Source organism: Chromohalobacter sp. 48-RD10, assembly GCF_029889785.1.
GTDB lineage: Bacteria > Pseudomonadota > Gammaproteobacteria > Pseudomonadales > Halomonadaceae > Chromohalobacter.
Genome location: NZ_JARANX010000006.1, coordinates 57,672 through 115,342 on the forward strand (window position 1 = coordinate 57,672; position 57,671 = coordinate 115,342).

The 57,671-nt window shown below is 61.8% G+C and carries 51 protein-coding genes (2 of these 51 cut by a window edge); 13 read left to right on the forward strand and 38 right to left on the reverse strand.

Features of this window, described 5'->3' with window-relative positions; translation table 11 throughout:
- The 8 genes in view from OP496_RS08705 to ftsB are tightly spaced (at most 36 nt apart) and all read right to left on the reverse strand, a layout consistent with a single transcriptional unit that may run on beyond the window.
- Positions 1-494: the beginning of a peptidoglycan DD-metalloendopeptidase family protein gene (locus OP496_RS08705; protein ID WP_280563197.1), read on the reverse strand. The gene continues 613 nt to the left of window position 1, outside the view; only the first 494 of its 1,107 coding nucleotides appear in the window; the start codon lies at positions 492-494; its stop codon lies off the left edge, out of view.
- Positions 487-1,428 (reverse strand): DUF368 domain-containing protein, encoded by a 942-nt coding sequence (locus tag OP496_RS08710; protein ID WP_280563199.1) that lies wholly within the window; start codon positions 1,426-1,428, stop codon positions 487-489. Before OP496_RS08710 ends, OP496_RS08705 begins: the two co-directional genes overlap by 8 nt.
- Positions 1,425-2,117 (reverse strand): protein-L-isoaspartate(D-aspartate) O-methyltransferase, encoded by a 693-nt coding sequence (locus OP496_RS08715; RefSeq protein ID WP_280563200.1) that lies wholly within the window; start codon positions 2,115-2,117, stop codon positions 1,425-1,427. The genes OP496_RS08710 and OP496_RS08715 overlap by 4 nt, the downstream gene beginning before the upstream one ends.
- A complete protein-coding gene (surE, locus tag OP496_RS08720) occupies positions 2,098-2,850 on the reverse strand; it encodes a 5'/3'-nucleotidase SurE (RefSeq protein ID WP_280563201.1) in 753 nt (250 codons plus the stop codon). Before surE ends, OP496_RS08715 begins: the two co-directional genes overlap by 20 nt.
- Before the next feature lie 36 nt (positions 2,851-2,886).
- Positions 2,887-3,948 (reverse strand): tRNA pseudouridine(13) synthase TruD, encoded by a 1,062-nt coding sequence (locus OP496_RS08725; RefSeq protein WP_348522003.1) that lies wholly within the window; start codon positions 3,946-3,948, stop codon positions 2,887-2,889.
- Complete coding sequence (gene ispF / locus OP496_RS08730) at positions 3,930-4,418, reverse strand: 2-C-methyl-D-erythritol 2,4-cyclodiphosphate synthase (protein ID WP_280563203.1); 489 nt, start codon at positions 4,416-4,418, stop codon at positions 3,930-3,932. The genes OP496_RS08725 and ispF overlap by 19 nt, the downstream gene beginning before the upstream one ends.
- On the reverse strand, positions 4,415-5,137 hold the full coding sequence (gene ispD, locus OP496_RS08735) for a 2-C-methyl-D-erythritol 4-phosphate cytidylyltransferase (RefSeq protein ID WP_280563205.1): 723 nt from the start codon (positions 5,135-5,137) through the stop codon (positions 4,415-4,417). Before ispD ends, ispF begins: the two co-directional genes overlap by 4 nt.
- Positions 5,134-5,499 carry a cell division protein FtsB gene (gene ftsB / locus OP496_RS08740; protein WP_280563206.1) on the reverse strand — a complete coding sequence of 122 codons (366 nt, stop codon included), beginning with the start codon at positions 5,497-5,499 and terminating at the stop codon, positions 5,134-5,136. Before ftsB ends, ispD begins: the two co-directional genes overlap by 4 nt.
- 124 nt (positions 5,500-5,623) lie before the next feature.
- Here ftsB and OP496_RS08745 point away from each other — a divergent pair, with 124 nt between their 5' ends.
- Positions 5,624-5,935: an NGG1p interacting factor NIF3 gene (locus OP496_RS08745; protein ID WP_280563207.1), complete on the forward strand. Its 312-nt coding sequence runs from the start codon at positions 5,624-5,626 to the stop codon at positions 5,933-5,935.
- A 5-nt stretch (positions 5,936-5,940) separates the two neighbouring features.
- Here the strand turns inward: OP496_RS08745 and OP496_RS08750 are convergent, their stop codons facing one another.
- Positions 5,941-6,498, reverse strand: coding sequence for an NUDIX hydrolase (locus OP496_RS08750; protein WP_280563208.1), 558 nt, complete (start codon positions 6,496-6,498; stop codon positions 5,941-5,943).
- Between the two features lie 48 nt (positions 6,499-6,546).
- Between OP496_RS08750 and OP496_RS08755 the strand changes: the two genes are divergently transcribed.
- On the forward strand, positions 6,547-7,170 hold the full coding sequence (locus tag OP496_RS08755; RefSeq protein ID WP_280563209.1) for a CoA pyrophosphatase: 624 nt from the start codon (positions 6,547-6,549) through the stop codon (positions 7,168-7,170).
- Between the two features lie 254 nt (positions 7,171-7,424).
- Here OP496_RS08755 and fruA read toward each other — a convergent pair whose 3' ends face one another.
- The 3 genes from fruA to ptsP are packed head-to-tail and all read right to left on the reverse strand — an operon-like array spanning position 7,425 to position 13,047.
- Positions 7,425-9,206 (reverse strand): PTS fructose transporter subunit IIBC, encoded by a 1,782-nt coding sequence (gene fruA, locus OP496_RS08760; protein WP_280563210.1) that lies wholly within the window; start codon positions 9,204-9,206, stop codon positions 7,425-7,427.
- Entirely contained in the window at positions 9,203-10,171 is a 969-nt protein-coding gene (pfkB, locus tag OP496_RS08765) for a 1-phosphofructokinase (RefSeq protein ID WP_280563211.1), read from the reverse strand. The genes fruA and pfkB overlap by 4 nt, the downstream gene beginning before the upstream one ends.
- Complete coding sequence (ptsP, locus tag OP496_RS08770; protein ID WP_280563212.1) at positions 10,171-13,047, reverse strand: phosphoenolpyruvate--protein phosphotransferase; 2,877 nt, start codon at positions 13,045-13,047, stop codon at positions 10,171-10,173. The genes pfkB and ptsP overlap by 1 nt, the downstream gene beginning before the upstream one ends.
- Before the next feature lie 315 nt (positions 13,048-13,362).
- Here ptsP and cra point away from each other — a divergent pair, with 315 nt between their 5' ends.
- A complete protein-coding gene (cra, locus tag OP496_RS08775; protein WP_280563213.1) occupies positions 13,363-14,352 on the forward strand; it encodes a catabolite repressor/activator in 990 nt (329 codons plus the stop codon).
- Between the two features lie 89 nt (positions 14,353-14,441).
- Here cra and rsd read toward each other — a convergent pair whose 3' ends face one another.
- The 9 genes from rsd to yrfG all read right to left on the reverse strand — a co-directional run bounded on the left by rsd (position 14,442) and on the right by yrfG (position 24,361).
- Positions 14,442-14,951 carry a sigma D regulator gene (rsd, locus tag OP496_RS08780; protein WP_280563214.1) on the reverse strand — a complete coding sequence of 170 codons (510 nt, stop codon included), beginning with the start codon at positions 14,949-14,951 and terminating at the stop codon, positions 14,442-14,444.
- A gap of 79 nt (positions 14,952-15,030) precedes the next feature.
- Positions 15,031-15,549, reverse strand: a complete 519-nt coding sequence (locus OP496_RS08785; protein WP_280563215.1) for a disulfide bond formation protein B — start codon at positions 15,547-15,549, stop codon at positions 15,031-15,033.
- Between the two features lie 110 nt (positions 15,550-15,659).
- The gene (gshA, locus tag OP496_RS08790) at positions 15,660-17,222 is read right to left on the reverse strand and encodes a glutamate--cysteine ligase (RefSeq protein WP_280563377.1); all 1,563 of its coding nucleotides are present in this window, start codon (positions 17,220-17,222) and stop codon (positions 15,660-15,662) included.
- Positions 17,223-17,472: 250 nt separating this feature from the next.
- Positions 17,473-19,797, reverse strand: a complete 2,325-nt coding sequence (locus OP496_RS08795; protein ID WP_280563378.1) for a Tex family protein — start codon at positions 19,795-19,797, stop codon at positions 17,473-17,475.
- A gap of 92 nt (positions 19,798-19,889) precedes the next feature.
- A complete protein-coding gene (msrB, locus tag OP496_RS08800; RefSeq protein WP_280563216.1) occupies positions 19,890-20,396 on the reverse strand; it encodes a peptide-methionine (R)-S-oxide reductase MsrB in 507 nt (168 codons plus the stop codon).
- An 87-nt stretch (positions 20,397-20,483) separates the two neighbouring features.
- Positions 20,484-22,067: a phosphoenolpyruvate carboxykinase gene (locus tag OP496_RS08805; RefSeq protein WP_280563217.1), complete on the reverse strand. Its 1,584-nt coding sequence runs from the start codon at positions 22,065-22,067 to the stop codon at positions 20,484-20,486.
- A gap of 198 nt (positions 22,068-22,265) precedes the next feature.
- Entirely contained in the window at positions 22,266-23,141 is an 876-nt protein-coding gene (gene hslO, locus OP496_RS08810) for an Hsp33 family molecular chaperone HslO (RefSeq protein WP_280563218.1), read from the reverse strand.
- A gap of 50 nt (positions 23,142-23,191) precedes the next feature.
- On the reverse strand, positions 23,192-23,584 hold the full coding sequence (locus OP496_RS08815; protein WP_280563219.1) for a S4 domain-containing protein: 393 nt from the start codon (positions 23,582-23,584) through the stop codon (positions 23,192-23,194).
- 102 nt (positions 23,585-23,686) lie between these two features.
- A complete protein-coding gene (gene yrfG, locus OP496_RS08820) occupies positions 23,687-24,361 on the reverse strand; it encodes a GMP/IMP nucleotidase (protein ID WP_280563220.1) in 675 nt (224 codons plus the stop codon).
- Between the two features lie 111 nt (positions 24,362-24,472).
- On the opposite strand from yrfG, the gene nudE reads away from it, so the two are divergent.
- On the forward strand, positions 24,473-25,075 hold the full coding sequence (gene nudE, locus OP496_RS08825) for an ADP compounds hydrolase NudE (protein WP_280563379.1): 603 nt from the start codon (positions 24,473-24,475) through the stop codon (positions 25,073-25,075).
- Positions 25,076-25,171: 96 nt separating this feature from the next.
- Here nudE and OP496_RS08830 read toward each other — a convergent pair whose 3' ends face one another.
- Both OP496_RS08830 and OP496_RS08835 read right to left on the reverse strand, forming a co-directional pair.
- The gene (locus tag OP496_RS08830; RefSeq protein WP_280563221.1) at positions 25,172-25,558 is read right to left on the reverse strand and encodes a hypothetical protein; all 387 of its coding nucleotides are present in this window, start codon (positions 25,556-25,558) and stop codon (positions 25,172-25,174) included.
- Positions 25,559-25,710: 152 nt separating this feature from the next.
- Positions 25,711-26,769, reverse strand: coding sequence for an oxidoreductase (locus tag OP496_RS08835; RefSeq protein WP_280563222.1), 1,059 nt, complete (start codon positions 26,767-26,769; stop codon positions 25,711-25,713).
- Positions 26,770-27,216: 447 nt separating this feature from the next.
- On the opposite strand from OP496_RS08835, the gene OP496_RS08840 reads away from it, so the two are divergent.
- Complete coding sequence (locus OP496_RS08840) at positions 27,217-29,160, forward strand: aconitate hydratase (RefSeq protein WP_280563224.1); 1,944 nt, start codon at positions 27,217-27,219, stop codon at positions 29,158-29,160.
- Positions 29,161-29,223: 63 nt separating this feature from the next.
- Here the strand turns inward: OP496_RS08840 and ilvD are convergent, their stop codons facing one another.
- The 9 genes from ilvD to OP496_RS08885 all read right to left on the reverse strand — a co-directional run bounded on the left by ilvD (position 29,224) and on the right by OP496_RS08885 (position 43,168).
- Entirely contained in the window at positions 29,224-30,936 is a 1,713-nt protein-coding gene (gene ilvD, locus OP496_RS08845) for a dihydroxy-acid dehydratase (RefSeq protein WP_280563226.1), read from the reverse strand.
- A 297-nt stretch (positions 30,937-31,233) separates the two neighbouring features.
- On the reverse strand, positions 31,234-33,690 hold the full coding sequence (gene lon / locus OP496_RS08850; protein WP_280563228.1) for an endopeptidase La: 2,457 nt from the start codon (positions 33,688-33,690) through the stop codon (positions 31,234-31,236).
- A 270-nt stretch (positions 33,691-33,960) separates the two neighbouring features.
- Complete coding sequence (locus OP496_RS08855; RefSeq protein ID WP_280563229.1) at positions 33,961-36,168, reverse strand: ATP-binding protein; 2,208 nt, start codon at positions 36,166-36,168, stop codon at positions 33,961-33,963.
- Positions 36,169-36,170: 2 nt separating this feature from the next.
- Positions 36,171-36,581 (reverse strand): oxidoreductase, encoded by a 411-nt coding sequence (locus OP496_RS08860; RefSeq protein ID WP_280563230.1) that lies wholly within the window; start codon positions 36,579-36,581, stop codon positions 36,171-36,173.
- A 253-nt stretch (positions 36,582-36,834) separates the two neighbouring features.
- Positions 36,835-37,626, reverse strand: a complete 792-nt coding sequence (locus OP496_RS08865) for an MOSC N-terminal beta barrel domain-containing protein (protein ID WP_280563231.1) — start codon at positions 37,624-37,626, stop codon at positions 36,835-36,837.
- A 200-nt stretch (positions 37,627-37,826) separates the two neighbouring features.
- Positions 37,827-40,424, reverse strand: a complete 2,598-nt coding sequence (locus tag OP496_RS08870) for a TRAP transporter permease (RefSeq protein ID WP_280563232.1) — start codon at positions 40,422-40,424, stop codon at positions 37,827-37,829.
- 160 nt (positions 40,425-40,584) lie between these two features.
- Positions 40,585-41,562 carry a TAXI family TRAP transporter solute-binding subunit gene (locus OP496_RS08875; RefSeq protein WP_280563233.1) on the reverse strand — a complete coding sequence of 326 codons (978 nt, stop codon included), beginning with the start codon at positions 41,560-41,562 and terminating at the stop codon, positions 40,585-40,587.
- 250 nt (positions 41,563-41,812) lie between these two features.
- Complete coding sequence (locus OP496_RS08880) at positions 41,813-42,619, reverse strand: sulfite exporter TauE/SafE family protein (protein ID WP_280563234.1); 807 nt, start codon at positions 42,617-42,619, stop codon at positions 41,813-41,815.
- A 63-nt stretch (positions 42,620-42,682) separates the two neighbouring features.
- The gene (locus tag OP496_RS08885; protein ID WP_280563235.1) at positions 42,683-43,168 is read right to left on the reverse strand and encodes a DUF192 domain-containing protein; all 486 of its coding nucleotides are present in this window, start codon (positions 43,166-43,168) and stop codon (positions 42,683-42,685) included.
- A gap of 70 nt (positions 43,169-43,238) precedes the next feature.
- On the opposite strand from OP496_RS08885, the gene OP496_RS08890 reads away from it, so the two are divergent.
- Positions 43,239-44,102 carry an EamA family transporter gene (locus tag OP496_RS08890; RefSeq protein ID WP_280563236.1) on the forward strand — a complete coding sequence of 288 codons (864 nt, stop codon included), beginning with the start codon at positions 43,239-43,241 and terminating at the stop codon, positions 44,100-44,102.
- Positions 44,103-44,108: 6 nt separating this feature from the next.
- On the opposite strand, the gene modC is transcribed toward OP496_RS08890, so the two are convergent.
- From modC to OP496_RS08910, 4 genes are all read right to left on the reverse strand, one after another.
- The gene (modC, locus tag OP496_RS08895; RefSeq protein ID WP_280563237.1) at positions 44,109-45,203 is read right to left on the reverse strand and encodes a molybdenum ABC transporter ATP-binding protein; all 1,095 of its coding nucleotides are present in this window, start codon (positions 45,201-45,203) and stop codon (positions 44,109-44,111) included.
- On the reverse strand, positions 45,196-45,891 hold the full coding sequence (modB, locus tag OP496_RS08900) for a molybdate ABC transporter permease subunit (protein WP_280563238.1): 696 nt from the start codon (positions 45,889-45,891) through the stop codon (positions 45,196-45,198). Before modB ends, modC begins: the two co-directional genes overlap by 8 nt.
- Positions 45,891-46,688 (reverse strand): molybdate ABC transporter substrate-binding protein, encoded by a 798-nt coding sequence (gene modA, locus OP496_RS08905; protein ID WP_280563240.1) that lies wholly within the window; start codon positions 46,686-46,688, stop codon positions 45,891-45,893. The genes modB and modA overlap by 1 nt, the downstream gene beginning before the upstream one ends.
- A 158-nt stretch (positions 46,689-46,846) precedes the next feature.
- Positions 46,847-48,826, reverse strand: a complete 1,980-nt coding sequence (locus OP496_RS08910; RefSeq protein WP_280563241.1) for a ligand-gated channel protein — start codon at positions 48,824-48,826, stop codon at positions 46,847-46,849.
- Between the two features lie 250 nt (positions 48,827-49,076).
- On the opposite strand from OP496_RS08910, the gene OP496_RS08915 reads away from it, so the two are divergent.
- The 5 genes from OP496_RS08915 to OP496_RS08935 all read left to right on the forward strand — a co-directional run bounded on the left by OP496_RS08915 (position 49,077) and on the right by OP496_RS08935 (position 53,785).
- Entirely contained in the window at positions 49,077-50,015 is a 939-nt protein-coding gene (locus OP496_RS08915) for a LysR family transcriptional regulator (RefSeq protein WP_280563243.1), read from the forward strand.
- Positions 50,016-50,191: 176 nt separating this feature from the next.
- Positions 50,192-50,410, forward strand: coding sequence for a DUF1656 domain-containing protein (locus OP496_RS08920; RefSeq protein ID WP_280563244.1), 219 nt, complete (start codon positions 50,192-50,194; stop codon positions 50,408-50,410).
- Positions 50,411-51,280 carry an efflux RND transporter periplasmic adaptor subunit gene (locus OP496_RS08925; RefSeq protein ID WP_280563245.1) on the forward strand — a complete coding sequence of 290 codons (870 nt, stop codon included), beginning with the start codon at positions 50,411-50,413 and terminating at the stop codon, positions 51,278-51,280.
- Positions 51,281-51,287: 7 nt separating this feature from the next.
- Entirely contained in the window at positions 51,288-53,339 is a 2,052-nt protein-coding gene (locus OP496_RS08930; protein WP_280563246.1) for an FUSC family protein, read from the forward strand.
- 26 nt (positions 53,340-53,365) lie between these two features.
- The gene (locus OP496_RS08935) at positions 53,366-53,785 is read left to right on the forward strand and encodes a GNAT family acetyltransferase (protein WP_280563247.1); all 420 of its coding nucleotides are present in this window, start codon (positions 53,366-53,368) and stop codon (positions 53,783-53,785) included.
- A 1-nt stretch (position 53,786) separates the two neighbouring features.
- On the opposite strand, the gene OP496_RS08940 is transcribed toward OP496_RS08935, so the two are convergent.
- Positions 53,787-54,545: an SDR family NAD(P)-dependent oxidoreductase gene (locus tag OP496_RS08940; RefSeq protein ID WP_280563248.1), complete on the reverse strand. Its 759-nt coding sequence runs from the start codon at positions 54,543-54,545 to the stop codon at positions 53,787-53,789.
- Between the two features lie 53 nt (positions 54,546-54,598).
- Positions 54,599-55,309 (reverse strand): glutathione S-transferase N-terminal domain-containing protein, encoded by a 711-nt coding sequence (locus OP496_RS08945; protein WP_280563249.1) that lies wholly within the window; start codon positions 55,307-55,309, stop codon positions 54,599-54,601.
- A gap of 385 nt (positions 55,310-55,694) precedes the next feature.
- Between OP496_RS08945 and OP496_RS08950 the strand changes: the two genes are divergently transcribed.
- Positions 55,695-57,389 (forward strand): L-lactate permease, encoded by a 1,695-nt coding sequence (locus OP496_RS08950; protein ID WP_280563250.1) that lies wholly within the window; start codon positions 55,695-55,697, stop codon positions 57,387-57,389.
- A 223-nt stretch (positions 57,390-57,612) separates the two neighbouring features.
- Positions 57,613-57,671, forward strand: partial view of a glycolate oxidase subunit GlcD gene (gene glcD, locus OP496_RS08955; RefSeq protein ID WP_280563252.1) — the 5' portion only. The gene runs 1,441 nt beyond the window's last position; only the first 59 of its 1,500 coding nucleotides appear in the window; its start codon is at positions 57,613-57,615; its stop codon lies off the right edge, out of view.

The following is a 57,671-nucleotide window of genomic DNA, read 5'->3' on the forward strand; positions in this document are numbered from 1 at the left end:
GGCCCCGGCGCACCGCTTTTGCTGGCCTCGGAGGCGGCCCCTATGGCCTGCGCGTCGATGGAGGCGGCTGCCAGGTCGCGACCTTGCGACGACGTGCTATCCGCCGGCGCCAGCCAGTCATCGTCCTGAGCGCCCCCGGTCGTATCGGCATCACTGCCCAGCGGCGTTGCGGTCGCGCCACTTGTCTCGTCGGACGCTTCACTTGACGCCGCCCGGGCGGCGCCATCGGGGGTCAGGCGTAACGTTTGTCCAGGCTCGAGGCGATAGGGCGGCGTAATATCATTGAGTTGCGCCAAGTTACGGAAATCGAGGTTGTTCTGCCAGGCAATGCCATACAAGGTGTCACCCGACTTGACGGTATAAGAACTCGGCGGGTCGCTATTACGACTGACCGAGAGATCCTGCACTTGGGGCGCGCCGCTGGAGCTTGCGCATCCCGCCAATCCCAACGCCACGAGTCCCAGCGCGGGCAGTAGTCGACGAGCGTCAGACATGGGTTCGGTCCTCTTTAAACGGGGAAGGACTGCGTTCGCCGATGACCATGACCAGCACCAGGCCGGCGATCATCAAAGCGACCGCCGTCAGCAACTGGGCCGGCTCACCGGTGATCACGCTGTAGTCCGAAGGTATGAGATAGCGATATTCGAGCGGCACGATCTTGTCGCCACTTGCCAGGCGATAGCTGACCAATTGGCGCCATGGCCAGAGTTGCGGCAACGAGCCGAGAATGAAGCCGACCAAGGTCAGGAGCGTTCCCAGTCGGTAGTGATGAAAAAGCCACGACAGGACCCGCGAGAACACCATCAAGCCGATGACACAGCCCGCGCCGAAGGTCGCGATCAAGGCCAGGTCGGCACTCTTGACGCCCTCCATGACTGTCCCATAAAGCCCCATCACCAATAGCAGGAAGCTCCCCGAGACGCCCGGCAGGAGCATCGCACTGATGGCGATGGCGCCACCCACCAACAATACCCACTGACTGGCCTCGGTGGGCGCCGGCAACAGGCTGGGCAGCCACAAGGCCACACAGACGCCCAGAATCAACGGAAAGATGTGCTGCCACTGCCAGTGACCGACCTGTCGGCCTACGACAATGGCCGAGGCCAGTACCAGGCCGAAGAAAAATGCATTGAGCAGTAGCTGATGATGATCGAGCAGCCAGGTCACGAGATGCGCGACACTCACCAGGCTCGCCACGATCCCCAGCATCAGAGGCAGCAGAAACGCCAGATTGAGATGCCCAGCGAGCCCCGCCAGACCACCGCGACGCCACGCCCCAAAGGCACGTGGGCCGAATTGCTTGATCGAGTGGATCAACTCCTCGTAGATGCCCGTGATGAAGGCAATGGTGCCGCCGGACACTCCGGGTACCGCGTCCGCGGCGCCCATCCCGGCGCCCTTGCAGAAAAGCGTCAGGTAACGCTTCATTTTATGACCCCTTCCAGTAGCGGTACGAATCTGACCTGCTCGAGCCGCGTACGTTCGAAGGTGGCGCCGCGACGCCGCACGCGTGTCAGCCATTGGCGGCCCGCCTCATCTTCCAGCGGTGCGATCAATTCCCCCCCATCATCCAACTGAGACAATAGCTCCGGAGGTAGCTCGCTGGCGCAGGCAGTAAGCAGAATGACATCGAAAGGGGCCGCCTGAGGCCATCCATGTCCGCCGTCTTCATGTCGCAGGCCCACGTTATCAACGCCCAGCATGGACAGGCGTGAAGTCGCACTGCGATGCAGCGCACCGATGCGCTCGATGCTCCATACCGACTCCACCAGACGCGCCAGAATCAACGTCTGGTAGCCCGAGCCGGTCCCGACTTCCAACACGCGTCGCGGCTGCGCGGCCAGCACCAACTCGGTCATGCGCGCCACGATCCATGGTTGCGAGAGCGTCTGCCCCTGCCCCAGCGGCAAGGCGGTATCTTCATAGGCGCGGTGCGCCAGCGCCTCGTCGAGGAAGACGTGACGCGGCTCACGAGCCATGGTATCGAGCACTCGTGCGTCACGGATGCCGTTTGCTTGCAGCCGCCGTATCAAGCGATTGCGAGTACGCTGTGAGGTCATACCGATGCCACCGAGTCGGTGTGTTGTATCGTGTGAGTCAGGAATTCGACAATGCATCCAGCCAGTTCCGTACGTCGTCCAACGCTGTGTGGCGTGTGAGATCGGTCTGAAGGGGCGTGATCGACACGTATCCCGCTTCGATGGCCGCGAAATCGGTGTCCGCTCCATCATCGGCGTTATCGCCGACGGCGGCAATCCAATAACGCTCGCGGCCACGCGGATCTTTCACCTTCATCGGCTGGGCCGCAGGGCCACGATATCCCATCCGCGTCACGCGTACTCCCTGAATATCTTCCCAAGGCACGTCCGGCACATTGACGTTGAGCAGACTCCGCGGGGGCAACGACAGTGACTCCGCCGCCCCCATCAAGGTCGACGCGACGCGGCCGGCCGTCTCGAAATAGCGCTCGCCGCAAAGCGATACGGCAATCGCCGCCATGCCTAAATTGCGTCCTTCCATGGCGGCGGCCACGGTGCCCGAATACAGCACGTCATCGCCCAGATTGCCGCCATGATTGATACCCGAGATCACCAGGTCAGGTTTCTCGTCCCAGACCCCGTTGACGCCCAGATACACGCAATCGGCCGGCGTGCCGTCGACTGAATAGAAGCCGTTATCGAGGGCCGTCAACGCCAGGGGGCGCGTCAGCGTCAGCGAATTGCTGGCGCCGCTCTTGTCACGGTCCGGAGCCACCACACGCAGGCGCCCATGTGCCGAGAGCGCATCATGAAGCGCCCGCAGCCCCGGCGCATGGACGCCATCATCGTTGGATAACAGTAACTTGCGCATATCTATCCTCTTGCTTGTCTGATAGCCGATATCCCTTCACAGCAACGGGTGATGCAGCAATTCTCGCAATACAGAGGTCGCGAAGGCCCCACGCGGCAAGCCAAAGCCAAGCGTCACCCGGTTGGGGGCTTCATGTGCCAGCGATGGTGCGTCAAGCGGCACGCATAGCGGACGCCGATCCATGCGTACGCCGGCGGCTTCCAGTCCCTGCATGAGTGCTTCATGCCGCGCCACGAGGCGCGTTTCTTCTTCAGCCACCTCTGCGCCACTCTCCAGACGCCCGCGCCCCCACATCGGGCCGGTGGGCGTGACATCGCCGCGCGCCGCGCGTTCGTGCAAGGCGACGTCAATCTCGTCGGCCGCAAAACGGCTGGCCGTTCCCGCCAGCGCCAGCACATCCCCCGGACGTGGCGTCCGCCAGGTCTGCGCGCGCAGGCGCGTAGCCAGCACCTCATTGAACAGGAAGCTACGCGCCGCCGAAAGCTGCATCCCATGCGGGTCGTCACGCTTGCGCCAACCGCGTACAAAGGCCTTCTGAGCAAGTATCAAATTGCGCCCTTCGCGACCGAAGCGTTGCGGACCGAAGTAATTGGGCACGCCATCCGCGCAAAGGGTTCGCCAACGACGCGCCAAGTCGGGATGTGCGGCAATCTCGCCGCTCAGACGAAGCGTAAAATGGTTGGCACGATGCACGCCGCGCTTGAGCTTGCGTGGATGACGTCGCGCATCGTGCACCACCATGCCCATGTCACTGAGCTGGGTAGCGAATGCGTCAGGGGCATCACGCCCGGGGAGATGCACTGAGAGCCATTGCCGGGTAACCGCGACGCGGTCCTTGAGGCCGCTATAGCCCACGTCACGCGGACGCACGCCACACACTCGCGCCACATGCTTGGCGGCTTCCGGCGTCGTCAGACCGCGCTTCTCGATCCACAGCCAGAGGTGTTCACCCTGCCCTTCGGGCACGAAGTCGAACACTTCTTCGACGATGAAATCATCAGGTGTCATGCGAAAATCGCCCGGGGCCAGCGGTCCACCGTGAGCATACGGCCATTCAGGTGGCCAAAGCGACATATCGCTCATGTTGCGTCCGCGCATATCAGCAGCACCACCGCCTCGGCGGCGATACCTTCCTTGCGCCCGGTAAAACCGAGCCGCTCGCTGGTGGTCGCCTTGACGTTGACGGCGTCTTCCGCCGCACCGAGCGTCTCGGCAATACGCGTGCGCATCAGCGCGATATGATCGCCCAGACGCGGCGCCTGGGCGATCACAGTCGTATCCAGGTTGACGATCCGATAGCCCGCGGCAGCGACTTGGTCATATACCCGACGCAGCAATTCGCGACTGTCGGCACCTTCCCAGGTCGCGTCGGTATCGGGAAAATGATGGCCGATATCGCCCAAGCCGCAGGCCCCGAGCAGCGCATCGCACAGCGCGTGCAACAGGACGTCGCCGTCCGAATGGGCGATGAAACCGTGCGTATGCGCGATGCGCACGCCGCCGATCATCAGGTGATCGCCATCGCCGAAGCGGTGCACATCAAAACCGTGACCAATACGTAGCGTCATGAACATGTCTCGTCGGAAAGCGGGGCATCGCACGCGATTTCGCTGAGAAGCCGCGTGGCGAGGGAAAGATCCTCGGGATGTGTAATCTTGAGATTATCCCGACGGCCGGGCACCAAGCGCGGCGCCAGACCCAGCGCCTCGAGTGCCGAAGCCTCGTCGGTGAGCGCCACGCGCGTGTCGCGAGCATGCGCGAATGCCCGGCACAGTACGCGATAGGAAGCGCCTTGCGGGGTCATGGCATGCCATAATCCCTCGCGCGACACGGTATGCACGACATGGCCGTCGGCATCGGCGCGCTTCATGGTGTCCGCCACAGGCGCCGCCAGCAGCCCGCCATCGGGTGAGGTTTCAAGCTCCGAGAGCAGGCGACGCAAGTCATAGAGCGCGACGCAAGGACGCGCGACGTCGTGGACCAACACCAGGTCGTCATCCGCCGCGATACCCTCGAGCGAGGCCAGCGCGTTCGCCACCGAATCAGCACGTTCATGGCCACCGGAAACGCGCTGCCAGTCGGCAAAGGGAACCCACGCAGGCGAGAAGCGCGCGTCGTCGGCATCGAGGCACAGGCGCAGCGCCGCGTCCGGAAAGGCGGCGTGCAAACGCGCCAAGGTATGCGCCAGTACCGGCCGGCCTGCGATGTCGAGATACTGCTTGGGCAAGGCGACGCCCATGCGGCGGCCTTGCCCTGCCGCCGGCACGATCAACCACAATCGACTCACGGCGCAGCCTCCTCGGGCATCGCCGCCGCCTTTTCGGGGTCACCGCGTACCGTCGTGGCACTTTGTTCGACGATGGAGCGCTCGGCGGTTACGCCGGGCACCCAGAAAAACTGCTCGTCACGGCGTACCATGCCCAAATCGCTACGTGCCCGTTCCTCGATGGCATCGAGCCCTTTCTTGAGATCGATCACCTCCGCCGCCAGGCGATCGTTGCGCGCCTGCAGCCGGTCGTTTTTTTCTTCGAGCACATCGGCACGGTGACGAATATGGTTGAGTTCACGCACTCCCCCTTCACCGAACCACAGGTGATACTGCAGTAGACCGATCAGTACCACCAGCGCTATGCATATCCACTTCAACATCGTTGGTTCCGTTTTGGACCGACAGCTGCCCAGCATTATGCCATCATCAAGGCACCTGCGCAGTCCACGCGGCGAGCCGTCGCCGTACGATCGCCCCGCTGAGCGCGACGTCAAGGAGCCCCATATGTACAAACTCGCGTTTTTCGTTCCCATGGACGACGCCGAAAGCGTCAAGGAAGCGGTTTTCGCTACCGGCGCCGGGCGCATCGGCGGCTACGAAGCCTGCTGCTTCCAGACGCCAGGACAGGGCCAGTTTCGCCCCCTCGACGGCGCCGACCCACATATCGGCCAGGTCGGTACGCTCAGCCATGTCGAGGAATTGAAGGTCGAGCTGGTGTGCGAGGACGATCACCTGGAAGCCGCCGTGGCGGCGCTCAAGCTGGCTCATCCGTACGAGGAGCCGGCATATGAGGCGTGGCATCTTGCAAACGTTTAGGCGCGTTACGCGCTGCCCAGATAACGTTCGCGGTCTTCGGCGGTGATGTCGCTCACGTGAAGCGAGTAGTCACCGCCCCGGCGATCGTCGAAATAGTGGCGCAAGGTGCGTTCGATGGTCGGGAAGGCCAACTCGTGCCAGGGAATCTCGGCTTCCTCGAACAGCGCCACCTCGAGACTCTCCGGGCCGGACGCATAGTCGCCGCGCAGTGCGCCACGGAAGATCATGTAGACCTGGTTGATGTGTGGCAGATTGATGAGCGTATAAAGGCCTTCGAGGTCGACATCGGCGCAGGCTTCCTCGCGTGTCTCGCGCGTGGCGGCTTCGGACGTGGTTTCGCCGTTTTCCATGAAGCCGGCAGGCAGCGTCCAGTAGCCCATGCGAGGCGCGATCGCACGCCGGCACAGCAAGACGCGCTCGCCCGCTACCGGTAAGGTACCGGCCACGATGCGCGGATTCTGATAATGGATGGTGCCGCAGGCATCGCAGAGAAAACGCCCGCGATCGTCGCCCTCGGGAATCGCGAAACGCACGGTTTGGCCACAATGGCTACAGAAATTCATGGTCGTCCTCGGGCGAGCGATATGGCGCCCAATTAGGTGAAAAGCAACATGTTAGAGACACTGCGCGAACGCCTGCAAGCGCATCAGCCGCGCCAGTTGAACGCCGACATGCCCAGAGCCGCAGTGCTGCTTGCGATCATCGAGCGCCGCGAGCCCACGCTCGTGCTGACACGCCGTGCCGGCCATCTCGCGCAGCATGGCGGACAAGTTGCGTTTCCCGGTGGCAAGGTCGAACCCGAGGATGCCGACTTGTGGGCCACGGCCTTGCGCGAGGCGCATGAGGAGATCGCCCTGCCGCCCGCGCAAGTCGCACGCCTCGGCCGGCTAAGCGATATCACCTCACGTCACGGCATCTGCGTGACGCCGTTCGTCGGCTTGATTCCGCCCGGCCTTCCACTGGTACCGGACCATAATGAGCTGGATACCATTTTCGAAGTGCCATTGGCGTGGTTCCTCGAGGATCGCCGTAGCCACACGGATGTCATCCGTCACGGCGAGCACACTTATTATGTGCCCAGCTATGCTTACGCCAATCATGTCATATGGGGCCTGTCGGCGATGATGCTGGTCGAACTGCTGGCGGTGGGATTCGAGCGCCCCATCAGCCTCGACCGTGCGCCCCTCGGTAGTCCGTTGCGGCATCTGCCCGCACCACCCCCGCCACGGCCTTGATACCGGCTGGTTCCACCGCACACTTCGCTGAGCAGCACCATCGACCCGGCCCGTTAAAGGCGCCGCCTCACCACGCGTCGTCAAACACGCCAGGCTCGGCCTCGATCGCAGCCAATTGTGCCCTCCCTATGGGCAGCCACTGGCGCACGACGAAGTCCGCGCTGGCCAACTTGGCGCGATAGAAGGAGCGCCCTAAGAGGCGCTCCTTGCATTGGCGACGCCCTCGTTGGCGGGCGCATCGCGCAAGCGGCGTATCAAGACGCCACTTTCTCCTCGACCGGCATGGCAGAGACGCCCGGCTTGATGACGGCATACGCCACCCCGGCGATCACCGCACCCACCGCAATGGACATGAGATACAACAGCGCCAGATTGACCGCATGGGGAATCAGCAGCACGAAGAGTCCACCGTGCGGCGCCATCAACTGAATGCCGAAATACATCGACAAGGCCCCGGTCACGGCCCCGCCGACGATGCATACCGGCAACACACGCAAAGGGTCCTTGGCGGCGAAGGGAATCGCGCCTTCGGTAATGAAGCAAAGCCCCAACACGAAAGCCGCCTTGCCCCCCTCGCGCTCGGTTTCATCGAACTTGCGCTTGGCCAGCATGCTGGCGATCCCAATCGCCAGCGGCGGTACCATCCCCGCTGCCATGATGGCCGCCATCGGCGCATAGGTCTCGCTCGACAACAGACCCACACCGAAGGTATACGCCGCCTTGTTGACCGGTCCGCCCATGTCGACGCACATCATCCCGCCGAGCAGCAGACCCAGCAGCACGGCATTGGTCGAGCCCATGCTGTCGAGGAACGAAGTCAAGGCGTTGAGCAAGCCCGCCACCGGCGTGCCGATGATGTAGATCATCACCAGCCCGGTGAACAGACTCGCCAGCAAGGGAATGATCAGGATCGGCTTGAGCGATTCCACACTCGCCGGCAGCTTGAGATACCGGGTGATCGCATGGGCGGCATAACCGGCCAGGAAGCCGGCAAGAATACCGCCGATGAAACCCGCGCCGATATTGCTGGCCAGCATGCCACCGATCATGCCGGGCGCGATCCCTGGCCGGTCGGCGATGGAGTAGGCGATATAACCCGCGAGGACCGGTACCATCAAGGCAAAGGCGGTATCGCCACCGATCTGCATCAGGGCTGCCGCAAGGGTGCCCTCTTCCTTGAAGGCCTCGATACCGAACACGAACGAGAGGGCGATGCACAAGCCACCGGCGACCACCATCGGCAGCATGAACGAAACCCCGGTGAGCAGGTGCTTGTAGACCCCTTTGTCCTTGACGCTCTTGCCTTTGCCAGCGGCTTTGTCGCCGGACGCAGCAACGCTGCCCTGGCTCTCCACGTCGGCTTCGGCAAGGGCTTCTTGCACGGTCTGTCGAGCCTTCTTGAGCGCATTGCCAGTCGACGTTCGGTAGATGCGTTTGCCTGCAAAGCGCTCGTCGTTGACTTCGATATCGCAGGCCAGCAGCACCACATCGGCCGCCGCGATGTCCGCCTCGCTAAGCTCATTCTGCGCCCCGACCGAGCCTTGGGTTTCGACGCGGATATGATGACCCAGGCCGCGTCCAGCCTCTTCCAGCGCCTCGGCGGCCATGAAGGTATGCGCCACCCCCGTCGGACACGCCGTCACCGCGACAATACGCTGGCCTTGACCATCGCCGCCCTCGGCGGCGTTCGTGGACGCTGCCTGTGGCGCTGCTGTGTCATCGCCAGCGAAGCGTTCGGCCTCGCGCTCGGCACGTGACAGGAATGCCTCCGGATCGGGCAGCGCCTCGGCGATGGGCGCCTGGAATAGGCGCTTGTCCGTGAAGCGAGAGGCTTCCGGCACGTGGTCGGCGGCTACGATAATTAGTTCGGCATCACGCAGCTCCGCCTCGGAAACCGGCTGTGGCGGCTCGAGTTCGCCGTGCATTTCCACCGTGACCTGCCAACCGCGACGCCGGGCGGCTTGCTCGAGGCGTCGGGCCGCCAGAAACGTCGTCGCCACGCCACTCGGGCAGGCCGTGATAAGGATCGCTTTCATGAGTCCTCCCTCGCGTTATCGTCGAGCCGACGCACGCACGTATTTTGTTGGAGTTGGTCTAGATCCGGGGCATGCACATCGCCCACCCCGACATGGCGTACCGCCTCGGCGGATAGCGCCGTCGCCAGGCGCAAGGTGGCCTCGGCGGTGAGACCCGCGAGCCGGCCGTGGAGCATCACCGCCAGCAAGGTATCGCCGGCGCACACCGTACTCGCGACCTCGACGCGCGGCGGTGTGGCCTGCCAGGCCCTTTCGGGGCCGACCCACAACACGCCCTCGCCGCCCAGCGACACCAGAGCGTGTTCGGTGCCTGACGCATGCAAGCGTGTAGCGGCGGCCAATCGCGAAGCGGCATCTTCCAGCGGCTCACCGGACCACTCGGCCAATTCCGTCTCATTGGGTTTGACGGCATTGGGCATGGCGGCAATCGCGGCGTTCAACGCCGCGCCGCTAGTATCTACCCAGACCGGCACGTCGTACTCGCGCAGCCAGTCGATCAAGACCGCCAGATCGTCGGGCGACACGCCCGGCGGTAAGCTACCGGCAATGACCACCGCATCGGGGCACCTCGCGGCATCCATTACCCGCGCCTCGAGCGCGGCATAAAGCCGTGCAAGATCATCGTGCGCAACCTCGAGACCGGGGCCATTGATATCGGTGACACGTCCCTCGGCTTCGGCGAGCTTGGCGTTGATGCGCGTTTCTCCGGCCAGCCGCAGGAAGGCGTCCTCCAGGTTCCAGTCGGCGAAAGCGCGCACGAAGGCACCGTCGTTGTGTGCGCCCAGAAAGCCCGAGACCGCCACCTCATGGCCCAGCGCTTTCAGCACCCGGGCAACGTTGACGCCTTTTCCCGCCGCCTCGAGATGCGTGGCCCCAGTGCGATTGACTGCCCCCAGGGTGAGCGAGGGCAAATGAATCGCCAGATCCAGCGCGGGATTGAGGGTCAACGTCAGTACACGCGCCATCAGAGGGCCTCCAGCGCTTCACGCACGGCATCGCCAGTCGACTGGCTCAGGGCCAGCTCGGCGTGCTGGCGAGCCACCTCGAGAGTCAGTTCACGCAACCGTGCCTTGACCATCGGCACCTGCCGCGCCGAGACCGAAAGCTCATCGACGCCCAGCCCCAGCAGCACGGGCACCGCTTGGGCGTCGCTGGCCAGTTCACCACACACGCCCACCCATTTGCCCTGTGCATGTGCGGCCTCGACGGTCATGCGAATCAGCGCCAACACTGCGGGATGCAGCCCATCGGCCTGAGCCGAGAGCTCGGCGTGGCCACGGTCGATGGCCAGGGTGTACTGGGTCAGGTCATTGGTACCGATGGAGAAGAAATCGACCTCGGCGGCCAGAGTCGGCGCCAGCAACGCGCACGAGGGAATTTCGATCATCACCCCCAGTTGCACGTCACCGGCCTGTACCTCGGCCTGCACGCGATCGAAGATCTCACGGGCGGCGCGGAACTCGGCGATGTCCTTGACCATCGGGAACATGATCCGCAACGGACGGTCGCCCGCCGCCGTAAGCAGGGCACGCAACTGCGTCTCGAGCACCTCGGGACGCGTCAGCGCCAGACGAATGCCGCGCAGGCCGAGAAACGGGTTGTCCTCCGGCGGCAGCGGCCAGTAAGGCAACGGCTTGTCGCCGCCGACATCCAACGTGCGGGCAACCAACGGGCGACCGTCGAAGGCATCGATGGCCTGGCGATATTCGGCGATCTGAGTGTCCAGATCCGGCGCCTCGGGGTGCGCCATGAACACGAACTCGGTACGCAGTAGCCCCACGCCCTCGGCGCCACGTTCGACAGCATCCGCCGCGTGGGCCGTATTACCCAAGTTGGCGGCGACTTCGACACGGTGACCGTCCTGCGTGCGCGCTTCCTCATGGCGCGCCGCATAGGCCTCGCGCTCGCGCATTTCATACTCTTTCAGGCGTAACTCGGTCCGCGAGCGGCGCTCGTCGGAAGGCGCGGGGATCACGCGGCCACGCTCGCCATCGACGATCACATCAATGTCGTTGGCCAGCGTCAGTACGCATTCGCCGCCACCCACCACGGCAGGAATACCCAACGCTCGAGCGAGAATCGCACTGTGCGACGTCGCCCCGCCGCGCGCGGTGACCAGACCGCGCACCTTGGCGGTATCCAGGCGCGCCACGTCCGAGGGGCCGACGTCATCGGTGATCAGAATGTAAGGCGTCTCCGGCGGCGTGGGCAGACGCACGCCGCACAGGATCCCCAGCACACGCCGGCCGACATCACGCAGGTCGGCGGCACGCTCGGCAAGCAGACGGTCGGCGAGATTTTCCTGGGCGCGGGCGGCAGTATCGATGGCCGACCACCACGCCGCCTCGGCACTCGTGCCGGTACTCAACGACTCATGTGCCGCTTCACGCAGTTCAGGATCGTCGAGCATCTCCTCGTGCATCGACAGGATCTCGGCGACCTCACCGCCCTGGGCGGTTCGCACCAGGGCACGAAGCTGTTCGGCAGCTTCCTGAATCGCGGCATCGAGGCGCGCCAGTTGCGCGGCACTGTCGCCGCGACGGGTTTCGTCGAGCCCATCGGCCCGCTCGGGATACTCGAATCGCGGCGTGCGCATCACGAAAGCCGGCGCGATGGCAAGCCCCGGCGACGCCGGCACGGCGGGATGCGCTACATCGTCTTCTAAGGGCGCGGGGAGGCTCTCATCCTCGTCAGCGGGCGCCTCGAACGACATCTCCTGAAGGGGCGTCACGTGCTCGCCGAGGCCATCTCTGATGGCCGTGACGAGGGCTTCCAGCGCCTCGCTGGCACCCTCACCTTCGGCAGAGAACACCAGCGTCTGGCCACGCCGTGCCCCCAACCCGATGACCTTGGTCAGACTCGCCGCCGAAACCGCCTCGGCACTACCCTCGAGCAGACGCACCTTGACCGGCATGGCCTGGCGTCGGGCCACCTGCACCAGTTGCTTCGCCGGCCGCGCATGCAGCCCGTGGGCATTGAGCACCGTCGCGCGCGCAGTATCCGCCTCGGCGGACTCACCGGAAAGCCGCGCCAACAGCGTCGCGGCGTCGGCATCGGCGAGGCTTTCGCCATCGCCGGCATCCAGCAGATTCCCCAGGCGTTCGAGCAATCCGCGATGCGCATCGCCTTGAGCCGCCAGACAGAACACCGCATTGACTGCCCCTTTGGGGCCCGAGAAGGCCTGTTCCGGCGTGGCCACGCCCAGCGTCGGCGTGATGACGCCCTGGGCGCTACTCACCAGCCACAGGCCCTGGCCCAGTGCCACCGGCTCCAGCGTGTTGATCTCGGCCACGAAGCTGCTATCCACGCTCCCCACCTGACGCAACCGCGCCGCCGCAGCCAACGCCAACTCGAAGCGATCACGCGCAGGGAAACCCAGGCACAGCGTATCGGCATCCAGGCGCGCCTCGACCGGCGCCTTGGACAAAAGCGTAATGATCTCTTCACGACTATCGGCAGCGGCCAGGCGTTCGGCCACGCCATCCCGATCGAGCACGTGCGTCAACTGGCGCAGAATATCGAGATGCTCATCGCTCTGCGCGGCGATCGTTACCAGCAGGGTGACGCGTTGTCCGTCATGCCATTCGATGCCATTGGGAAATTGCAGCACCCGCACGCCGGTGGTCTTGACGTATTCGCGGCTCTCCGGGGTGCCATGAGGAATGGCAATGCCATTGCCCAGGTAGGTGGAAGACTGCGTCTCACGCGCGTGCAGCCCATCATGGTAACCGGGCGTCACGCGTCCGGCCTCGACCAAGGACTCGCCGGCCTGATTCAGGGCATCTCGCCAGTCATCGGCACGCCGGTCGAGCAGAACGTCTTCGCTTGTCAGTGTCAGCATGGAACTCTCCATAATGCCGCCGGAACGGAGCCATCCGCTCGTCGGGTAAGGACAACGGTCACGCCCGTCTTGATAGCGTCGCGCCGTTAGAGCGCCTGCATCACCGGTCGCTGAATCTGGCCATTCAGCTTTTGACATGATAAATCAGATGACGGGCTGAATCGTGTCAGCTATCTTGGGATCAATGCTGAAACGTTCATCACGATTTATCAAGCCAAACGGGACTAGACCTTCGCAGGGGCGGGCAAGCAAGACTGCGTGCCAGCCTCTAGAATAGATGCTTTTGCATCGTCGGCTCGTTCAAGGAATACACCCATGACTCTTGCAGAAATCGCCCGGCTGGCCGGCGTCTCACGCACCACTGCCAGTTATGTGATCAATGGCCAGGCCGCCGAGCGGCGCATCCGCCCCGAGACGGTGGCACACGTCATGGCCGTGGTCGCCAAGCACGATTATCGTATCGATGCACAGGCGGCGGCGCTGCGCCGGGGCGCGAGCCGCACGTTGGGATTCATCGTGCCGGACCTGGAGAACACAAGTTACGCCCGCCTGGCCAAACGTCTGGAAAATGGCGCGCGTCGTCTGGGCTATCAGCTGCTGATCGCCGGCTCGGACGATGACCCGGACACCGAACGCGAGCTGGCGCGTGCCTTGCGCGCCCAGCGCTGCGATGCCCTGATCGTCGCCAGCAGCCTGGCCATGGACGACCCGTTCTATCCCGACCTGATGGCGGGCGGTCTGCCGATCATCGCGCTCGACCGCACCCTCGACCCGGAGCGTGTGGTCTGTGTCGTCAGCAACAACACCCAGGCCGCAGGTGCCTTGACGCGCTCGGTGCTCGACGCCGATGTCGCGCGTATCGCCTGGATGGATGCGGTGCCGGAACTATCGATCAGCGTGGAACGGCGCGCAGGCTTTCTGGAAACGGTTCGCGAAGCGTCCCTCGACAACCCGATATTGCTCAGCGGTGCGCGCTACGACCGCGCTACCGGCGCGGCGCTCATGCGGCGCCTGATCGACGAGCATGGCATTCCCGATGCCCTGGTGACCGCGTCTTATGTGCTGCTCGATGGGGTCTTCGATGTACTGCTCGAACAAGGAGGGTTGCCCGAAGCGCTGCGTCTGGCCACATTCGGCGACGACCGCCTGCTGGATTTCCTGCCGGTGACTGTCAATTCGCTGCCCCAGCATCATGACCGCATCGCCGAGCTGGCGCTTAGCCGCGCCATGCAGGCGGCACGCGGCGACTACCGCCCGGGGGTGGATATCGTCGAGCGCGACCTCAAACTGCGACGCGGCGACTGATTCGACAGCCGCTGCGGTAAGGTCGCCTGCTATCGTCGATGCGGGCTGTCTGCAGTGACCGGCTTCGACGTCTAGAACGCTTGCCACGCTTACGACAAGGCGCGCGGTGCGGGAGAGTCGTCAACGCCGGAAGCTGGCGCATGCTCGGCATGCAAGCGTGCGATGAGTTGATCCTCGAGCGCGAAGCGCTCGGTAAGGGCCTTGCTCAAACGCTCGAGCCAGGCCGGCAGACGCGTCACGTAATGCTGACAACGCGTCGGCGTCGAGTAGTCATTGTCGAACTCCAGCACCAACTGCGTGGACATCTCAAGCCGTTCGAGCAGACGGTCGGCCAGAGCCAGGGCGTCTCGGTCGTCGAACGCCACCGCTTCGTCACGCAGCTTCGGATAGACTTCGAAATGACCACCGCTAATGTAGTCCATCAGGGCTTCGCTGAAGGCATCGATACGCGCCTTGGAAACCGTTTCCAGTTCCGCATCGCAGGCCTCGCGCAACTCCATCAGCGTCACCAGCATGTCGTAGCGCTGTTGCAGCCAGCGGTCAATGAGCGTGTGAACACCACCCCAACGCTCGAGGGCCGTCTTGGTATCTTCCAGCATGATGAATCTCTCCTGTCATGGCCGCGCGGGCCACTCCCTGACATTGAGGAAAGCGGCTCTCCTGCCGCCTTCCCGCCGCTCAACGACGGCGAAGCACGATACCGGCCAGCATGCCCAACGGAGTCAGCAGCAGCACGGCGAACCCCACCAGCGTCCATTGCGGGATCGACATGCCCAACAGCAGGCCGTGTATTTCGGCACATTCTCCCGAGCCGGAAAGTACTCGCGAGATGACGTTCCACAATGGCAGCACTTCCATCATGTAGTCCAGCCCTGGACCGCAACTAGGCACGCTTTCCGATGGCAGCGATTGCAACCACACATGGCGCGCGGCAACCGCCACGCCCAGGGCTGCCGCCAGAGCGCCCAAGCCGGCATAGACACCCCGCCCGACACGTCCCGCAGGATTATGTACCGCCCCCACGGCGAAGACGAGCGCAGCAAGCAAGACCGCAATACGCTGCCCAATACACAGCGGACAAGGCGTCAGCTCATAAACATATTGCAATACCAAAGCCACGCCCATCATCAGCACGCACATCGCCAGGCCCAGCAAGCAGCCTCGACGCACGCTCATCGCGGCCAATCGGGTAATCATGGTCACGCCTCCTCAGGCAATCTCAACCAGCCTCTTGCTGGATATCCTTGCTTCGCTCATAAAAAGGCCCATGCAGTAAGCGCAGCACGGGCCTTGGACAACGCTTCGACTCACACCATGCTGAGAGGTTTACCCGCACGCTCGAAATAATGCGCCAGGAAGGTCTCGAAATCTTCGTGGTCGGCACGCTCGATATCGCCTTGCTGCTGATGCGAGGTCTCGACGAGCTGCTCGAATAGCGCCTCCCGCGCGCGATCCATGGGCGCCTCGCGCAGTTCGGCCGCCTGTCGCTCTGCCAAGCCACGCACCTGATCGAGGTATTCGGTGTCTTCGTTGATTAATTGCGCATAAAGTTGGCCGGAGGGCGTCAATTCGGGGTCGTCGAGGCGCGGTGCCAGAACTGCGAGGGCGTCGCGATGCGGCGCGCCCTCCTCGTTGGTGTCGAGCACGTCGGCAACACCCTCGAGTTCGGCGAAGATATCGTGCCCCCAGTCGCGCAGATAACGCTGGTGATCGCCGACACTGAGCTTGAGCTCGGGATCACGGCCGCGCTCCACTACCAAGCGGCGGTTATCATCGAGACGGTCACACTCCTCGTCGGGAATCCACGGGCTCTCGGACAGCAGGCACCATAGCAGGAAGGTATCCAAGAAGCGCATCTGAGTCTCGTCGATGCCCAGCGGCGTAAAGGGATCGAGATCCAGGCAGCGCACCTCGATGTATTCGACACCGCGCGCTTCGAGAGCCTGAGAAGGTGTCTCATCGTGACGCGCCACCCGCTTGGGACGAATATCGCTGTAATACTCGTTCTCGATCTGCAGGATATTGGCATTGAGTTGGCGCCAATTACCCTCGACATTGACGCCGAAGCGCTGGTAGTCCGGCCACGGTGTGCTGATCGCATGGCGTAGCGTGCCCACGTAATTGGACAACGAATTGAAGCAGATCTTGAGCTGCTCCTGCACCTTGTTCTGATAGCCCAGATCGGACATTCGCAGGCTGGTGGCGTAACGTCCCGCCAGCGTGTGCTCGCCCAACGCTTCAAGATGATCGGGCGCCGCGCCCGTCAAAAAACTGCGATCCACCGCCGGCGAGGCGCCGAACAGGTACAAGAGCAACCAGCTGTGGCGCCGGAAATTGCGGATCAGATCAAAATAGCGGCTGGAGCGATAGCCCTCTAGGCTCTCGCCGTCGCGGCCGTCGAGCTCACGTAACACCGGCCACAGGTTCTCGGGCAGCGAGACATTGTAGTGGACGCCGGCGATGGACTGCATGATGCGCCCATAGCGTACGTCGAGCCCCTTGCGGTAGACGTACTTCATGGTGCCGACATTCGAGGTACCGTAATCGGCAATGGTCACGCTGTCGTTGCCATTCAAGCGGCTCGGCATGCTTGCCGGCCAGATCAGCTCGTCGCCGAGCTGCCGATAACTATAGCGCAGCAGATCACCGAGAAACGCCAGGGCATCGTCGGGGCGACAGTAGACGGGCGTAATGTACTCAAGCAATGCTTCCGAATAATCGGTAGTGATATAGGGATGCGCGAGCTTGGAGCCCAGGGCATAGGGATGGGGTGTTTGGGCGATGCGCCCGGCGCCATCGACGCGCAAGCCTTCTTTCTCGATGCCGCGGCGCAAGCGACCGAATCGCCCTTGGCGAGCCAGCCCGTGCATGCGCGCAATGGCGGTGGCGAGTGTTTCGGACAAGATAAATTCCCTCACGTCTGGGAAAAGCACAGCTTTCCCTTGGTGTCACCGGTGGATCGTGGCGTGCCGGCATCGCCGGACGATCCCATGTGTGCGGCTAACGGAAACATCGCCGGGGACAACCCCGGTGGATCGTCGGCCCCCTGAGCGCGCCGCATTAAAAAACCATTATGGAGGCGGCCGGCCACCTTTCAAGGCAAATAGCGCACGAAGCGTTTCACGATTGGCGACGGGCCTTTGCCAACGCTTCGCCGAGTGCACCCCGCCCTTCGCTTTCCGGTTGCGACTCCCGCTTGCCACCGCCACGCTGTCCGCGTGAGCGACGCGGTTCGTCGTCGCGCGAGGCATCACTCGGCGCATCGCCCATGCGCATGGACAACCCGATTCGGGCGCGCTCGAGATCCACTTGCATGACCTTCACCTTGACGATATCGCCGGCTTTGACCACCTGACGCGGATCCTCGACGAACTTATCGGAGAGTGCCGAGATATGCACCAGGCCGTCCTGATGAACGCCGATATCCACGAATGCCCCGAAGTGCGTGACGTTGGTCACGCTGCCTTCGAGGATCATCCCCGGCTCGAGATCCTTGAGAGTTTCTACACCTTCGCGGAACTCGGCGGCCTTGAACTCGGGGCGTGGATCGCGACCAGGCTTGTCGAGTTCCTTGAGAATATCGCTGATGGTGGGCACGCCGAAGATATCATCGACGTAATCGGCCGGATTGAGCGACTTGAGGAAACCACTATCCCCGACCACGCCGGCCAGGTCACGCTCATGATGTTGGGCGATGCGGTTGACCACCGTGTAGGCCTCGGGGTGCACGGCGCTGGCATCGAGAGGATTGTCGCCGTCCGCGATACGCAAGAACCCCGCGCACTGCTCAAAAGTCTTGGGTCCCAGCCGACTGACATCCAACAACTCGCGACGCGAGGTGAACTGTCCCTTGGCGTCGCGTTGCGCAACGATGTTTTCGGCCAGCGTCGGGTTGAGGCCGGAAACACGTGACAGCAAGGCACCGGAAGCGGTGTTGAGCTCGACGCCCACGGCGTTGACGCAGTCCTCGATGACCGCCTCCAGGCTGCGCGAGAGCTGCACCTGAGAGACATCGTGCTGATACTGGCCGACGCCGATGGACTTGGGCTCGATCTTGACCAGCTCTGCGAGCGGGTCCTGCAAGCGCCGGGCGATGGAGATCGCGCCGCGCACGGTGACATCGAGCTGCGGGAATTCGCGCGAGGCGAGCTCTGAAGCCGAATACACCGAGGCCCCCGCCTCGCTGACCATGACCTTGGCAAGCGGCCGCGATGCTCGCTTGACCACCTCGCCGGCGAGTTTATCGGTCTCGCGGCTGGCAGTACCGTTGCCTACCGCGATCAAGGCCACGTCATGCTTGTCGACCAGCCCCGCCAGCGTGGCCAGAGACTGATCCCAGCGCTTCTGCGGCGCATGCGGATAAATAACGGTATCTTCCAGATACTTGCCGGTAGCATCGACGACCACGACCTTACAGCCGGTACGCAGCCCCGGGTCGATGGCCAGCGTCGCCTTCGCTCCGGCGGGCGCCGCCAGCAATAGATCCTTGAGATTGGCGGCGAATACCTCGATGGCCTCGCGCTCGGCGCGTTCGCGCAAGCGGCTCATCAACTCGGTCTCGAGGTGCGTGTAGAGCTTGACGCGCCAGGTCCAGCGCACCACTTCCTTGAGCCAGCGCGAGGCCGGCTGCGTGGCAGTAAGTGCCACGCCAATGTGCTTGGCGATGGCAACCTCGGCAGGATGGATCTCGGCGTCTTCTTCGTCCGGCAGGCGAATCGCCAACGACAGCACGCTCTCGTTGCGACCCCGAAACATGGCCAACGCACGATGCGAAGGTGCCTTGGCAAACAGCTCATCATGCTCGAAGTAATCCGAGAACTTCGCGCCTTCTTGCTCCTTGCCACTCATCACGCGCGAGACCAGCAGCCCTTCGCTCCACAGACGCTCACGCAGTTGCCCAACCAGCTCGGGATCTTCGCTGAACTGTTCCATGAGGATCTGCTTGGCGCCATCCAATGCGGCCTTGGCATCCTCGATGGCGGGTGTATCGCCTTCAGCGGCGCGCACATATCTTGCCGCTTCGGTCTCGGGGTCGAGATCGGGATCGGCCAACAGCGCCTCGGCCAGCGGTTCGAGCCCTGCCTCCCGGGCGATCTGAGCTTTAGTGCGGCGCTTCTTCTTATAGGGCAGATACAGATCCTCGAGGCGCTGCTTGGTATCGGCGGCCTGGATCAACGCCGCTAGAGAATCGGTCAATTTGCCTTGTTCGTCGATGCTGGCAAGCACCGCGACACGGCGTTCCTCCAGCTCACGCAAATAGCGCAGACGCTCTTCCAGCGTGCGTAGTTGGGTGTCATCCAGCCCACCGGTGGCTTCCTTACGGTAACGAGAGATGAAGGGTACGGTGGCGCCATCGTCGAGCAGCGCCACAGCAGCACTGATCTGCCGGGAATGAACGGCGAGTTCGTCGGCGAGCCGAGAAACGATCTTGAGATTGACGTCCATGATGTCCTTGACGTTGCAGCGGCTGGCGATCCAGCGACAAAAAGTTCGCGACAAGGTACCACAACAGCCGACACGACGCAGACGGCGCTTGCTTATCCCGCCTCATTGGGCACGAAACGCAGCGCCAGGCCATTGTTACACCAGCGCAGGCCGGTCGGCTCAGGCCCGTCCTCGAAAACGTGACCCTGGTGGCCGCCGCAACGCGCGCAGTGATACTCGGTGCGCGGAATCAACAGCACCAGGTCCATCTCGGTCAGCAGGTGGCCTTCGATGTGATCGAAGAAACTCGGCCAGCCGGTGCCGGAATCAAACTTGGTACACGACGAGAACAGCGGCAAGTCGCAACCGGCGCAGCGGTATTCCCCTGGCCGTGTCTCGTGATTGATCGGGCTGCTGCCGGCCGGCTCGGTATCGGCCTCGCGCAAGATACGATAGCGCTCCTTGCTGAGCCGCTCGCGCCACTGCGCCTCGCTCAATTCAAGCGGCTGGATGTCCGAACTACGTTCCAGCGACAGCTTGGGACGCGCCAACACGACGCTCGGCACCGCACCCAGCAGGCCTGCGACGCCCAACCAACCCAGAAAACGACGGCGATGCATGACGTACCCTCCTTGCAATACACAACGGGGAGAGCCGATGGCCGACTCTCCCCGTTAGAGGCGAATTCCGCGGAATGGTTCGCTCCGTCAGGGCAGCGAAGGACCGGCGGCGACGATATCCTCATCGACGCCGTCGAACTTGGCAAAATTGGCGATGAATTTGTCCGCCAACGCCTTCATATGACGCTCATATTCGGCGCCATCAGCCCACGCCTGACGCGGATCGAGCAGCGTCGCGTCGACACTCGGCACCGCCACCGGGACGTCCAGGTTCAATCCCTCGATGTGACGCGTCTCGACGTCCTTGAGATCACCGTTCTGGATCGCTGCGATGATGGCACGCGTGGTGGGAATGCTGAAACGCGAGCCGCCCTCGCCGTAGGCGCCACCGGTCCAACCGGTGTTGACCAGATACACGCGCGACTCGAAAGCCTCGACACGCTTGACCAGCAGATCGGCGTACTCGCGCGCCGGACGCGGGAAGAAAGGCGCGCCGAAGCAGGTCGAGAACGTTGCTTCCAGCCCCTCGGAAGCTCCCATTTCGGTGGAACCGACCTTGGCGGTGTAGCCGGATAGGAAGTGATAGGCAGCGGCTTCCTTGGACAACAGCGAGACCGGCGGCAGCACCCCGCTCATGTCGCAGGTCAGGAAGATGATCGCATTGGGTTCGCCGGCCCGATTCTCGGGCACGCGCTTGTCGATGTGCTCGAGCGGATAGGCAGCGCGGGAATTCTGAGTCAGGCTATCATCGCTATAATCCGGATGGCGGTACTCGTCGAGAACCACGTTCTCGAGCACCGTGCCAAAGCGAATGGCCTTCCAGATGAGCGGCTCATTGTGCTCGGAGAGATCGATGCACTTGGCGTAGCAGCCGCCTTCGAGATTGAACACGGTGCCCTCGCCCCAACCATGTTCGTCGTCGCCGATCAGATAACGTTCGGGATCGGCGGAGAGCGTGGTCTTGCCGGTGCCCGAGAGACCGAAGAACAGCGTGGTCTCACCATCCTCACCCACATTGGCGCTGCAGTGCATGGGCAGCACGTCTTTCTCGGGCAACAGGAAGTTCTGCACCGAGAACATGGCCTTCTTCATCTCGCCGGCGTAACGCATGCCGGCGATCAGCACGCGGCGCCGGGCGAAGTTGAGAATCACCGTACCGTCGGAATTCGTGCCGTCACGCTCGGGCACGCATTCGAAATGCGGCGCATTGAGGATGGTCCACTCGCTCTTGCTCTTGGGATTATAGCCCTCGGGACGCACGAACAGGGTTCGCCCGAAAAGATTGTGCCAGGCGGTTTCGGTAGTGACACGAATCGGCAGGTAATACTCGGGATCGGCGCCGACATGCAATTCAGAGACGAAGTTGTCACCCTCGGCCAGATAGTCCTCGACGCGCTCCCACAAGGCGTCGAAACGCTCGGCGTCGAACGGCTGATTGACGCTGTCCCAGTCGATCAAGTCCGCCGTGGAGGGTTCCTTGACGATGAATCGATCTTTCGGGGAGCGGCCGGTCCGCCGTCCGGTGTTCGCCACGAAGGCACCGTTGTCGGCGAGATGGCCTTCGCCGCGCGCGATGGCATGCTCGATCAACGCAGCGCTGCTCAGATTGGTATGGGTCTGCACGGGACGTGCCTCGTGGGTTGCCGGGGAGGCGGCTGGGGTCGTGGTCATTATCGTGTCCTGAGCCCGAAGGGCGTTTCTCTCTCGTTAACCGATGCTTACTCGCCAAGGCCACCCGGACAATGGATTGCCTCTTGTGAGGACAAGGCGAGACTGAGGGGGCGGTCATTATGGCAAAAAGGCTCTGCGCGGAAAACGTCACCAGCACGGTAATAACACCGCGCGCACTTAGGCATGACGCGCGTCAGATCAATGCAGGGTCGAGGCACCTGCGCCCGGCGACTCGATCAGGGCCTCGATATCGGCGGCACTGAAGCGATAATGGCTATGACAGAAATGGCATTGCGTTTCCACTTCGCCCTGTTCGCGCGCGATGCTACGCAATTCCTCGGCACCCAAGCCATGCAGAGCATTGGCGATACGCTCACGCGTACAGGTACAGCCGAAGCGTAGCGTCTTGGGCTCGAAGACGCGGGTCTGCTCCTCATGAAAGAGGCGATGGAGCAGCTCGCGCTGCTCGAGATCGAGCAATTCCGCATCGCTGAGCGTGGTGGCCAGGTGCACGGTGCGCTCCCAGGCATCGGGATCGCTATTGGCCTCGTCGTCGGGCAGTTGCTGCAGCAGCATTCCCGCCGCACGGCGACCGTCGGCCGCCAACCACAGGCGAGTGGCCAGCTGTTCGGAACGTGCGAAGTAGTCTTCCAGGCAGGCGGCCAGGCTGTCGGCCTCGACGGCGACGATGCCCTGATAGCGCTGCCCCTCACGGGGATCGATCGTGATCACGATCTGCCCCTCGCCGACCAGCGACGTGAGCGAGGCGTTTTCCTCGGGAAGCGCCGCTTCATCATCGAGACGCGCGATGGCGCGCAAGTCGCCCCCGGGGTTGGACTCTGCCATCAGCAAACGCACGGCGCCCGAGCCACGTACTTCTAGGCTTACGGTGCCATCGAGCTTGACCGTCTCGGTGAGCAGGGCCACGGCGCTGAGCAGCTCGCCAAGCTGACGACTCACGGCCTCGGGATAGATATGCTTGTCGAGCACCTCGGCGTAGGCCTGCTGCAGGTTGACGACTTCGCCGCGCACGTTGGTAGCGTCGAAAAGAAAACGTTGGATCTGGTCGGTCATGATGATTCGTCGTCAGGTTGGAAAAACCGAAAGGGGTGCCATACCGGCATTCAATCATCGAAGCCATGGCGCTGGAAGTCCTGAATCGCGCGGCGTTGCTTCTTGTCGGGGCGGCCATGTGGCCCTTGCATGCTTTGATTGGCCAGACGTCGATTGTGGGCTTCGCGCTCACGCCGCACTTGGCTAGCCGACGTTTCGCGGTAGAGCTCGCGGGCCTCGGCGGCGCCGCGGCGCTGACCGGAGAGCCCCGTCACTTCGACTTCGAGGGTGTCCCAGCCTTGTGGCACCTTGAGCAAAGCACCGAGTTCGACCGCCTTGCTGGTCTTCACACGCCCACCATTGTAATGGACCTTGCCGCCTTCAATGGCTTTCTTGGCCAAGCCACGCGTCTTGAAGAAGCGTGCCGCCCATAGCCACTTGTCGATACGGATCGTGTCGCTCATATGTCTCCCTGCATTGCCGCCCCAATACGCGAGAATGCCCCACGAAAGAGACCTGTAACGTGGGCGCCGGAGGGCGACTTTTCAAGGCGAGATGGGGTGTGATCAACGGCGCGATGCACTCGGCATATCCTGCGGCAAGAGCGTGGCGAAACGCTCGAGGGCGATGAAATTTTCCAGCTCGCGCTCGGGGCGTTGGCTGTCGGGCTGCTTGATGCCCAGCAGATGGCGAATGCCGTATTCACGCGCGCTTTCCAGCACTGCGGGATTGTCATCGATGAACAAGGTACGCCCGGGCTCGAAGGGTTCGATGTCCTGCAATGCGAACCAGAACTCCGGCGCTTCCTTGGCGACGCCCACATCCGCCGACGAGATGATGACATCGAGATACTCCTCAAGCCCGGTCAATGGCAGCTTGAGCGCCAGGCTTTCACGATCGGCGTTGGTGGCCAGCACGACACGCGGATGCGCCTTCTTGAGCCATTTGAGGAAATCCAGCGCATCGCTACGCAAGCCGATCAAGTGCTGCACCTCACGCTTGAGCGCGACCACATCGACATCCAGCTCGCGGCTCCAATAGGCCAGGCTGTACCAGTTGAGCGTGCCCTGCTCGCCGATGATACGCGAACGTAGCGTATCGGCGTGATGCGCATCCAGCTTGTGCATTTCCACATAGCGCTGCGGCAAGTGTTCCAGCCAGAAATGGCTGTCGAAATGCAGATCCAGCAGTGTGCCATCCATGTCGAGCAGCACAGTGTCGATGGCGTTCCAGTCAACCATGATGGGCTCCCGCCAGGGTGGATATCGAATCTAAAGCTTCCTTATTGTACGCTGCATGATAGCTACCCGCACGGAGACATCATGGCCTTTTCTTCCCATCACGATGGCGGGATGCCGTCAGACGACACCAGCGTGGGCCATTACAAGCCACGCCTCTTGAGCCGCCGTGAAGTCGCCCGCAGCCGCCTGTTCGCCGTCGAGGAACTCGAGCTGAGCTTCGCCAACGGCGCCGAACGCACCTTCGAACGCCTCACAGGTAGCGGCAATGGCCATGGCGGTGGCGCCGTGATGATCGTCGCCATGCCGGACCCGGAGCATGTGTTGCTGATTCATGAATATGCCGCAGGTTTCGACGACTACGCCCTGACCTTGCCCAAAGGGCTCGTCGACCCCGGCGAGGACATCGTCAGTGCAGCCAATCGCGAGTTAATGGAAGAATGCGGTATGGGTGCGCAACGCATCGAGCCACTGGCGGAACTCTCATTGGCGCCCAACTACATGAGCCACCGCATCCATGTCATGCTCGCCGCCAACCTGTACGAGAAACGCTTGCCCGGCGATGAACCGGAGCCCCTGATCGTCGAGCGTCATCCTCTTGAGGATATCGCCTCCCTGTTGGCGCGGGAGGATTTTCACGAAGGCCGCGCCATCGCCGCCCTGTTCATCGCGCGCGACCGCTTGCGTAACGAGCGCACCCACGAACAGTGGTGGTAAGCCACCGTCCAGACACAACTAAGCCCCGCCATGGCGGGGCTTGGTCATATCTCATTTTAGCGTGACAACGGCTCGCTCCATGAGCCTTTCAAGTAATCAGTCTTCGGGATCGACATCCTGCGCGGAATCGACGCCGTGATTGTCTTCCGGATCATCCATACTTTCCGGAACCGAACCATCATCCGCATCGGGAGCTGCGGCAGAGCCACCTTGAGCAGCGGTATCACCCTGCTGGGTATTGGCCGATCCGGTTTCGGTACTCAGACTTTCCTGATCACCACCGGGAATGCTGTCTTCTCCGTCGACATTTCCTGCGGTTTCACCACTGGCGGTGCCACCTTCAGCCTTGGTCGAACCTTGCTCGGTGTTGGCGGACCCTTCCTCACTGCTGACATCCGGCGCCGAATCGTCCTGCGCGAAGGCACCTGCCGTGGGCAATGCCAGGAGCGCGGCGAAGGTCAGTGCGGTAAGTTGCTGTTTCATGCGAATCCTCCTTAATCCTCTGTGCCTTCACATTCAGGTGAAGTGCCTGGATTGCGTGGACAAAAAGCCATCGCTTAACCCTATACAGACCCTAGACAAGGTATTGGCATGATGCAAGGTAAAACCAGCTACCGAGCGCTTTCTCGACAGCCTCAATGCGCCTCGAGTTGCTCGAAGCGCCCGTGTTGCGCACTGCGTCGACCCGCTTCGAGCACCTGCATGACCGCCAGAGCTTCCTCCGCTGGTACGGGATTTTTCCCCTGCCCTCGTATCGCCTCGCGAACGCCCGCGTAATAAGCCGGATAATTGCCCGCCCGTGTGGGCACTTCCCGCCATTCAGGGCGCGCACCGGCGTCGTGCACATTGGCCACGGTATGCAGCCCATGTTGATGATCCTCGCCCCATTGCGGCGTGGGCAGGCGCTCGCCAAGCTTGAGCATGTCCTCTTGCGGGTCGAGCCCATGCTTGACGTAGCTGCCATGCGTGCCGTGCACGGAGAAGCGTGGCGCGGGCGCCGCCATCAGGCTACCGGCATGCAGGATGACCCGCTGCTGATCGTAGCGGAGCACGGCATGGAAGTAATCGTCGACCTGAGCGCCATCACGCTGGCAGGCTTGATCGAGAGATATCTCGTCGGGCATGCCGAACAACACTAGCGCCTGGTCGATGAGATGCGGCCCCAGGTCGTACCAGATACCGCCGCCCGGAGCGTCTGATTCACGCCAGCGCGACTTGACCTCGGGCCGGTAACGGTCGAAGTGCGATTCGAAATGCGCGATACGCCCCAGATCGCCACTATCGAGCAAGTCGCGCACGGTCAGGAAATCTGCATCCCAGCGCCGATTGTGGAAGACGGAAAGCAGCTTGCCCGCCCGCGAGGCTTGTTCAATCAGTGACGCGGCCTCGTCGAGAGTGACCGTGAAAGGCTTGTCGATCACCACATGCTTGCCGGCGGCCAGGGCGGCACTCGCCAGATCGTAGTGCGTATCGTTGGGGGTGGGGATCACCACCAAGTCGATATCGGCGCGCGCGAAGAGCGCGGCCGCACTGGCTTCGACCTCGGCCAGCGGCCAATCGGCCATCACCTTGGCGGCATCGCTGCTTGAAATCGCCTGCAAGGTCATGCCGTCATCCGCCATCAACAGCGGTGCATGAAACGTCTTGCTGGCGAAACCGTAACCTACCAATCCCACGTTGATCTTGTCGGTCATGCGTGAATCCCTTCTGCTCCTGTCACCCCGGGCGTCAACCCCAGGACGACGCGATGGTGCTCACCAGTACGCGCAGTAACAAAGCGTTACCAAAAATCTCGGCGACTTGGCCTACGAGCGCCATACTGACAGTTGGCCTTCACTCGCCCTGCCAGGTTACCGGGAGAGACGTTATGTGTTGCTCGGAAGAGAGTCTCAAGCTACTGCTGGACACATTATGGTACGACACCGAGAAATGGCTAATGATGGACGACGCCGCTCAGGCTTGGCAACTTGCCGCCTGAAGCTGCGTCCCCCCTACTTCGAGGCTTATCCCGACCTTTCGGGGCAAGCCCTGTCTGGCGATAATTTTCCCGTCACTGATAGCGGCTACATATTCAGTCCGTGAAGCCGACGATGTCTGTCCTACACTGGGGGAAGCAATCTTCGCCAACACGGAAGCCAAGCATGAATCAGACACCCCGCAACGTCACCCAGAAACTGATCGCCTCGCACCTCGTCAGCGGCGACATGACACCGGGCGCGGCCATCGGTCTGAAGATCGACCAGACTCTCACCCAGGATGCCACCGGCACCATGGTCATGCTGGAGCTGGAAGCCATGGCGCTCGACCGCGTCAAGACGGAGGTCTCCGCCCAGTACGTCGATCACAACCTTATCCAGGAAGACAACAAGAACCCCGACGACCACCGCTTTCTACAGACCTCGGCGGAACGCCTGGGCGTGTGGTTTTCACGTCCGGGCAACGGCGTCAGCCACCCCACGCACCAGCAACGCTTCGGCAAGCCCGGCAAGACGCTGCTGGGCTCCGACAGCCACACGCCGGCCGCCGGTTCGCTGGGCATGCTGGCGATTGGCGCTGGCGGCATCGACGTCGCCATGGCGATGGCCGGCGAACCCTTTCATACGCGTATGCCGGAGGTCTGGGGCGTGCGTCTCGAGGGCCGCCTGCCCGACTGGGTCAGCGCCAAGGACGTGATCCTCGAGATGCTGCGCCGCCATGGCGTCAGCGGCGGCGTGGGACGCATCATCGAATATTATGGCCCCGGTCTCGAACATCTTTCCGCGATGGACCGACATGTTATCGCCAACATGGGCGCGGAACTCGGCGCCACTACCAGTGTGTTCCCCTCCGATACGGCGGTGAAGGCGTTCCTCATCGCTGAGGGGCGCGGCGAAGACTGGCACGCACTACTGGCCGACGACGACTGTGGCTACGACCGCCACGAGACGATCGACCTTTCACAACTCGAGCCCTTGATTGCCACCCCGTCGAGCCCCGGGAATGTGGTACCTGTCCAAGAGGTAGCCGGCCAGCCATTAACGCAAGCATACGTCGGCTCCTCGGCCAATCCCGGCTATCGCGATTTCGCCATCGTCGCCGCCATGCTCGAGGAACGGACCATCGACGACAACGTCTCGTTGGAGATCAACCCCACCTCGCGCTCGATTCTCGAAACACTGACCCGCGACGGCCATCTGCTGAGCCTGATCGGTGCTGGCGCGCGCCTGCATCAGGCCGGCTGTAACGGCTGTATCGGCATGGGTCAGGCACCGGCAAACGACACCAACAGCCTGCGCACGGTACCGCGCAACTTCCCAGGCCGCTCAGGCACGCGCGAAGACCGCGTCTTCCTGTGCAGCCCGGAAACCGCCGCAGCCTCGGCACTCAAGGGCGTGATCACCGACCCCCGGACGCTGGACATGGCCTATCCTCAGGTGCGAGAGCCCGACGACCCGATCATCAATACCCGCACTCTGACCGCCCCCATGGAAGCGTCCAAGGCACGCAAGGTGCACCTGATCAAGGGACCGAACATCGAGTCGTTGCCGGATTTCGAGCCGCTCGGGACACAACTGGACCTGCCGGTTCTGGTCAAGGCCGGCGACGATGTCTCCACTGACGAGATCATGCCGGCCGGCGGCGAAGTACTGCCCTACCGTTCCAACATTCCCCAGATCGCCGAGTTTTCCTTTCGCGGCGTCGTCGACGGCTATGCCGACCGTGCCCGCGAGACAGGCGATCATATCGTCATCGGTGGCGAAAATTACGGCCAGGGCTCGAGCCGGGAGCATGCCGCCATCGCCCCGCGCTACCTGGGGCTGCGTGTCGTCATCGCCAAGAGCTTTGCCCGTATCCACCACCAGAACCTGGTCAACTTCGGCGTACTGCCGCTGACCTTCGCCGACGGCGACGATTACGACGCGCTCGACGTCGATATCCGTATCGGCTTCGACAAGCTGAAGAAAGCACTCGAGGCAGGCGGCCCCGTAACGGCGCAGGCCAATGGTCGAACGCTGACGCTCGAACATGCCTTGACCCCGCGCCAGGTGGAGATCTTGTTCAGCGGCGGCCTGATCGCCTGGATGCGCGACCAGCAAGCAGCCTGACGAGATCACCAACGAAAAGCGGCCCCACGGGGGCCGCTTCGCTGACGCCAGGCACGCGTCATCTCAGTCGTCCAGCGCCTCAGGCAGGTCGGTGACCGCGCCCTTGGAGGCGGAACTGACTGTCTTGGCGTACTTGGCCAGCGTACCGCGCGTATAGCGCGGTGCCGGACGCTGCCAGGCGGCGCGACGCCGATTCATCTCGTCGTCACTGATATGCAGTGTCATCACATCATTTTCGGCATCGATGGTAATCTCGTCGTGATCTTCGATCAGCCCGATGGGACCGCCGACGAAAGCCTCCGGCGTCACATGGCCAACCACGAAGCCGTGGCTGCCACCGGAGAAACGCCCGTCGGTGATCAGTGCCACCTTGTCGCCCAGGCCGCGACCCATGATCGCCGAGGTTGGCGTCAGCATCTCGCGCATGCCGGGGCCGCCCTTGGGGCCTTCGTAGCGGATCACGACGACGTCGCCGGCGACCACGGTGAGATCGTTGATCCGCGCCTGCGCTTCCTCTTCGGAGTTGAAAACCCGCGCACGACCGGTGAAGCGCGTGCCTTCCTTGCCGGTAATCTTGGCGACCGCCCCTTCCGGTGCCAGATTGCCGTAGAGAACACGCAGGTGGCTGGAGGTTTTGACCGGTTTGTCGAGCGGCTTGATGATCTCCTGATCGATCGGATAAGGCGTCACGTCGGCCAGGTTCTCGGCCAGCGTATTGCCGGTGACGGTGATGCAATCACCGTGGAGCAGGCCTGCATCGAGCAGGATCTTCATCATCGGCTGGATACCGCCGATCGCCACCAGCTCGCTCATCATGTAATGGCCGCTGGGACGGACGTCCGCCAGCACCGGCACGCGCTTGCCGATCTCGGTGAAATCATCGAGTGTCAATTCCACACCGACGGTGTTGGCGATCGCCAGCAAGTGCAGCACGGCGTTGGTAGAGCCACCGAGAGCGATGACCACGGTGATAGCATTCTCGAACGCCTTGCGGGTCATGATATCGGACGGTTTGAGGTCCAGCTCGAGCAACTTGAGCACGGCTTCGCCGGCGGCACGGCAGTCGTCGTTCTTGGTCTGCGAGACCGCTTCCTGTGCCGAGGAGTTGGGCAAGCTCATACCCATCGCCTCGATCGCCGAGGCCATGGTGTTGGCGGTATACATGCCACCGCAGGAACCCGGCCCCGGGATCGCGGTTTCCTCGATCTGTTTGACGTCGATAAGCGACATGTTGCCCTGAGAATAGGCGCCCATCGCCTCGAACACCGAGACGATATCGGTATGCCCCTTGCCGGGCTGGATGGTGCCGCCATAGACGAAGATGCCGGGGCGATCGAGGCGCGCCAGGCCGATCATGCAGCCCGGCATGTTCTTGTCGCAACCACCGATGGCGACGACACCATCGAAGCCCTCGCAGCCGGAGACGGCCTCGATGGAGTCGGCGATGACCTCCCGCGAAGCCATCGAATACTTCATGCCCTCGGTGCCGTTGGCGATGCCATCGGAGATGGTGATGGTGTTGAACACCACGCCCTTGCCCCCGGCGGCGTCGGCGCCGTCACTGGCTGCATCCGCGAGTACGTTGATATGGCTGTTGCACGGGGTGACGCGACTCCAGGTCGAAGCGATGCCCACCTGCGGCTTCTTGAAATCCTCGTCGGTAAAGCCCACCGCACGCAGCATCGCGCGGCTGGCGGCCTTGCCTGGGCCATCGACCACATTGGCGGAATGGCGACGACGCGGATCGGCATTCTCCGGAAAGTCCTGCTGGCTCATCAAGTGCTCCTGTTTCGTCTGGTAGGCCCGAGGGCGAATTATGAGCGACGCATGCCGGCTGAAGAGATGCAGCGATAAAACGAACGACATAAACGTCGGTGTCACGGTCAGATGACAATGCGCGGGCCTCGTGTTTTTTGATAAGGCGGCTCTTGTGAAGCGGCTCTGGTAAGCGACTCGCCACGCCTCGCGCAGTAAAGGGGTAAACCCATTGTAACGACGTTGGGCGCGATCGGACATCCGATCGCGCCCAATAGTGAGCACATGAACGTGGCCCTTAGGGCCAATACTACACGGCTAGCCGAAGACCACCTTGGCCACGTCACGGTAGCGATTGGCGAAGTGCACGGTCACCCCCTTCTTGAGGTAATCGGGCAGCTCCTCGTAATCGCGACGGTTGGGTTCGGGCAGAATCAGCTCGAAGATATCACTGCGCCGCGCAGCAATCACCTTCTCGCGAATACCGCCCACCGGCAGCACCTGGCCGCTCAGTGTCAGCTCACCGGTCATCGCCAGGGGACGGTCGAGGGGTTGCTGCTTGGCCAGCGACAGCAGTGCCGTCGTCATTGTCACGCCGGCCGATGGGCCATCCTTGGGCGTGGCGCCCTCGGGCACGTGCATGTGCACATGCGTCTCGTCGAAGAAGGTCGAGTCGGCGCCGAATTCCTTGAGATGCGCCACCGTGTAGCTGTAGGCGATATTCGCCGACTCCTGCATCACGTCGCCCAACTGGCCGGTGAGCTTGAGGTCACGCGATTTCGCGTGCACGCGCGCCGCTTCGACCGGCAGCGTCGCCCCGCCCATCGAGGTCCATGCCAGCCCGGTGACCACGCCGACGCCCTTGAGCACTTTTTCCTTGCGGAAGGTCGGCGCTCCCAAGAAGTCCTCGAGGTTATTGACCGAGATCTTGACCGTGTCTTGCTCGTTTTCGAGCATCGTTACCGCCGCCTTGCGCACGATGCGGTGCAGTTGCTTTTCCAACTGCCGCACCCCGGCTTCGCGTGCATAGCCCTCGATGACCTTCCGAAGTGCGGCATCGGTGAGATTGATGCGCTTCTTGGGAATGCGGTCGCGCTCAAGCAGCTTGGGCCAAAGATGGTGCTTGGCGATGGCCATCTTTTCCTCGGCGATATAACCCGACAGGCGAATCTGCTCCATGCGGTCAAGTAGCGCCGGCGGCAACGAATCCAGCGTGTTGGCGGTGCATACGAACAGTACCTTGGAAAGATCCATGCGCACGTCGAGATAATGATCGAGGAAGTCGACGTTCTGCTCGGGGTCGAGCACTTCGAGCAGCGCCGAGGCCGGATCGCCCTGGAACGACTGACCCATCTTGTCGACCTCGTCGAGCATGATCACCGGGTTTTCGACCTCGACTTCCTTGAGCGCCTGCACCAGTTTGCCGGGCATCGCCCCGATATAGGTGCGCCGGTGACCCTTGATCTCAGCCTCATCGCGCATGCCACCTACCGAAAAGCGATAGAACTCACGGCCCAGGGCTTCGGCGATGGAGCGCCCCACCGAGGTCTTGCCCACGCCTGGCGGTCCAACCAACAACAGGATAGAGCCACCGACATCGCCCTTGAAGGTACCTTCGGCGAGGAACTCGACGATGCGCTCCTTGACGTCCGTCAGGCCATCATGGTCGCGATCGAGGATCTTGCGGGCGCGCGGCAGGTCGAGCTGGTCCTCGGAGGTAATCCCCCAAGGCAGCGACGTCAACCAATCCAGGTAGTTGCGCGTGGTGCCGTATTCAGGCGAACCGGTCTCGAGCACCGAGAGCTTGCCCAGCTCGTCCTCGATACGCTCCATGACACGCTCGGGCACTTTCATGTTCTCGAGGCGTTCACGGAACGTATCGACATCGCTTTCGCGGTCGTCCTTGGAGATACCCAATTCACGCTGGATGACCTTGAGCTGTTCTCGCAGGAAAAACTCGCGCTGGCGGTCCTGCATCTGCGCGTTGACCTGCTCGCTGATCTCGCTTTGCAGCTGCGCCACCTCGATTTCCTTGCGCAGCAGCGGTAGTACCTTCTGCATGCGCGCCATCACCGGCAGCGTCTCGAGCACTTCCTGCAACTCTGGCCCCTTCGCCGAGGTAATGGCCGCGGCGAAATCGGTCAGTGGGCCAGGTTCATGAGGGCTGAAGCGATTGAGGTAATGCTTGAGCTCTTCACCGTAAAGTGGGTTGATCGGCAGCAGTTCCTTGATGCCATTGATCAGTGCCATGGCATAGGCGCGCGCTTCTTCGTCGCTGGCCTCGATGGGTTCCTGGGGATAGGTGACCTCGACCAGGTACGGCGGGGTCTTCGACAACCAGCGAACGATGCGAAAACGCCGCACCCCCTGGGCGATGAACTGGATCTGCTGCTCTTCGGTCTGCGAGCGATGGACTTTTACCGCCGTGCCGATCTCCGGAAAGTCACCGGGTCCTAGCTCATCGACGCCGGAATCGCCGACAAACGCTACCCCAACGCTTTGGTGCGGCGTATTGCCGACCCGTTCCATGGTGTCTTCCCAGCGTTCCCGGTGGATGACCAGCGGTTGCACCTGCGCAGGGAAGAACGGCCGGTTGTGAATCGGCAGCAGGTAGAGACGCTCGGGCAGGTATTCCTGGGTCGGCACTACCGCGCGCCCTTGGGAGTTCGATTCCTGGTCGTCCTGCGTCGGGGAATTTTCCTCTTCGGCGTCTTGCCGTGCCTCTTCGAGTTCGGCGTAAAAATCCCGGGATTGATCCTGATCGCGTTCGCTCATCATTCACCTTGAAAGTCGTCGGGCAAATTGCCCGTTTGCCAAGAGGAATGCGGGCGTCACCGACGAACTTCAAGCCTACGCAGGATGATGCTTACCAACGCAGTGCACGTTCATTGACGCGCCACTGGCCGGCATCAATGCGAAACTCCAGATGCGACGGCCCTGCCAGGCCAGCGACGCCAGAGGAAAATCCATGCGGTGATGAACGTTTACTCGTCGCCCTCGTCAACAACGTCTCTCCTGCGTGGGTGACAACCGCTTCACGTCGCTTCAGGCGGGCATGTCATTGGCCATGCGCAGCGCCTGACGCGACGAGGTGATGGTGGGGCGTAACATCCTCCACTGCCGACCGGCTTCGTCCGAGTCCGCCTGGCGCGCCGCGCGCTCCAGGGCATCGCTTCCGTGTACAAGGCGCGTCAAGGCCAGCGACGACGATTCGCCCTTGAGGCGATGTGCCAGCTCGGCCGTACGCGTCATGTCCGCGTCGACGACGGCAGCCTCGAGCGCCTCCTCCAGCACTCGCGACTGATACTGCCAGGCGGCTACCAGCGCGCTACGCTGTGCCGCACCCAACGTCTCACCGAGCGTCGCGAATTCCTGGCGATCGAGGAGCGCCGGTAGCGTATCCGCCGACTCCGCTCCGCCAGACGGGCGTACCTCGTCTGACGCGATCACCTCTTCCGGATCACGTACGCCGAAACGCACCAGGACATCGACCAGCACTTGCTGGCGTATGGGTTTCGTCAACACTTCCGCCATGCCGGAGGCCAAGGCCCGTTGATGTTCCTGAGTAGTAACGCTCGCGGTCATTGCGAGCAGAGGTGTGGCCTGGTTAGGGCCGTCCTGAGCGATAATCCGACGTGCCGTTTCCGGTCCATCGAGCGTGGGCATGCGAATATCCAGGAAAATCAAGGCAAAAGACGTATATTCGGTCAGCGCCAAGGCAGCCTCGCCGCTGTCGACGACCTTCACTGTATGTCCGAGACGCTCGAGCATAGCCACGGCCACCTGGCGATTGACGGGGTTGTCCTCGATCACCAGCAGGGGCGCCGTGCGTGCCGCCGTCGCATCCCATGTTTCTCCTGACGGAATGTGCTTCACTCCACTCTCGGCATCGCTGGGCAATGGCAGTTCGAACCAGAAGCGGCTGCCCTCGTTGGCCGGACTCGAGACGCCTATACGTCCCTGCATGGCCTCCACCAGACGCTTGCTGATGGCTAGGCCCAGGCCAGTCCCGTTCTGCGTGGCGACTCCCTGGTAAAAGGGCTGAAACAAGCGTTCGCGGTCGACATCATCGATACCGCAACCGGTGTCACTGACTTCGAAATGTATCCAATTGCCACGCATCGGCTTGACGATCAGCGTCACGCTGCCTTGCCGCGTGAACTTGAGCGCGTTGGAGAGCAGGTTGAGCAAGATCTGGCGCAAGCGCCCCACATCGCCTACCAGGTACTCGGGTACCGCAGGCGAGATGACACTCAAGAACTCGATATGCGTGGCACGCGGCTCGAGCAATCGCATCAAGGATTCGACGAGTTCGGGGAGCGAAAACACTTCACGCTCGATATCCAGATGCCCGGCCTCGATCTTGGAAAAGTCCAGCAGATCATTGATCAACGCCAGCAGCTGTGAACCGCTGTCATGGATGGTCTCGACATATTGATGCGAGGTTTCATCCAGCGCGCGTTCGCGCAGTAGTTCCGTCATACCCAGCACACCGTTGAGCGGTGTGCGTATCTCATGGCTGACGGTGGCCAGGAAATCCGACTTGGCCTGGTTGGCGGACTCGGCATGACGCGCGGTGTCCTGAAGCTCCTGGCTCAGATGCTCCAATGCTCGTCGCGCCGCGATATTCTCTCCCGCCTCCTGGAAAAGGAAGCGGATCACCAGCACGGTGGCGCCGCACATCAGCAGGATCAACGCCAGCAAGGCCGCATACAGCGCCAACTGCACTTCGCGCTCGCGCGTCTTGGATTCGGCAAGATAGGCGTTGACCGACACGACGAGGCGCTCGCTGAGGCTGCTCAACGTCTGCAAGCGTTCATCCAGCGAGGAAAGCTCGGGTGATTCAGGGGACATCCGTTTCAAGGCGGAATCGAGCGCATCGCTGCGCGACAGGATCTCCGGCAACAACGCTCGCGTCTCGGGCAGTGACTGGAACAGTTCGGCGATTTCGCCCTCGCGCAGCAGGTTGATGCGGCTATACAGCAATTCGAAGCGCATGCGCACGTCATCGAACTTTTCCGGACTCTGTTTGGCCTGCAAGACGGCATTACGCATCTGGATAGTTTCCCGATCCAGCTTGTAGGCCGCCCAGACGGCGTCGCCGGCAACGCTCTTGGCCAAGACTTCCTGTCGCCAGATGATCAAGCTGACCACCACCAAAGCCGCGGCGAAAAACAGAATCGCCGCGCAGGCCCCAAGCTTGAGCCGCATCGGCAAACGCGACACGAGATGGATACGGGAACGCCAAGCCATGGTCATTCCACGACGATACGCGCGACCTGCCAGACCGAGCGGAAACGCACTTCCTCGGTCTGCAGTTCAGGATAATCATCGAAAGGATAGAGTACGAACAGCGGGCCGTACTCACGCACCGGCATCGGCTCGCCATCACGCCGCATGGCCAGAATCACCCCGTACTCTTTTGCCTCGGCCAGCGGTACATCGGCGGCGAAATCATTCAACGCGACGACGTGCAGCGAATCGCCGCGAGCGCCGACCGCATCGTAAATCGCGCTCAGTAAAGGGCCTCTGAAGTGCGATGAACCCTCAGTCCAAGGGGTGTGCGTGACGATAGTGCCTTGTGGCAATTCCTGGAGCATGGCGCGGTCGAACCGTGCCACACCGCCACCGTTGGTACGCGAGATATTTCCCTCCACGGTTAGCATGACCTCCCCTTCAGGTGTCGACAGTGGATGGGCATGCACCGCCGCGGCGACGCACATGAGCAAAAAGAAGCCCAGCCCAGCCGTCACACCTGAGCGCTTCAAGCATTGCCTCAGCGTCATCAAGACACGCATGGTTAGCCGTCCCATCCGAGTGCGAGCAAAAACGTCATACCGCTACCAATGACCCTACCACCGCAACAGGGTGCTTGCATGTCATACGCGATTGGCGATTGTCGTGACTGATCCATCCGCCTCACTCCAGCACCTCGAGGCGGTCATGACGCGTAACACGGCCTTCGTTTTCGGCAACCAGGTTCTGCCCGAAATACACCTTGCCACCCTCACCACGCCGGTAACCGGCCAGCGTACGCAAGGGCTCGCGGCCCTCCTTGAATGTGCCCGTGGCGGGGTCGACGCTGATCATCGCGCAGCGAGCACAAGGCTTATCGACGCGGAACACAACCTCACCGAGACGGATGCGTCGCCACTCGTCCTCGGCATACGCCGAGGTATCAGCGATCACCAGGTTGGGGCGAAACTGTGCCATGAGATGCTGCTCGACCGTACGCGTGTTGAGATCGGCCAACGAGGCCTCGGAGATCAATAATAGCGGGTAGCCGTCGGCAAAGCTGACGCGCTGTTCGATGGAATGCCGATAGCGCGAGGACTGCTCGCCCAGCCACAACAATCGTGCGGGCTCTCCCGCCACCTCGCTGAACCAGGCATCGAGACGTGCATGCGTGGTCCAGGCATCGAAATCGTCAGCCCATACCGTAGTGGCGAAAGTCGCCAGATCGAAGCTCCCTACCGCCAGTTCCAGTGCGGGCAGTTGCGGATGCGACAAGCTCAGCGTCTGACCGTCAAACGTCGCGGTCACGCGCTGCAACTGAGGATGCGTGCGGGCAGTCAGAAAGGTGCCATCGAGTTTGGCGACCATGAAACGCCGATCGCCTACTATCCCTTCCAAGCCGACCCATGCCGATTCTTGCATGCGCCCTGCAGTGGATTTGATGGGATAAAGGTGAATCGCGGAAAGCGTCGCCATGGCAACCTCATTGGGAGTCTAGGGATTGAGAGGATATTTCTGAGCATTGTCGCAAAAAATACCGACGGTCGCCTCGATAGTGGCATGCCATTCCCGTTTCGAGCGCGCATTCGAACATACAGACATCGTCAACGAGCGACAGCCACCATCAAAAACGCCCGCCTCTCTCGAGGCGGGCGCAGCAACGGCAAAGCGTCCGTTTACGCCGTAGCATCGGCATGCCGGCTCGGTGTCGGCCGCCTACGGCGCTGCAGCCAGATGACGAATGCGAATACCGCCAGTCCCGGTATCCACATCCATTCCTTCGGCCAGCGCTCGACGGGCGCACGGATCGACACGATCTCCTGGTCGAAATCGAAGCCCAGTTTCTCCGCCTGGCTATTGAAGTCGGTCATGTCGACCAGCGTCTTGCCATCCTCCTGCATCAAGGTCAGGCCCAGGTTCTGCATACGCTCGCTACCGCTGTCTCCCTCCGGCGCCGGCACCAGCATCACGAAACTGGTCGGTGACCCATAGGCATCAAGACCGTCGACACGAACACGCAGGTTGCTATCGTCATCGATGGCGCCTAACGCCTGCTCGAACTGTGCGGGCGGAATGTCCCGATACGGGTCGTGAATCATGTCCATCCAGAACCCGGGCCGGAACAGCGTGAAAGCCACCAGCAGCAGCAGCAGGCTCTCGTACCAGCGATTTCTCACTACCATGTAGCCCTGCGTGGCGGCGGCGAAGATCAGCATCGCCCCCGTCGCCACCACGAAGATCAATATGCCGTGCCACCAGTTCACATCGATCAACAGCAGATCGGTATTGAAAATGAACAGGAAAGGCAGCGCCGCCGTACGCAAACTGTAATAAAACGCCTGGAAGCCGGTGCGAATGGGATCGCCCCCGGAAATCGCCGCGGCGGCGAACGAGGCCAACCCCACCGGGGGCGTCACATCGGCCATGATGCCAAAATAGAAGACGAACAGATGCACCGCGATCAGCGGTACGATCAAGCCATTTTGCTCACCCAGTTGGACGATGACCGGCGCCAAAAGCGCGGAGACTACAATGTAGTTGGCAGTGGTCGGCAGGCCCATGCCGAGAATCAGACTCAGCACCGCCGTCAGCATGAGCATCAGCAATAAATTGCCCATAGACAGCGTTTCGACCAAATCGGCCAGTACCAATCCCACCCCGGTCTGCGATACGGCACCGACAATGATGCCCGCCGCCGCCGTGGCGATGCCGATACCGATCATGTTGCGTGCACCGTCGATCAAGCCATCCCAGAGATCGACGACGCCACGCTTCACTTCATTGCCCAGCGCGCCGCGGCCACGGAAGAATGCCTCCAGTGGGCGCTGCGTCAGGATGATGACGATCATGAGCACGGTGGCCCAGAACGCCGAAAGGCCTGGCGACAACCGCTCAACCATCAGGCACCACACCAGCACCACGACGGGCAGCAGAAAATAAAGCCCCACCATTACCGTGGGCCGCGTTTGCGGAAGCACTGAGATATCGCTATTGGCATCATCCTGCTCAAGCTCGGGGTAGCGTGACCCTAGCTTGAGCAGTGCCACATAGATCACCGCCAGCCCCACGGCGGCCACCCATGGCATAGCCTCACCCAACACCGGCTTCAGCCACCCCAGCCCGTAATACACGATCAGGGCCAGGGCCATGATCCCGACCAGCCCGGTCAGGAAACCGACGATTTTCTGCAGCCATGGGCGTACAGGATTGCTGCTCTCGAGCCCCCGCATATTGGCCTTGAGCGCCTCGAGGTGAACGATGTAGATCAGGGCTATATAAGAGATCAACGCCGGCAGGAAGGCATGCTTGATGACTTCGACATACGAAATACCCACATACTCGACCATCAAGAAAGCCGCGGCCCCCATCACCGGCGGCATGATCTGACCATTGACCGACGACGAGACCTCGACCGCACCGGCCTTGGTGGGACTAAAGCCAACGCGCTTCATCATGGGAATGGTAAAGGTACCGGTGGTCACGGTATTGGCAATCGAGGAGCCCGAAATAAGACCGGTCATGCCCGAGGCGACAACCGCCGCCTTGGCCGGACCGCCACGATAGTGGCCCAGCATCGAAAACGCCATCTTGATGAAATAATTGCCAGCCCCTGCCTTGTCCAGCAAGGCACCGAACAATACGAACAGGAACACGAAGCTGGTCGACACGCCCAAGGCGATGCCGAACACGCCTTGCGATGTTAGCCACTGGTGATTGACCAGGCCATAAAGGCTCACCCCGCGATGCGCTAGCATCCCCGGCATGTAGGGGCCGGCCAGCGAATAGACGATGAACACGCTGGCCACGATCATCAGCGGCGGTCCAAGCGCACGCCGCGTGGCTTCCAACAGCAACAACAAACCGATCACACCGATGATGACATCCTGCAGGATCGGTGCACCGGGGCGCTGTGCAAGCTGCTCGTAAAAGAAATACATGTAGGACGCCGCGAAGGCGCCTATCAATGCCAATCCCCAGTCCAACAACGGCACCCTGCCGCGCGGTGAACGCTTGAAGGCCGGATAGGACATGAATGCCAGGAAGATGGCAAAGGCCAGATGGATGGAACGTGCCTCCGTGGCACTGAACACCCCAAAGCCAAATACGAAAGGTAAGGGCGAAGCGATCCAAAGTTGGAACAACGACCAGACCGCCGCCACGCAAAGCAGCAGTTTGCCAACCGGCCCGGTGGGCTTACGAGCCCCGGTCTCGTTGGCGGCCAGTTCTTCAAGCTCGGCCTCTCGCGTGGATGCTGTCGACTTATCGTCTTGCATACTGTTGTCCCGGTGGTGTCGGTCAGGGCGTGCTTCGCGTGCCCTGACCGACCAAAAAACACATCACAGTCGCTTGTTTCATTCGCCACCGCGTGGCCAGAACCAACGATGCGCGGCGCCGAAGCGGCCGCGCATCGTCTAGCACGACATCAAGCTAACGTTACAACCAACCACGCTCTTTATAATAGCGTTTGGCGCCTTCATGCAGCGGCGCGGAGAGACCGTCGGAGATCATTTCTTCCGGTTTCAGGTTGGCGAAGGCCGGGTGCAGACGCTTGAAACGATCGAAGTTGTCGAACACCGCCTTGACCACTTCGTAGACGACATCGTCATCCACTTTGGAAGAGGTCACGAAGGTAGCCTTGACGCCGAAGGTCTCGACGTCATCGTCATTGCCCTTGTACATACCACCGGGGATGACCGACTTGGCGTAGTAGGGATACTCATCGACCAGGCTATCCACCGCATCGTCATTCAGAGGGACGAGGTTGGCATCGACGGTCGTGGTCGCTTCCTGAATCGCACCGTTGGGGTGGCCAACCACGTACGCCATGGCATCGATGTTGTTATCCGCCAATGCCGAGGCCATTTCGGAGGCGCCCAGCTCGGAGGCCAGCGAGAATACGTCGGTATCCCAGCCCTCGGCGTCCATCAGCACTTCCATGGTGGCACGCTGACCGGACCCCGGATTACCGATGTTGACGCGCTTGCCTTTGAGATCTGCGACCCCGTTAATATCGGCATCCTTGCGCGCCAGAACGGTCAACGGCTCACCGTGCACAGAAAATACCGCACGCAGGTCTTCCATCGGCTCCTTGAAGTCACCCTCGCCATTGTAAGCACGGTACTGCACGTCAGACTGCGCGACGCCCATGCTCAGCTCATCGGACTTGATGCCGTTGATATTGGCCACGCTGCCACCGGTAGACGGCGCGTTACAGCGAATGTTGGTGTCTTCCGAGTTGCGGTTGACCAGACGACAGATCGACTGACCCACCACGTAGTAAACTCCTGTCTGCCCACCTGTCCCGATGGTGACGAAGCGCTCCTGATCCTGAGCCATCGCCGGCGTCGATAGCGCAGCGGCACCCAGCAGGGCCCCGGAGAATAACGCAGCGGTAAAGGCGTAACGTTTCATGCATGCACCTCTTTAACATTATTGTGACGAGCCGATCGCAAGGCCGAAGCCACGACCGGCAACAGGGAGCGACCGAAAAGCACCGCGGACGCAGTACACTCCAGCGCACTCAATTCCCTTGCACTCAGCCTAGGCAATATGTGCCAAAGCCGATAGTCGGCAGGCATGATAACCGCCCGTTGCGCCAACCGGAACAGACGTTTGCCATATCGAGCCCGCACTCGACTATCGTCTAACCCAATACCCACGCCTATCCCGACAAGACGGTGAACAGCATCTTTACTGACAGCGCCATCAAGACGAACGCGAAGATGCGCTTGAGTGTGGACACGGGCAGACGATGGGCGAGCCAAGCACCCAGTGGTGCAGTGAAGAAGCTCACGCTCGACATCAGGATCACCGCCGGCCAGTAGACGAAGCCCAGCGTCCCTACGGGCAACCCCGGCTCTCCCCAACCGTTGATCAGATAGCCGACCGCCCCTGCCAGCGCGATCGGCAATCCCACCGCCGCGGACGTACCGATCGCGCGCCGCAAGGAGACGTTGCACCAAGTGAGAAACGGCACCGTAAGCGACCCGCCCCCGATGGCGACCAAAGCGGAGATACCGCCGATGCCCAATCCCACGCCAGATACGCCCGCTGGCCCCGGCAAGGTCCGCGAAGGCGCAGGCTTGAGGTTGATCAGCATCTGCGTCGAGACGAACGCCATGAAACACGCGAAGAAGATCGCCAGCCCCGTGGTCGGCACGTGCGCAGCAAGAAACGTGCCCAGGAAAGTGCCGACCAGAATTCCCGGTGTAATGAAGCGCACCACCGACCAGTCCACGCCCCCACGACGATGATGCGCTCGCAGGCTCGCCAGCGAGGTGGGTACGATGGCGGCCAGCGACGTCCCCAACGCCACATGTACCAAGGTGTCATGCGGAAAACCCTGCAGGGCGAACAGCGATGTCAGTAGCGGCACCATGATGCCGCCACCGCCGACCCCCAGCAGGCCGGCGAAAATCCCCACCACACCGCCCAAGGCCAGATAAGCCAACCACCATATCGGATCCACGTTACTCACTCCTTATCATCGAACGTTCGACGCTACGTCAGCGCCGACCATCGGCCCGCCAGCCTAGTGTGGCGATAGCAAGGGCACGACCGGAAGACGATCGCTCACCTCGATGCCATGTCGACGGAAGTAACCAGCATTGACTTCCAGCGCCGCGCGAAACGGAACCTCGGCCGCATAACGGGGGCACTCGGCGCTGGAAGCGGCCTGACACGGCAGCATGCGCCGGATGGCGCGTACCTCGCCGTTCGCGCCCAGGAAGGCTATATCCAGCGGAATACGCGTGCGATACATCCAGAATGCTGTCTCGGCGGATTGTTGAGCTTCATAAACGAACAGCATGCCGGCATCCGGCGCGAGCGTATCGCGATCCATCAGCCCCTGGGCCCGCTCCTCGGCCTGCCTGGCCACTTCCACCGACAGCGTCTCTCCGGCAATTTCCAAAGTGGCACGCTCGAGTGTCGAGCGTTCCTCTGCGAACGCCGGCGCGAGTGTCAGCGCAAACAAGCCCAACACCATCCACCCCGACACGTACAATGTCCGCTTCATACGCTATCCTCTTGCCTTCTATCAACCAACGCGAATGATGCCTAACGCCATTCGCCTACAAGGATACCCCGTGCCACTTCGCGACCTCCTGCTCGGCCTTCTGGTCATCGTCATCTGGGCCTTCAACATCATTGTCATCAAGGTCGGCGTGGACGACATGCCACCCCTGATGTTGATGACACTGCGCTTCATGCTGGTCGCCGCCCTGGTCGTACCCTTTACTCGCATAACACGACGGCAACTGCCGTGGCTGCTGGTGCTGTCGGTCACCTTCGGGGGCCTGCATTTCCCACTGCTATTCCTGGGCCTTGGGCAGGCCGAGGCCGGCACCGGCGCCTTACTGGTACAGATGGGTACGCCCTTTGCCACCTTGCTCGCCGCCGTCTTCTTCAAGGAGCATCTCGACCTGCGCCGGTTGCTCGGCTTGTTGCTCGCCTTCGCCGGCGCGGTGGTGCTCGCCGGCGGGCCGGCGTTGCCTAATGTGACGGCTACGTTGACGCTCTTGACCAGCGCCCTGGCCTGGGCGGTGTCGACGTTGATCATCAAGCGTGCGCCGGCCATCTCGCCGCTGACGCTGGCCGGGTGGATCGCGCTGTTCGCGATTCCCCAGGTCGCATTGGCCAGTTGGCTTTTCGAGACTCAGCACATGCAAGCGCTTCGCCATGCCGGCTGGATCGGCTGGGGCGCGGTATTCTACACGGCGGTGATGTCGTCGATCATCGCCTATGGCTTGTGGTATTCGCTGCTGCGCCGCCACCCGGTCAACCGGGTCGTTCCGCTGACGTTGTTGATGCCGGTCATCGCCGTTTTTCTCGGCGTCTGGCTGCTCGGCGATGACCTGGATAGTCACAAGCTGCTCGGCGGGGCGCTGGTCATCGCCGGGCTGGCGGTGATCAACCTGCCGGGAAGGCAGCGTGCTCGCGCCGCGCCCTGAAGGCCCTTATGTCACGACCACATCATGGCGAGAGATCGTCACGCTGCGCAGCCGCGCTTGCAACGCTTGGCCCGCATGAAGTCCCATCTGATCAACCGCTTCACGGGTGAGGCGCGCCCGCAACGCCTGCCCGCCGACATCCAGCATTACCTCGACGAAAGGGCCATGGGCTTCGTCACCGATCTCCCGCAGCGTCGCCGGTAGGCAGGCGACATCCGGCAGCGGCGGCGCCCATGTGGAGGCGACGCCCACATCGCGCGCTCGCAGGCGCAAGCGCACCGCATCGCCGACCGCTCCCTCGAGACGTGCAACACTCAGCGTCTCGCCCTCGGCCATGCCCGGCAGCGCCAGTCGCGTCAAGCAAAGCGCCTCGTCATGCGCGGCGATACGCGCCTCGAGCAACGAAGACGCCTCGAAACGCCCCGTACGTGGCCCCAGATCGAGGCGCGTAAACATCTCGTCCACAGGACCGCTCGCCATCACCCGCCCCTCTTCTATCAATGCCACGCGATCGGCCAGCGCCCCGATTTCACGCGTATCGTGACTGACGAAGAGAATCGGCACCCCAGTATCGCGCGCCAGACGCCGGATATAGTGCAGGAGCTCTTGCTTGCGCGCGCCGTCCAGTCCGGTGAGCGGCTCGTCCATCAACAGCATGCGTGGGCGCGACAACAACGCCCGGCCGATGGCCACGCGCCGTACCTCTCCTCCCGAGAGTCGCCCCGGTGTACGCGACAACAAATGGCCGATCCCCAAAAGCTCGACAAGGCCATCGAAATCCGCGCGCGCCGCGCGCGGCATGCCGTAGCGCAAATTGCCGCGCACCGAATAATGCGGAAACAGTCGTGCTTCCTGAAACACGACGCCCAACTGGCGCCGATGGGGCGGCACCCATCGGCGACGCTGCGTATCCACCAGCCATGTATCACCCAGCCGAATGGTGCCTGCCTCGGGCGCCTCTAATCCAGCGATCAATCGAATCAGGCTGCTCTTGCCGCTACCCGAGCGCCCGAACAACGCCGTGACGCCTTCCGCCGACACCGCAAGTGAAGTGTCGAGTGTGAAAGCCCCGAGTCGCTGAAAGACCTGCGCCTCAAGCATGGCGTCCCTCCAGACGTCGGCGTGCGCGCCGCGCCAACCACTCCGACGCCACCAGCGCGATCAACGCCACGATCACCGAAATCACGCAAAGCCGCGCTGCGGCGGCCTCCTTTCCAGGCGTCTGCACCAGGCTATAAAGCGCTAACGGCAAGGTGCGCGTCTCACCGGGAATGTTGGAGGCAAAGGTAATCGTCGCACCAAACTCGGATAACGAGCGGGCAAACGCCAGCACGCCGCCGGTCAGAAGGCCCGGCAATATCAGCGGCAGGGTCACCGTAAGAAAGGTTTTCCAACGGCTCGCACCCAGCGTGCGCGCCGCTTCCTCCAGCTTGCGATCGACCGACTCCAGCGACAGGCGCACGGCACGTACCAGCAAGGGAAACGCCATCACCGCCCCGGCAAGTGCCGCCCCTTGCCAGGTAAAGGGCAGACTCACGCCAAGCGTTTCGTGCAGCCATTGGCCCAGCGAGCCTTGTCGCCCCAGCGACACCAGCAGCAGATACCCCACCACGACCGGGGGCAGCACCAGCGGCAAATGCACGATACCGTCGAGAAGTGTCTTGCCGGGGAAGTCGAAGCGTGCCAGCACGTAGGCCATGCCCAGCCCCGGCAACAGAATCGCGGCCACCGCGACACCGGAAACACGCAGGCTCAGAGCCAGTGCCTCCCATTCCAGCGGTGTCAGCATCAGCTATCCCCGGCGCTCAGCGTCGCAAAGCCGAAACGCTGGAAGATGGCGCTCGCCTCGTCACTTTCCAGCCACTTGGCCAACGCCGCGGCCTCCTCACTGGGTGACTCGCCGATCAACGCCACTGGATAGACGATCGGGTCATGAGAAGCGTCGGGAAAGGTGCCCAGCGTCTTGACCTTATCGCTGGCCTGGGCATCGCTAGAATAGACGATACCCAATGGCGCCTCGCCGCGCTCGACCAGCGCCAATGCACTGCGCACGTTGTCGGCACGCGCCAAACGTGGCGCGAGCGCTTGCCACTGACCCAGCGATGTCAGCGCCTGCTTGGCATAGATACCTGCGGGGACATGCTCCGGGTTGCCGAGTGCCAAACGCCCCTCTCCCAACCGTTCGGCGATCGAGGCGGTCTCATCCAAGGTTAAACGGTCAAGATCGCTGTCCCGAGGCGCAATCAGCGCGAGGCGATTGCCCAGCACATCGTGACGATGCGACAGCGTGATCCCATCTTGCGCACCGAGCCAATCCATCCAGCGCTCGTTAGCCGAGAGATACACAGCCGCCGGCGCACCGTTGGCGATCTGCCGGGCCAAGGTCGACGACGCGGCATAGACGGGCACGATATCGACATCGTGATCGCGCTCGTAGGCCTCGGCCAGCGCACCGACGGCATCGGTCAGCGAGGCCGCAGCAAAGACTTTGACACGCTCGGCGGCCAGCGCCGAAAGGCTTGCCATGCCCAGCGACAGGGCCAAGGCATGGACGATACAAATGCGAACCAGCGAACGACGTAACATAGCACTCCGGGCTTAGCGACCTTGATATGGATGACGAGTGATCAGTTATCGAAAATAGCATGCGCGATGGCCACAACCCAGGCACCCGCCAGGAAGCCGTGCCGAACGAAACAGGGAGGCCGAAGCCTCCCTGCACGATACGAGCATTCGTTCGATGCTTAGAAGTCGAGGCTCGCCCCTACCCAATAGCGACGCCCATCGTCTACGTAACCGTATTCGTCATAGCCGACGTCTTCGTCGAACATGTTATAGACACCGAGCATGAGCTTGGCCTGCTCGGTCACCCGCCATGAGCCGCCACTGTCCACGAAAGTGTAGGACGGCGCTCGGGTCGTATTGGAGGAGGGCCCCTCGACGGGCTGGCTCTCCTTGCCACGATAGGTCAGACGGGTCCAGGCGTTGAGTCGCGCCGTCGGCGCCCAGTCCAGCGTGCCGCTGAACTGATGTTTGGGCAACTGGGTCAACGGATTGCCTTCGTATTCGCCGCTTTTCTGCTCGGAATCGGTGTAGGTATAGCTCGTCGACAAGGTCAACGTCTCGGTCAACGGCGACGACAGCGAGAGCTCTACGCCTTGCGTCACGGCCTCGTCGACATTGATGCGGGTATTGGTGCGAAGGTTGCCGTCGTCGTCGGTATCGAACTGGGTCACCGGAGGGCACGCCGTGGCCGACCCACAACGTAGCCGAGTGATCTTGTCGTCGAAGTCGTTGTGAAACAGCGTCACACTGGCATTCAAACCGCGTGGGGCGCTATACAACAAGGCAAGCTCCTTGTTGAGCGATGTCTCAGGCTCGAGATCCGGATTGCCATAGGTGGTTCCTCCACGGCTAATGGCCCCCCAATCAGCCGTTACCTCACGCAGCCCCGGGGCGCGATACCCCGTAGAGACACCACCTTTCAATGTCCAGCGCGGCGCCGCCTGCCAAACCCCATACAGACGCGGGCTGATATGGCTACCATAGTTTTCGTTGTCATCCAGGCGCACCCCGCCAGTCAATGAGAAATCTCGCGTCAATAACCATTCATCCTCAGCAAACAGCGCCCACTGATCGTTACTGACGTGGGTCCGGTCGGAAATCTGGTTGGTGTTCTGATCATCGAGCTCTTCTTTCTCATAGCTAGCGCCGATCGTCACAATATGATGCGACAATGGGAGTACCCACTGGGTGTTCGCCACGGTGTTGGATATCTCGATATCACGCGACTTGTTATCGGTGGACTCTCGCTGGATGTAACTGTCCGAGGTGGCAAATCCCCAGCGCCCGGTATGGGTCAGCGCGTAATGTTCTCGGTCATGCTCGGAGTAGCTATCGGTACAACCGCCTCGACATCCCTCTGCCGGAGCTGACTTTCCGGCATGCGACGCGCGATCCTGTGTCTCCTTGCCCACCTCAACGCCGAAATCGTGATTCTCACTCGGGGTCAGCGAAAACTGGGCGGTCAGGCTCTGTAGATCCTTGTCTTCGTAGCCTTGCTCGATGTCATCTTCCTCACGCTTCTGGTACTGGCTATAAACCTGCAGACCCAGCAGATCGTCGACTAACGGCCCAGCAACATAAAACTGACCCTGATTGGCATTGCCCGAGTCGCTGTCTTCCTGAAGCGTGGCTTCGGCGCGTACGTTGCCATGCCAGTCGTCGGCCACCTTGCGCGTGATGACGTTGATGACCCCACCGATCGCATCCGAGCCATAAAGCGTCGACATCGGCCCACGAATGACCTCGATCCGCTCAATGGCCTGCAGTGGCGGCAACCAGTCCTGTTCGAATCCCGCGCTCCCATTGGGACGCGACTCCCGCGACGCCTGTCGGCGCCCATCGACGAGCATCAAGGTATATTCTGCCGGCATGCCACGCATGCTGATATCGGCGCCATTATCGCCACGACCGCCTCCGGTGACGATAACGCCTGGTACATCACGCAAGGCGTCGGTGATATCACGGTAGGCCTTTTTCTCGAGCTGCTCGCGCGAAATGACACTGATCGATGCCGGGGCGTCCTGTACCTGCTGGGCGTACCCGGCAGCGGTCACGACGACATTGTCCAGCTGGACATCGTCATCGGCGGCATAGGCCAGCGGCGTGCCAAACGCAGTGATGGCGAGTGCCAGCGCCGACGGCCATACATAATAGGACATGATGCGTTGTTCTCCCTGATGAATCCCGCTCCGACATTAGCCGAAGCTTTTGCATGATATTTTTATAATTAATGCGAATTTTTATCATTTAGATTCTTTCACAGAGAGCACGCCAGGTCACGGGACAGGGCGTTTCACAATCCGCAACACAACGAGATACCGTTACAAGCGTTAATGATTTTCAAAAACGTCGTGCAATATGCCAGAATAATGACCCACTCCACGCACCACGCTGACAATGGCCTAAGGCATGCACGATCTCGATGAACTGACCGCGTTCGCCTCGGTCATGGCGTCCGGCAGCCTGACCGCCAGCGCCCGAGAACTGGGACTCGCGAAGTCGACACTCAGTCGGCGCATCAGCCAGTTGGAGGAACGGCTGGGTCAGCCGCTGCTACGACGCCAAGCCAACCGCGTTCTTCCCACCGAAGCCGGTACGCTCTTTCTCGCCTACAGTCAGCAGATACTGCACCTCGCCGAACAAGGACAGCAAGCACTCGACGACTTGCGCGCGGATGTCAGCGGCACGTTGACCGTCGAGGTACATAACGCCTTTGCGCGGGGCTGGTTCAGCCAGCAGATGGAAGATTTCGTGGCACGTCACGCAGGCGTGCGGCTGAATCTGCATACCCGTGTGACGCCGCCCACAGGCCCTGAAGACGAAACCCTATGCGTGTGGTTAGGTAACGTCGCCGACTGTGGTCTACGGCAGGAGACGCTTGGCTACATGCGTCGCGGGGTCTATGCGCACCCCGATTATTTCCGGCGCCATGGCATGCCTCGTCACCCCCGCGAACTAACCGAACACGCCTGGATCGATCTACTCGGTACCAGCGAACAAGGCGTGACGTTACATCACGCCCGCGAAGGAGAAACCCGGATCACGCTGCCGCCGTCACGCCTGCACGTGGATCAGTACGCCCTGCACATCGATGCCATCGCACGAGGGCGCGGCCTGGGTCTGCTTCCCCATTGGATGGCCGAGAAACGACTCCAGCATCATCCCGGCAGCCTGGCGCCTTGCCTCGAAGAATGGGCGCCCTCGTCGCTTCCCATCACCCTGCTTTACCCGTTCGGGCGTTTACCTCGCAAGAGCATCACTCTTCTCGAACAAATTCGTCAGACCGTGCCGGATAGCTGGCGCTTGCATTCGCATATCCCTCCCGAGCGCGTTTGCACGCTAGACTGACAGTCTCAAAATGGCATGCTGTACTCTTTTATAAAAAATCGGTGTATCTAAAAGACCGGGTCATATAAAAGACGAGTGCATGTGGACGCCGGTTCATGCTGAATGCCGATGTGCAGGTGCCACGCATTTAGATAGCATGCTCACATATTCACTTGCCTTGGCGAATGGGAGAGGGAATGGGTCTCAAGGAAATCGCTGTCGGTGGCATTTATCTCAGTCCGCTGCTTCTCTATACCCTGTTAGGGTTCATTGGCGCACTCATCGTGCGTACCGTATTGCACCGACTCGTCGGGCAACATGTTCCTTGGTTCGAAGCGTGGTTCGATGTCGCCTTGTTCGTCATCATTACCGCCGCCGTCGCCTTTGCCTTCTCGTCTACTGCTGGAATCGTTTAAATGCGCACACCGCTACGCATGCTGATCACTCTCGTTATCGTGGCACTGGCCGTCGCCGCCGGCGTCTGGCTCTGGCATTACTACCTGTATACGCCATGGACCCGCGACGGCCGCGTTCGCGCCGACGTCGTCACGATCGCCCCGGATGTCTCGGGCTGGGTGCGTCAGCTGCCGGTGAGCGACACGCAACAGGTCGAGCAAGGCGAGACCCTGTTCCAGATCGATCAGTCGCGTTACCAAACTGCCGTCGACAAGGCCCAGGCCATAGTCGCATTGAACAAGGCAAAGTTAGAGCTCAAGCAACATGAGGAGAGCCGACGCAACAACCTGAGCAATCAGGCCATCAGCAGCGAGGATCGCGAAGTCGCGCGGATCGATACCCGCGTGGCGAAAGCCAATCTCGACGAGGCCCAAGCCGATCTTGAAAGCGCCCAGCTCGATCTGAAGCGCACCGTGGTCGAGGCCCCCGCCGACGGGCATATCCTCAATCTGCGCCTTACCGAGGGCAACTACGTCTCGGCCGGCAATGCAGTGATGGCGCTGGTCAAAGCGGATTCCTACTATGTGACCGGGTATTTCGAAGAAACCAAGATGTCACGTATCGAAGAAGGCGACACCGCCAGGATCACGCTGATGAACGGCGATACCGAATTGCGTGGCCATGTCACTGGAATCGGTCGCGGGATCGCCGATAGCAATACTTCACCCAACGAGCAGCTCTTGCCCCAGGTCGAGCCAACCTTCAATTGGGTCAGGCTAGCGCAGCGGATTCCGGTGCGCATCGCGCTCGACGAAGTCCCCGACGAGACGCTGCTCAGTGCCGGCATGACCGCTACCATCCATATCGTCGACGAGACGGATACCGACTGAGCCGCCCATGTCGCCCTGGCTGGAAACCTACCTCACCCCTTCGAAGGCGTCACTGCAGTTCGCCACCAAAACCACACTGGCGATGCTGCTGGCGCTTTATATCGCGCTATGGTGCGATCTCGACCGACCCTACTGGGCGTTGATCTCAGCGGCCTTCCTGCAGATCCGGCCAATGAGCGGCATGGTCGTCGAGAAGGGCATCTGTCAGATCAGCGGCACGCTCATCGGTGCGTTGGTCGGCATCGTGATCATGGCCTTCTTCGCCCAGGCTCGCGTACCCGCCCTGGTGGCACTGACGCTATGGATCATGTTCTGCGCCTACGGCAGCTCGCTGTTGCGCAACAATTTTGCCTACGGCTGCATCATGGGCGCCGTCACGGCGATGCTGATCGTGGTGATTTCCTCCAACCAGCCGCCGAGCGGCATTTTCGATATCGCCATCGCACGGCTCTCCGAACTAGGGCTCGGCGCCCTCTGTGCCACCCTGGTCAGTGCCCTGTTATGGCCTACACGCGTCAAGGACCACCTGGCGAATCAGGCCGATGAGGTGATCAATCACGCCTTCACGCACGCCGGGCAACGCCTCGACGCCGGCGATGAGCTGGATGTCATGCAGCAATCGTTGACCGCCAGTCTCGAGCCGCTGACGATGCTCGAAACCGACAGCCAGGCGGCGCGCTACGAGGGCCCCGATGGTGCCGGTCGCATCCGTGCCACGCACGTGCTCACCCGGCGCACGTTGCGTTTCTTCGCCACATTGGGTGCGCTTTATCAGTTGCTACACGACCACGGCGATCGCATCAACGCGCCGCTGCATCAACTGGCCAAAGAAATCGCCGACGGCTTTCGCAATGCAGAGCACGTGAAAGGCGTACCCGCCGCACGCCGCCAATTACAGGACCTGCGCAAGCGCGCTCACGGCTACTCCGACACGCAACTCGATCCCTTGCAGCGGCGTGTGCTTCTAGCGCTGCGCGAGGTACTCGGTCATGCCATGATCATGCTCGACGCGCGCGAGGCCATTGCCCATCCAGGGCGCAAGCAACTACGTGGCGGATCGCTGTCCTGGCACCGCGATCATCTCGTGGCGTTGCTAAATGCCGGCCGCGCGGGACTGGTCTTTTCATGTCTGGCCACCTTCTGGTTGCAGACACACTGGAACAACGGCCAGGTCGCGATGCTGCTAGGCACTCTGTTCTCGGCGTTTTTCGCCACGCGCGATAATCCCGTTACGATCTGCATGATGTTCTTCAAAGGCATGCTGGCTGCATTGCCCAGCGCCTTCCTGTTCGGCCATGTGCTGCTCTCGCAGGCCAACGGGTTTCCCATGCTCGCCATGCTCTTCGTCACGCCGCTGTTCCTGGGGCTTCTTGGCGCTTCCAACCCGCGCTTGATGGGCTACTGCCTTGCCTTCACTATCTTCAATATTCTGCTGACCATGCCCGGCAATGGGATGGACTTCTCATTCGACAGCTTCGCCAATCGTGCCATCGCCGTCATCGTCGGACTCAGCGCCGTGGTGATGGGATTCCGCTTGCTCCCCGGCCTGGGCACGCCAATTCGACGCCGGCGCTTGATCGGCGCCATCAGCCACGACTTGCGGCATATCGATGAGCAACCCTTGCATGAAGCCGAAAGCCGCTTCAGCGGCCATATGGCCGACCGTCTGCTGCAACTCGCCCGGCATGACGACATGCTGCCCGAGGATCATCGCCACCTGTTCATGATCGGCCTCAACGGTCTCGATCTGGGGCGCTCGTGCTTGCGCCTGCGCCACCGCCTGGAAGATGCATCAACACCAGTACGCGACGCCATGCAACATCTTCTGGCCACGCTGGCCAACGGCTTCGAGGACAGCGCCCATGGCCGCTCGCCCCAAGGCATCAACGAGGCCGGCCAAGCGCTGGATGCCGCCATCGCGCGCCATGGCGGCATCGAGGAAGACGCGCGCGAGCTTATCGAGGGGTTGATTGAGCGACTTGTCCTGGTGCTGGACCGTCAGGCCGAGGTCATGGCCGAGCGTCAGACACCGGCCATCTCCGCGACCAAGAGCGCCTGACGACCAACGCCATCCGAGAGATAAATATGCAGATTCGACCTTTCCAGCCCGTCGATGAAGAGAGTGTCATTGCGCTCTGGGAGCGCTGCGAGTTGACTCGCCCATGGAATGACCCACGCCGCGACATCGCACGCAAGCTCGCGGAAGATCCCAGCCTGTTCCTGATCGGAGTGGAAGCGGACACTGTGATCGCCAGCGCCATGGCGGGATATGACGGGCATCGTGGCTGGGTACACTATCTGGCAATCAGCCCCGACTGCCAGCGCCGCGGCCTTGGCCGCCAATTACTCGCCGCCGTGGAGCGCGCCCTGCAGGCCCGGGGCTGCCCAAAGCTGATGCTGATGGTTCGCAACGAGCATCCCGCGTTGATCGACTATTACCGCCGCCAAGGGTACGACGAAGGTGACTTCGTGACCCTTGGCAAGCGCTTGATCGCCGACGACTGACTCAGTCGCGGTCGACGGCGAAGGCGGACCACGCTTGGCGTGTCGGCATGACTTCAAGACGATTGACGTTGACGTGTGCCGGCAGCGAGACCGTATAGCAGATCAACTCGGCGATGTCCTCGGCCTCGAGTGGCGTGGTGTTGCCGTAAAGCTTGTCGGAGGCCGCCTGATCGCCGCCGGTGCGCACCAGCGTGAACTCAGTCTCGGCCATACCCGGCGCGATATCGGTAACCCGCACGCCGGTGCCTTGCAGATCGCAACGCAGGTTATAGGAAAACTGCTGCACGAAGGCCTTGCTCGCACCATAGACGTGGCTGCCCGGATACGGCCACTGCCCCGCAACCGAGCCCAAGTTGACGATACTCGCCCCGGCCCCGGTCTCGATCAGCGTAGGCAGCAGCGCATGCGTCACATTGACCAGCCCGGTGATGTTGGTATCGATCATCGTATGCCAGTCGTCCAGGTCCGTCTTCTGCGCCGGTTCCGGTGCCAGGGCCAAACCGGCATTGTTGATCAACGCCTTGACCGCGCGGAAATCTTCCGGCAGCGCCGCAACGACGTCCTTGATCGCTTCGGCGTCTCGCACGTCGAGCACCGCGGTATGCACAGGCACCTTGTCGTTTAGCTCCTTCTCGAGATCCGCGAGACGCTCCGCGCGCCGACCAATGAGAATCAACGACCAGCCAGCCTCGGCGAAACGCCGCGCTGCGGCGCGCCCGAAGCCCGAAGTCGCCCCGGTAATCAATACGATATCGCTCATGTTTTGCTCCTTCTCCACATATGCCTTGCCGCCAATGCGTGTTCACGGCGCGATCAGCCAGGATAGCCGCCTTCGATGTCGACGATGCGCGTGGCATTGCGCCCTACACCACCATGCAGGTCCAGCATGCGCTCGATCCAGGCATAGACCGGATCGGCATTGGAGACAAGATCCGCCGTCGAGACACACCTTGCCCACATGAAATGACCGAATACCAGGTAGTCGGCACCGCCAGGCGCTTCGCCGTCGAGGAAGTCGGCCTCTTCGAGACGCCCACGCAGCGGCTCGAGGGCTGCATCGAGTGACGAGAGCCCTTTGCTGGGCGCATGCATTTCCTCGAGGCTACGGCCCAGCGCCTTTTCACGCGTTTCACGAAAATACGCCTGATCGTCGGGATGTACGGCATTGAACAAGTCCATGACGATGGTGCGCAAAATCCCGGGCGCCAACGCCCGCTCGCTGTAGAACTTGAAGAAGCGCGCGCGGGACGCCGCCGTGTCGTCTCCCAGCAGCGGATTTTGCGGATACACGCGATCCAGATAGCGGAAGATCTCGTAGCTATCGGTGACCGAGGTATCGCCATCGACGAGTACCGGCACCTTACCTTGCCCCGAAAACGCGATCGCCTCTTTCTGGGTAAACCGCCAAGGGATGAAATCGCATTCCAGCCCCTTGTGCGCCAGCGCATAACGCACACGCCAGCAGTAAGGCGAAAACCGCAGCCGCTCGTCACGCCCGCTCAAGTCGTACATCTGCAACGCCATGCCACTGCTCCTTTATTCAGCATAGACTTATCGTGAGAGTACCCACGCGCTGGATCTACGACGCTACCACATGCCGCGCAATCGCGCCTACGGCGCACGCACCTGGGCCACTATGTCCGGGAAAAGACTCATCTATTAGTCGAACTCATACCGCGTAAAACGCCTCACCAACGCTCTTCGTGCCTCCGACGAAGGTCACAAGAAAATACATATAAGTTTGATTTTGAAAGATATTTTAAGTTCATCAATTTCCTGGCGTTATTGGTAATACCAATTATCCAACAATTGGCCGTATCGCATTTCACGTTTATCTTTTGCTCGATGACGGGCGACATCCGTCTGCCTCCGTCTTGCGCTGCACAACAACACAATCAGGGGCACTTTCATGAATCAAACGCTGCTCTCGCTACTCGCCTTCCTGCCATTGGTGCTGGCTGGCGTACTACTGATTGGCTTACGAATTCAGGCCAAGGTCGCCATGCCCGTAGTCTTCGTGGTGACCGCGCTGATCGCCTTGCTGGCCTGGGATATGACGTTCACCCGGGTCGTTGCTTCGACGTTCCAGGGACTGATCCTCACTGCGGGCCTTTTGTGGATCATCTTCGGCGCCATCATGCTACTCAATACGCTGAAGCACTCCGGTGGCATCACCGCCATCCGCAACGGTTTTTCCAGCATCAGTCCCGACCGACGCGTACAAGCGCTGATCGTCGCCTGGCTGTTCGGCTGCTTCATCGAAGGGGCCTCCGGTTTCGGGACTCCGGCGGCCGTAGCGGCGCCGCTGATGGTGGCACTGGGCTTCCCCGCGCTGGGTGCCGTGACCGTGGGCATGATGATCCAGTCCACGCCGGTCTCCTTCGGCGCCGTCGGCACCCCTGTCGTGGTAGGCGTCACCAGCGGCCTCAACCGCAACGCGATCACCGAACAATTGACCGCCAGCGGCTCGAGCTGGGAAAGCTTCTTTCGATTGGTCGCCTCGGAAGTCGCCATCACTCACGCCATCGTGGGGGTACTGATGCCGCTGATCATGGTCATCGTGATGGTGCGCTTCTTCGGCGCCAACCGCTCCTGGAAGGAAGGGCTCTCGATCACGCCGTTCGCGCTTTTCACTGGCATTTCCTTCGTAGTGCCCTACGCCCTGGTGGGCGTCGTCCTGGGGCCTGAGTTCCCATCGATGATCGGCGCCCTGGTGGGTCTGGCGATTGTCGTGCCAGCCGCCAAGAAAGGCTTTCTGCTGCCCAAGGACACCTGGGACTTCCCAGACAGCACGACCTGGCCGGACGAGTGGCTCGGACGCCTGGAAATCAAGATGGACCAGGTCGCCGGCAAGGCGCCGATGTCGGTCTTCATGGGCTGGGTGCCGTATGTGCTGCTGGCGATTTTGCTGGTCATCTCACGCACCGTGCCGTCGGTCACTTCGGCGCTGCAATCGATCAGCCTGAGCTGGAACGATATTCTCGGCGAGAGCGGCGTGTCGGGCAGCCTTCAACCGCTGTACCTTCCCGGCGGCATCATCCTGATCGTGGTACTGCTTACCGTGTTGCTACACCGCATGCGTGCCGCTGAGCTAAGTGCGGCCTTCAGCGAGTCGACCAAGACGCTGCTGGGCGCCGGATTCGTATTGATCTTCACCGTGCCGATGGTGCGCATCCTGATCAACTCCGGCGTCAATCAGGCAGATCTGGTGTCGATGCCCGTGGCCATGGCGCAACTCGTCGCCGATGGCGTGGGGCATGTCTACCCATTCTTCGCCCCCGCCGTCGGGGCGCTGGGTGCCTTCATCGCAGGCTCCAACACAGTCTCCAACCTGATGCTCTCGGACTTCCAGTTCAATGTCGCCGAGGCTCTGGGGCTGTCCACGGCAATGATGGTGGCGCTGCAGGCCGTGGGGGCCGCCGCCGGCAACATGATCGCCATTCACAACGTGGTCGCCGCCTCAGCCACCGTGGGGCTGCTGGGCCGCGAGGGCACTACGCTGCGCAAGACGATCCTGCCGGCGCTTTACTACCTGACTTTCACGGGTCTCATCGGCTTGATCGCGTTCTACGTGATTGGGGTAAGCGATCCACTACTCGGCTAGCCCGCACCTGCCGAACACCCCTTATAAATAACGCCCTCCCCGGCTTATGCCGGGGAGGGTTTTATTGGTTTTACCAATTATCCAGAATTTTAGCCTTTCGGCTAATAGGCACGCTCGTTTGCCATGCGCGAATATGGAAACACTTTCCATAAGCGGCGAGGCCTAGGCACTGTCCCGCGCCGAGCCCACGCCCACGCGTGGCGGCATCGCCCAAGGAGACTGCATGAATATTCTCTTTGACGAACGCCTGGACGGCACACTGCCGGCAATCGACAAGGATGC

Excerpts from the sequence above, each read along its gene's own strand:
- OP496_RS08710 (WP_280563199.1), bottom strand. The coding sequence starts at position 1,428 with ATGAAGCGTTACCTGACGCTTTTCTGCAAGGGCGCCGGGATGGGCGCC.
- OP496_RS08715 (WP_280563200.1), bottom strand. The coding sequence starts at position 2,117 with ATGCATTGTCGAATTCCTGACTCACACGATACAACACACCGACTCGGT.
- surE (WP_280563201.1), bottom strand. The coding sequence starts at position 2,850 with ATGCGCAAGTTACTGTTATCCAACGATGATGGCGTCCATGCGCCGGGG.
- OP496_RS08725 (WP_348522003.1), bottom strand. The coding sequence starts at position 3,948 with ATGCGCGGACGCAACATGAGCGATATGTCGCTTTGGCCACCTGAATGG.
- ispF (WP_280563203.1), bottom strand. The coding sequence starts at position 4,418 with ATGACGCTACGTATTGGTCACGGTTTTGATGTGCACCGCTTCGGCGAT.
- ftsB (WP_280563206.1), bottom strand. The coding sequence starts at position 5,499 with ATGTTGAAGTGGATATGCATAGCGCTGGTGGTACTGATCGGTCTACTG.
- OP496_RS08745 (WP_280563207.1), top strand. The coding sequence starts at position 5,624 with ATGTACAAACTCGCGTTTTTCGTTCCCATGGACGACGCCGAAAGCGTC.
- OP496_RS08750 (WP_280563208.1), bottom strand. The coding sequence starts at position 6,498 with ATGAATTTCTGTAGCCATTGTGGCCAAACCGTGCGTTTCGCGATTCCC.
- OP496_RS08755 (WP_280563209.1), top strand. The coding sequence starts at position 6,547 with ATGTTAGAGACACTGCGCGAACGCCTGCAAGCGCATCAGCCGCGCCAG.
- fruA (WP_280563210.1), bottom strand. The coding sequence starts at position 9,206 with ATGAAAGCGATCCTTATCACGGCCTGCCCGAGTGGCGTGGCGACGACG.
- pfkB (WP_280563211.1), bottom strand. The coding sequence starts at position 10,171 with ATGGCGCGTGTACTGACGTTGACCCTCAATCCCGCGCTGGATCTGGCG.
- ptsP (WP_280563212.1), bottom strand. The coding sequence starts at position 13,047 with ATGCTGACACTGACAAGCGAAGACGTTCTGCTCGACCGGCGTGCCGAT.
- cra (WP_280563213.1), top strand. The coding sequence starts at position 13,363 with ATGACTCTTGCAGAAATCGCCCGGCTGGCCGGCGTCTCACGCACCACT.
- rsd (WP_280563214.1), bottom strand. The coding sequence starts at position 14,951 with ATGCTGGAAGATACCAAGACGGCCCTCGAGCGTTGGGGTGGTGTTCAC.
- OP496_RS08785 (WP_280563215.1), bottom strand. The coding sequence starts at position 15,549 with ATGATTACCCGATTGGCCGCGATGAGCGTGCGTCGAGGCTGCTTGCTG.
- gshA (WP_280563377.1), bottom strand. The coding sequence starts at position 17,222 with ATGCACGGGCTGGCTCGCCAAGGGCGATTCGGTCGCTTGCGCCGCGGC.
- OP496_RS08795 (WP_280563378.1), bottom strand. The coding sequence starts at position 19,797 with ATGGACGTCAATCTCAAGATCGTTTCTCGGCTCGCCGACGAACTCGCC.
- msrB (WP_280563216.1), bottom strand. The coding sequence starts at position 20,396 with ATGCATCGCCGTCGTTTTCTGGGTTGGTTGGGCGTCGCAGGCCTGCTG.
- OP496_RS08805 (WP_280563217.1), bottom strand. The coding sequence starts at position 22,067 with ATGACCACGACCCCAGCCGCCTCCCCGGCAACCCACGAGGCACGTCCC.
- hslO (WP_280563218.1), bottom strand. The coding sequence starts at position 23,141 with ATGACCGACCAGATCCAACGTTTTCTTTTCGACGCTACCAACGTGCGC.
- OP496_RS08815 (WP_280563219.1), bottom strand. The coding sequence starts at position 23,584 with ATGAGCGACACGATCCGTATCGACAAGTGGCTATGGGCGGCACGCTTC.
- yrfG (WP_280563220.1), bottom strand. The coding sequence starts at position 24,361 with ATGGTTGACTGGAACGCCATCGACACTGTGCTGCTCGACATGGATGGC.
- nudE (WP_280563379.1), top strand. The coding sequence starts at position 24,473 with ATGCCGTCAGACGACACCAGCGTGGGCCATTACAAGCCACGCCTCTTG.
- OP496_RS08830 (WP_280563221.1), bottom strand. The coding sequence starts at position 25,558 with ATGAAACAGCAACTTACCGCACTGACCTTCGCCGCGCTCCTGGCATTG.
- OP496_RS08835 (WP_280563222.1), bottom strand. The coding sequence starts at position 26,769 with ATGACCGACAAGATCAACGTGGGATTGGTAGGTTACGGTTTCGCCAGC.
- OP496_RS08840 (WP_280563224.1), top strand. The coding sequence starts at position 27,217 with ATGAATCAGACACCCCGCAACGTCACCCAGAAACTGATCGCCTCGCAC.
- ilvD (WP_280563226.1), bottom strand. The coding sequence starts at position 30,936 with ATGAGCCAGCAGGACTTTCCGGAGAATGCCGATCCGCGTCGTCGCCAT.
- lon (WP_280563228.1), bottom strand. The coding sequence starts at position 33,690 with ATGAGCGAACGCGATCAGGATCAATCCCGGGATTTTTACGCCGAACTC.
- OP496_RS08855 (WP_280563229.1), bottom strand. The coding sequence starts at position 36,168 with ATGGCTTGGCGTTCCCGTATCCATCTCGTGTCGCGTTTGCCGATGCGG.
- OP496_RS08860 (WP_280563230.1), bottom strand. The coding sequence starts at position 36,581 with ATGCTAACCGTGGAGGGAAATATCTCGCGTACCAACGGTGGCGGTGTG.
- OP496_RS08865 (WP_280563231.1), bottom strand. The coding sequence starts at position 37,626 with ATGGCGACGCTTTCCGCGATTCACCTTTATCCCATCAAATCCACTGCA.
- OP496_RS08870 (WP_280563232.1), bottom strand. The coding sequence starts at position 40,424 with ATGCAAGACGATAAGTCGACAGCATCCACGCGAGAGGCCGAGCTTGAA.
- OP496_RS08875 (WP_280563233.1), bottom strand. The coding sequence starts at position 41,562 with ATGAAACGTTACGCCTTTACCGCTGCGTTATTCTCCGGGGCCCTGCTG.
- OP496_RS08885 (WP_280563235.1), bottom strand. The coding sequence starts at position 43,168 with ATGAAGCGGACATTGTACGTGTCGGGGTGGATGGTGTTGGGCTTGTTT.
- modC (WP_280563237.1), bottom strand. The coding sequence starts at position 45,203 with ATGCTTGAGGCGCAGGTCTTTCAGCGACTCGGGGCTTTCACACTCGAC.
- modB (WP_280563238.1), bottom strand. The coding sequence starts at position 45,891 with ATGCTGACACCGCTGGAATGGGAGGCACTGGCTCTGAGCCTGCGTGTT.
- modA (WP_280563240.1), bottom strand. The coding sequence starts at position 46,688 with ATGTTACGTCGTTCGCTGGTTCGCATTTGTATCGTCCATGCCTTGGCC.
- OP496_RS08910 (WP_280563241.1), bottom strand. The coding sequence starts at position 48,826 with ATGTCCTATTATGTATGGCCGTCGGCGCTGGCACTCGCCATCACTGCG.
- OP496_RS08915 (WP_280563243.1), top strand. The coding sequence starts at position 49,077 with ATGCACGATCTCGATGAACTGACCGCGTTCGCCTCGGTCATGGCGTCC.
- OP496_RS08920 (WP_280563244.1), top strand. The coding sequence starts at position 50,192 with ATGGGTCTCAAGGAAATCGCTGTCGGTGGCATTTATCTCAGTCCGCTG.
- OP496_RS08925 (WP_280563245.1), top strand. The coding sequence starts at position 50,411 with ATGCGCACACCGCTACGCATGCTGATCACTCTCGTTATCGTGGCACTG.
- OP496_RS08930 (WP_280563246.1), top strand. The coding sequence starts at position 51,288 with ATGTCGCCCTGGCTGGAAACCTACCTCACCCCTTCGAAGGCGTCACTG.
- OP496_RS08935 (WP_280563247.1), top strand. The coding sequence starts at position 53,366 with ATGCAGATTCGACCTTTCCAGCCCGTCGATGAAGAGAGTGTCATTGCG.
- OP496_RS08940 (WP_280563248.1), bottom strand. The coding sequence starts at position 54,545 with ATGAGCGATATCGTATTGATTACCGGGGCGACTTCGGGCTTCGGGCGC.
- OP496_RS08945 (WP_280563249.1), bottom strand. The coding sequence starts at position 55,309 with ATGGCGTTGCAGATGTACGACTTGAGCGGGCGTGACGAGCGGCTGCGG.
- OP496_RS08950 (WP_280563250.1), top strand. The coding sequence starts at position 55,695 with ATGAATCAAACGCTGCTCTCGCTACTCGCCTTCCTGCCATTGGTGCTG.